General features: G+C 58.3%; 48 protein-coding genes and 8 pseudogenes (1 of these 56 running past the window's edge). 30 read left to right on the top strand and 26 right to left on the bottom strand.

What is annotated here, in order from left to right:
- Positions 1-334, bottom strand: a pseudogene (locus GGD50_RS25630) (methyl-accepting chemotaxis protein) (its annotated part extends 1,346 nt beyond the left edge of the window); the annotation flags it as partial.
- A 528-nt stretch (positions 335-862) separates the two neighbouring features.
- Between GGD50_RS25630 and GGD50_RS32890 the strand changes: the two are divergent.
- Positions 863-1,354: pseudogene (locus GGD50_RS32890) on the top strand (DUF3313 domain-containing protein); the annotation flags it as partial.
- 39 nt (positions 1,355-1,393) lie between these two features.
- Here GGD50_RS32890 and GGD50_RS25620 read toward each other — a convergent pair.
- Genes GGD50_RS25620 through GGD50_RS25605 form a run of 4 tightly spaced genes read right to left on the bottom strand, consistent with a single transcriptional unit; the run spans position 1,394 to position 4,019 of the window.
- Positions 1,394-2,185, bottom strand: a complete 792-nt coding sequence (locus GGD50_RS25620) for a sulfite exporter TauE/SafE family protein (protein WP_183939968.1) — start codon at positions 2,183-2,185, stop codon at positions 1,394-1,396.
- A 3-nt stretch (positions 2,186-2,188) separates the two neighbouring features.
- Entirely contained in the window at positions 2,189-2,647 is a 459-nt protein-coding gene (locus GGD50_RS25615) for a YeeE/YedE family protein (RefSeq protein ID WP_183939966.1), read from the bottom strand.
- Complete coding sequence (locus tag GGD50_RS25610) at positions 2,644-3,075, bottom strand: YeeE/YedE family protein (RefSeq protein WP_183939964.1); 432 nt, start codon at positions 3,073-3,075, stop codon at positions 2,644-2,646. Before GGD50_RS25610 ends, GGD50_RS25615 begins: the two co-directional genes overlap by 4 nt.
- 5 nt (positions 3,076-3,080) lie before the next feature.
- Complete coding sequence (locus GGD50_RS25605) at positions 3,081-4,019, bottom strand: MBL fold metallo-hydrolase (protein WP_183940064.1); 939 nt, start codon at positions 4,017-4,019, stop codon at positions 3,081-3,083.
- A gap of 128 nt (positions 4,020-4,147) precedes the next feature.
- Here GGD50_RS25605 and GGD50_RS25600 point away from each other — a divergent pair, with 128 nt between their 5' ends.
- The 6 genes from GGD50_RS25600 (at position 4,148) to GGD50_RS25575 (ending at position 9,907) form a co-directional block, all read left to right on the top strand.
- Positions 4,148-4,786: a peroxiredoxin gene (locus tag GGD50_RS25600; protein WP_183939962.1), complete on the top strand. Its 639-nt coding sequence runs from the start codon at positions 4,148-4,150 to the stop codon at positions 4,784-4,786.
- A complete protein-coding gene (locus GGD50_RS25595; RefSeq protein ID WP_183939960.1) occupies positions 4,783-5,214 on the top strand; it encodes an ArsR/SmtB family transcription factor in 432 nt (143 codons plus the stop codon). The genes GGD50_RS25600 and GGD50_RS25595 overlap by 4 nt, the downstream gene beginning before the upstream one ends.
- A gap of 313 nt (positions 5,215-5,527) precedes the next feature.
- Positions 5,528-7,435 carry a LodA/GoxA family CTQ-dependent oxidase gene (locus GGD50_RS25590; RefSeq protein WP_210318957.1) on the top strand — a complete coding sequence of 636 codons (1,908 nt, stop codon included), beginning with the start codon at positions 5,528-5,530 and terminating at the stop codon, positions 7,433-7,435.
- Between the two features lie 15 nt (positions 7,436-7,450).
- Positions 7,451-8,578, top strand: coding sequence for a tryptophan 7-halogenase (locus tag GGD50_RS25585; RefSeq protein ID WP_183939956.1), 1,128 nt, complete (start codon positions 7,451-7,453; stop codon positions 8,576-8,578).
- A gap of 317 nt (positions 8,579-8,895) precedes the next feature.
- On the top strand, positions 8,896-9,318 hold the full coding sequence (locus GGD50_RS25580; protein WP_183939954.1) for a hypothetical protein: 423 nt from the start codon (positions 8,896-8,898) through the stop codon (positions 9,316-9,318).
- Between the two features lie 4 nt (positions 9,319-9,322).
- The gene (locus GGD50_RS25575) at positions 9,323-9,907 is read left to right on the top strand and encodes an OmpA family protein (protein WP_183939952.1); all 585 of its coding nucleotides are present in this window, start codon (positions 9,323-9,325) and stop codon (positions 9,905-9,907) included.
- A 120-nt stretch (positions 9,908-10,027) separates the two neighbouring features.
- Here the strand turns inward: GGD50_RS25575 and GGD50_RS25570 are convergent, their stop codons facing one another.
- The 3 genes from GGD50_RS25570 to GGD50_RS25560 are packed head-to-tail and all read right to left on the bottom strand — an operon-like array spanning position 10,028 to position 13,707.
- Positions 10,028-11,296, bottom strand: coding sequence for a glycerate kinase type-2 family protein (locus GGD50_RS25570; protein ID WP_183939950.1), 1,269 nt, complete (start codon positions 11,294-11,296; stop codon positions 10,028-10,030).
- Entirely contained in the window at positions 11,293-12,387 is a 1,095-nt protein-coding gene (locus tag GGD50_RS25565; protein ID WP_183939947.1) for a tartrate dehydrogenase, read from the bottom strand. The genes GGD50_RS25570 and GGD50_RS25565 overlap by 4 nt, the downstream gene beginning before the upstream one ends.
- Before the next feature lie 21 nt (positions 12,388-12,408).
- A complete protein-coding gene (locus GGD50_RS25560) occupies positions 12,409-13,707 on the bottom strand; it encodes an MFS transporter (RefSeq protein ID WP_183939946.1) in 1,299 nt (432 codons plus the stop codon).
- 124 nt (positions 13,708-13,831) lie between these two features.
- Between GGD50_RS25560 and GGD50_RS25555 the strand changes: the two genes are divergently transcribed.
- Entirely contained in the window at positions 13,832-14,746 is a 915-nt protein-coding gene (locus GGD50_RS25555; RefSeq protein WP_183939944.1) for a LysR family transcriptional regulator, read from the top strand.
- Between the two features lie 179 nt (positions 14,747-14,925).
- A complete protein-coding gene (locus GGD50_RS25550; protein WP_183939942.1) occupies positions 14,926-16,458 on the top strand; it encodes an FAD-dependent oxidoreductase in 1,533 nt (510 codons plus the stop codon).
- A 39-nt stretch (positions 16,459-16,497) separates the two neighbouring features.
- Here GGD50_RS25550 and GGD50_RS25545 read toward each other — a convergent pair whose 3' ends face one another.
- Positions 16,498-18,009, bottom strand: a complete 1,512-nt coding sequence (locus tag GGD50_RS25545; RefSeq protein WP_183939940.1) for an AMP-binding protein — start codon at positions 18,007-18,009, stop codon at positions 16,498-16,500.
- A 249-nt stretch (positions 18,010-18,258) separates the two neighbouring features.
- On the opposite strand from GGD50_RS25545, the gene GGD50_RS25540 reads away from it, so the two are divergent.
- Positions 18,259-19,896 carry an arylsulfatase gene (locus GGD50_RS25540; protein ID WP_183939938.1) on the top strand — a complete coding sequence of 546 codons (1,638 nt, stop codon included), beginning with the start codon at positions 18,259-18,261 and terminating at the stop codon, positions 19,894-19,896.
- A gap of 318 nt (positions 19,897-20,214) precedes the next feature.
- Positions 20,215-20,421, top strand: coding sequence for a hypothetical protein (locus GGD50_RS25535; RefSeq protein WP_183939936.1), 207 nt, complete (start codon positions 20,215-20,217; stop codon positions 20,419-20,421).
- Positions 20,422-20,501: 80 nt separating this feature from the next.
- On the opposite strand, the gene GGD50_RS25530 is transcribed toward GGD50_RS25535, so the two are convergent.
- Together GGD50_RS25530 and GGD50_RS25525 are read right to left on the bottom strand one after the other, a co-directional pair.
- Entirely contained in the window at positions 20,502-20,789 is a 288-nt protein-coding gene (locus GGD50_RS25530; protein WP_183939934.1) for a hypothetical protein, read from the bottom strand.
- A gap of 190 nt (positions 20,790-20,979) precedes the next feature.
- A pseudogene (locus GGD50_RS25525) lies at positions 20,980-21,344 on the bottom strand (antibiotic biosynthesis monooxygenase family protein).
- A 97-nt stretch (positions 21,345-21,441) separates the two neighbouring features.
- Here GGD50_RS25525 and GGD50_RS25520 point away from each other — a divergent pair.
- The 4 genes from GGD50_RS25520 (at position 21,442) to GGD50_RS25505 (ending at position 25,587) form a co-directional block, all read left to right on the top strand.
- A complete protein-coding gene (locus GGD50_RS25520) occupies positions 21,442-21,918 on the top strand; it encodes a MarR family winged helix-turn-helix transcriptional regulator (RefSeq protein WP_183939931.1) in 477 nt (158 codons plus the stop codon).
- Positions 21,899-22,432, top strand: a complete 534-nt coding sequence (locus tag GGD50_RS25515) for a cytochrome b (RefSeq protein WP_183939929.1) — start codon at positions 21,899-21,901, stop codon at positions 22,430-22,432. The genes GGD50_RS25520 and GGD50_RS25515 overlap by 20 nt, the downstream gene beginning before the upstream one ends.
- A 214-nt stretch (positions 22,433-22,646) precedes the next feature.
- The gene (locus GGD50_RS25510; protein ID WP_183939927.1) at positions 22,647-25,004 is read left to right on the top strand and encodes an Orn/Lys/Arg family decarboxylase; all 2,358 of its coding nucleotides are present in this window, start codon (positions 22,647-22,649) and stop codon (positions 25,002-25,004) included.
- A 22-nt stretch (positions 25,005-25,026) separates the two neighbouring features.
- Positions 25,027-25,587: a GNAT family N-acetyltransferase gene (locus GGD50_RS25505; RefSeq protein ID WP_183939924.1), complete on the top strand. Its 561-nt coding sequence runs from the start codon at positions 25,027-25,029 to the stop codon at positions 25,585-25,587.
- A 61-nt stretch (positions 25,588-25,648) separates the two neighbouring features.
- Here GGD50_RS25505 and GGD50_RS25500 read toward each other — a convergent pair whose 3' ends face one another.
- From GGD50_RS25500 to GGD50_RS25490, 3 genes are all read right to left on the bottom strand, one after another.
- Positions 25,649-25,945, bottom strand: coding sequence for a hypothetical protein (locus tag GGD50_RS25500; RefSeq protein WP_183939922.1), 297 nt, complete (start codon positions 25,943-25,945; stop codon positions 25,649-25,651).
- 76 nt (positions 25,946-26,021) lie between these two features.
- Positions 26,022-28,355, bottom strand: a complete 2,334-nt coding sequence (locus GGD50_RS25495) for a PBP1A family penicillin-binding protein (protein ID WP_183939920.1) — start codon at positions 28,353-28,355, stop codon at positions 26,022-26,024.
- 124 nt (positions 28,356-28,479) lie between these two features.
- A complete protein-coding gene (locus GGD50_RS25490; protein ID WP_183939919.1) occupies positions 28,480-28,986 on the bottom strand; it encodes a GNAT family N-acetyltransferase in 507 nt (168 codons plus the stop codon).
- Between the two features lie 200 nt (positions 28,987-29,186).
- Between GGD50_RS25490 and GGD50_RS25485 the strand changes: the two genes are divergently transcribed.
- The 3 genes from GGD50_RS25485 (at position 29,187) to GGD50_RS32885 (ending at position 30,821) form a co-directional block, all read left to right on the top strand.
- Positions 29,187-30,098 (top strand): agmatinase, encoded by a 912-nt coding sequence (locus GGD50_RS25485; protein WP_183939917.1) that lies wholly within the window; start codon positions 29,187-29,189, stop codon positions 30,096-30,098.
- 383 nt (positions 30,099-30,481) lie between these two features.
- Positions 30,482-30,730 carry a hypothetical protein gene (locus GGD50_RS25475; RefSeq protein ID WP_246451518.1) on the top strand — a complete coding sequence of 83 codons (249 nt, stop codon included), beginning with the start codon at positions 30,482-30,484 and terminating at the stop codon, positions 30,728-30,730.
- Positions 30,687-30,821 carry an SDR family oxidoreductase gene (locus tag GGD50_RS32885; protein WP_246451526.1) on the top strand — a complete coding sequence of 45 codons (135 nt, stop codon included), beginning with the start codon at positions 30,687-30,689 and terminating at the stop codon, positions 30,819-30,821. Before GGD50_RS25475 ends, GGD50_RS32885 begins: the two co-directional genes overlap by 44 nt.
- 69 nt (positions 30,822-30,890) lie before the next feature.
- Here the strand turns inward: GGD50_RS32885 and GGD50_RS25470 are convergent.
- From GGD50_RS25470 to GGD50_RS25460, 3 genes and pseudogenes are all read right to left on the bottom strand, one after another.
- Positions 30,891-31,255, bottom strand: a pseudogene (locus GGD50_RS25470) (IS630 family transposase); the annotation flags it as partial.
- Between the two features lie 446 nt (positions 31,256-31,701).
- Positions 31,702-32,931, bottom strand: a complete 1,230-nt coding sequence (locus tag GGD50_RS25465) for a type II toxin-antitoxin system HipA family toxin (protein ID WP_183939915.1) — start codon at positions 32,929-32,931, stop codon at positions 31,702-31,704.
- Positions 32,924-33,514, bottom strand: a complete 591-nt coding sequence (locus GGD50_RS25460; protein WP_183939913.1) for a helix-turn-helix domain-containing protein — start codon at positions 33,512-33,514, stop codon at positions 32,924-32,926. The genes GGD50_RS25465 and GGD50_RS25460 overlap by 8 nt, the downstream gene beginning before the upstream one ends.
- 640 nt (positions 33,515-34,154) lie before the next feature.
- Between GGD50_RS25460 and GGD50_RS25455 the strand changes: the two genes are divergently transcribed.
- Positions 34,155-34,970, top strand: coding sequence for a DUF1796 family putative cysteine peptidase (locus tag GGD50_RS25455; RefSeq protein ID WP_183939911.1), 816 nt, complete (start codon positions 34,155-34,157; stop codon positions 34,968-34,970).
- 180 nt (positions 34,971-35,150) lie between these two features.
- On the opposite strand, the gene GGD50_RS25450 is transcribed toward GGD50_RS25455, so the two are convergent.
- Positions 35,151-35,645 (bottom strand): LLM class oxidoreductase, encoded by a 495-nt coding sequence (locus GGD50_RS25450; protein ID WP_183939909.1) that lies wholly within the window; start codon positions 35,643-35,645, stop codon positions 35,151-35,153.
- Between the two features lie 217 nt (positions 35,646-35,862).
- Here GGD50_RS25450 and GGD50_RS33550 point away from each other — a divergent pair.
- From GGD50_RS33550 to GGD50_RS25425, 5 genes and pseudogenes are all read left to right on the top strand, one after another.
- Positions 35,863-36,216 (top strand): annotated as a pseudogene (locus GGD50_RS33550) (ATP-binding cassette domain-containing protein); the annotation flags it as partial.
- 25 nt (positions 36,217-36,241) lie between these two features.
- A pseudogene (locus GGD50_RS33545) lies at positions 36,242-36,528 on the top strand (branched-chain amino acid ABC transporter permease); the annotation flags it as partial.
- Positions 36,529-37,360: 832 nt separating this feature from the next.
- A complete protein-coding gene (locus tag GGD50_RS25435) occupies positions 37,361-37,981 on the top strand; it encodes a GGDEF domain-containing protein (protein WP_246451511.1) in 621 nt (206 codons plus the stop codon).
- 503 nt (positions 37,982-38,484) lie between these two features.
- Positions 38,485-38,751 carry a hypothetical protein gene (locus GGD50_RS25430; RefSeq protein ID WP_183939905.1) on the top strand — a complete coding sequence of 89 codons (267 nt, stop codon included), beginning with the start codon at positions 38,485-38,487 and terminating at the stop codon, positions 38,749-38,751.
- Between the two features lie 197 nt (positions 38,752-38,948).
- Positions 38,949-41,000, top strand: coding sequence for an SPFH domain-containing protein (locus GGD50_RS25425; protein ID WP_183939903.1), 2,052 nt, complete (start codon positions 38,949-38,951; stop codon positions 40,998-41,000).
- 66 nt (positions 41,001-41,066) lie between these two features.
- On the opposite strand, the gene GGD50_RS25420 is transcribed toward GGD50_RS25425, so the two are convergent.
- Positions 41,067-41,420: a winged helix-turn-helix transcriptional regulator gene (locus tag GGD50_RS25420; RefSeq protein WP_183939901.1), complete on the bottom strand. Its 354-nt coding sequence runs from the start codon at positions 41,418-41,420 to the stop codon at positions 41,067-41,069.
- 122 nt (positions 41,421-41,542) lie between these two features.
- Here GGD50_RS25420 and GGD50_RS25415 point away from each other — a divergent pair, with 122 nt between their 5' ends.
- The gene (locus GGD50_RS25415; RefSeq protein WP_183939899.1) at positions 41,543-41,920 is read left to right on the top strand and encodes a YybH family protein; all 378 of its coding nucleotides are present in this window, start codon (positions 41,543-41,545) and stop codon (positions 41,918-41,920) included.
- Between the two features lie 203 nt (positions 41,921-42,123).
- Here GGD50_RS25415 and GGD50_RS25410 read toward each other — a convergent pair whose 3' ends face one another.
- From GGD50_RS25410 to GGD50_RS25400, 3 genes are all read right to left on the bottom strand, one after another.
- Positions 42,124-42,603 carry a chemotaxis protein CheW gene (locus GGD50_RS25410; RefSeq protein WP_183939897.1) on the bottom strand — a complete coding sequence of 160 codons (480 nt, stop codon included), beginning with the start codon at positions 42,601-42,603 and terminating at the stop codon, positions 42,124-42,126.
- Positions 42,603-44,396, bottom strand: a complete 1,794-nt coding sequence (locus GGD50_RS25405; protein WP_183939895.1) for a methyl-accepting chemotaxis protein — start codon at positions 44,394-44,396, stop codon at positions 42,603-42,605. The genes GGD50_RS25410 and GGD50_RS25405 overlap by 1 nt, the downstream gene beginning before the upstream one ends.
- A gap of 275 nt (positions 44,397-44,671) precedes the next feature.
- A complete protein-coding gene (locus tag GGD50_RS25400; RefSeq protein WP_183939893.1) occupies positions 44,672-45,391 on the bottom strand; it encodes a helix-turn-helix transcriptional regulator in 720 nt (239 codons plus the stop codon).
- Positions 45,392-45,900: 509 nt separating this feature from the next.
- Between GGD50_RS25400 and GGD50_RS25395 the strand changes: the two genes are divergently transcribed.
- Genes GGD50_RS25395 through GGD50_RS25385 form a run of 3 tightly spaced genes read left to right on the top strand, consistent with a single transcriptional unit; the run spans position 45,901 to position 49,915 of the window.
- On the top strand, positions 45,901-46,128 hold the full coding sequence (locus tag GGD50_RS25395; RefSeq protein ID WP_183939891.1) for a hypothetical protein: 228 nt from the start codon (positions 45,901-45,903) through the stop codon (positions 46,126-46,128).
- A 2-nt stretch (positions 46,129-46,130) separates the two neighbouring features.
- A complete protein-coding gene (locus tag GGD50_RS25390) occupies positions 46,131-47,165 on the top strand; it encodes a FecR domain-containing protein (RefSeq protein WP_183939889.1) in 1,035 nt (344 codons plus the stop codon).
- Positions 47,162-49,915: an EAL domain-containing protein gene (locus GGD50_RS25385; protein ID WP_183939887.1), complete on the top strand. Its 2,754-nt coding sequence runs from the start codon at positions 47,162-47,164 to the stop codon at positions 49,913-49,915. The genes GGD50_RS25390 and GGD50_RS25385 overlap by 4 nt, the downstream gene beginning before the upstream one ends.
- On the opposite strand, the gene GGD50_RS25380 is transcribed toward GGD50_RS25385, so the two are convergent.
- From GGD50_RS25380 to GGD50_RS25370, 3 genes and pseudogenes are all read right to left on the bottom strand, one after another.
- A complete protein-coding gene (locus GGD50_RS25380; RefSeq protein ID WP_183939885.1) occupies positions 49,916-51,418 on the bottom strand; it encodes a hypothetical protein in 1,503 nt (500 codons plus the stop codon).
- A 79-nt stretch (positions 51,419-51,497) separates the two neighbouring features.
- A pseudogene (locus GGD50_RS33540) lies at positions 51,498-51,643 on the bottom strand (IS3 family transposase); the annotation flags it as partial.
- 1,221 nt (positions 51,644-52,864) lie between these two features.
- Positions 52,865-53,191, bottom strand: a pseudogene (locus GGD50_RS25370) (HAD-IIIC family phosphatase); the annotation flags it as partial.
- Positions 53,192-53,503: 312 nt separating this feature from the next.
- Between GGD50_RS25370 and GGD50_RS25365 the strand changes: the two are divergent.
- Both GGD50_RS25365 and GGD50_RS33260 read left to right on the top strand, forming a co-directional pair.
- A complete protein-coding gene (locus tag GGD50_RS25365; protein ID WP_183939883.1) occupies positions 53,504-54,445 on the top strand; it encodes a radical SAM/SPASM domain-containing protein in 942 nt (313 codons plus the stop codon).
- Positions 54,446-54,545: 100 nt separating this feature from the next.
- Positions 54,546-54,668 (top strand): hypothetical protein, encoded by a 123-nt coding sequence (locus tag GGD50_RS33260; protein WP_281397241.1) that lies wholly within the window; start codon positions 54,546-54,548, stop codon positions 54,666-54,668.
- Between the two features lie 17 nt (positions 54,669-54,685).
- On the opposite strand, the gene GGD50_RS25360 is transcribed toward GGD50_RS33260, so the two are convergent.
- Positions 54,686-57,671, bottom strand: a 2,986-nt coding sequence (locus GGD50_RS25360; RefSeq protein WP_183939881.1) for a VCBS domain-containing protein, incomplete at its 5' end; no start/stop codon positions are given.

Below are 57,671 nucleotides of genomic sequence, written 5' to 3'. Positions count from 1 at the left end.
CCGGTTTTCCGCGACGAAAAACGGGATTGTAGGATGCCTCGATCCAGACTTCCCGCCCGCCCTTGGCGATGCGCCTGTACTGACGCTGATCGAAATTGCCGGCCGACAGTTTCGTCCAGAAGGCCTTGTATTCCTCAGAGGAAGCATAAGCTGGCTCAACGAACATGCTGTGGTGTTTGCCGACAATCTCGCTGAGATCGTAGCCAAGCGCGCGGCAGAAATTCTCGTTCGCGATAAGAATTTTGCCCGTCAAGTCGAATTCGATCATGGCTTGCGATTTTGAAAGCGCAGCAAGAACCGAGACAGCATTCGCACCACGGCCTAGAATAGTCATGATCATCCCTCCCCAAAATGTTTCCGGCCCCAACGAAAGCCGCAATGTAAATATTCGTGCGGGAGGTTTAATTAGTATTAAATTGGATTCTTATTCTTCAATATTGCTTGTATTATCAACTATTACGGAAGTTCGTCTTAGGCACATAAAACCAAGGATATTTCCCTTCATCTATCCGTCAGGCCTGTCACTGTCCGTTTAACCGCCAGAGAGAGAATGGCTGGCGCGGTTAGCCGAGACTGTGATCGCCAAAAGCTCGAGAGAAACATCTCTTAACATCGAATCAAACAGCGAAACACGCACTTGCCTATGGTGGCCGGCAGCCATTTGCCGTCGCCATACACCCATGAGGACATCGTGAATTTTCCCAGTCGTTTCGTATCTTTGATTTTTGTTGCCGCTTTAGTGGCGGGTTGCCAATCCGCTCAACCCGTTCCCTATCTCGGTCTCGATTCACGGCTTAGCCTCAAAGCGAATATGGACGACAGCACCGGCCGCGTTCCATAAAGCTACCGCAGTCCGGTCGCGTGGAACACTTATAGAAGCGCGATCATCGAACCAGTCGTTATCTACCGCGGATCCGACAACCAGTTCGGCACGATGTCCGAAGGGGATAAACAGTTTCTCGCAAAGTTTATGCAGCAGGAATTTGAAAAGCGTCTATCGACACGATTTTCGCTAGTCACAGCGAAGGCGCCGCAGACGATCCGAATTCGTCTTACTTTGGCAGGCGCGAAAACGACCACGCCGGTTGTTGGCGCGGTGACCAAGGTCGATCTCATGGGCGGACCTTACAACGCGGTGCAAGCAGCCCGAGGCAAAGAAGGCATGTTCTCCGGCTCGGTAAACTATGCCGTTGAAATCTATGACACCCAGACAAATAAGCTGCTGGCAGCCTATGTGGCGAAGCAATATCCCTCCGCCATGAATCTTCGCACCGGCTGGACGTCGCTGGATGCCTCGATGGTGGGCATCAGCAAGGGAGCGGATGCACTGCTGGCTGAGTTGAGCCGCTCGTGATCTGAACCCTGACGTTGGCGTCCAAGTCGCTGTTCGACATCACGCAACGCCGCCCGGGCTGAGGCTACGATAGAGCATATAGACCGCTACCACGAAGATTAAGGTGGCGAACAGGGTGTTCAAGACGCCTTTGCGTGCGGAAAGATGTCGGGCGAGATAGGCACCAAGCACTCCGCCGATCACGCCGCCCGCAATGAAGACGGCGGCCAGGAACAGATCGACGTATCCGGAGAAGGCGTAGTTCAAGGCCGTCGTCAGCCCGAACGCCGTCACCGCGACGAGCGATGAGCCGATAGCGTAGAGGATCGGCATGCCCGTCGAGGCGATCAGGCCGGGAACGATCAAGAAACCACCGCCGATCCCGAAGAAGCCGGAGAAGATGCCCGTGAGGCCGCCGAAGCTGACGACCTCGGGCGCATTCTTGCGCGAACACTGAACGCCGGGATTGCCTTCCGCTCCGCGCGTTCGGAACATAAGGGTGCCGACGACGAGCATCAGAAGGGCAAAGAGAACTAGCAGCTTCTGCCCGTCGACCATCTTGCCGATGCTCGATCCAAGGAAAGCGCCGATAATGCCCGCAACGCTGTAGACGCCTGCGCAGCGCCATTTGACATTGCCGAGCCTGGCATGACCCACAAGATTGGTGAAGGCATTGGCGGCGACGGCAAAGGCACTTGTCCCTATAGCGAGATGAGCGTTTGGGACACCGACAACATAGACCATCAGCGGAACGGCCAGAATCGAGCCGCCGCCCCCGAACAGGCCGAGCGTAAAACCGACTAGTCCCCCGGAAAATGCGCCAAGGCCATATTGCATCGTATCGAGCATCATGGCTTACGCTCCCGACCCGCCGCGATTAGGCGCGGGCGAGGCGAAACGCTGATTTGAGGCGATCCGATAGGTAAACATGCCGACGAGCATTGCCGCCGTGAAAAGCACGATCTCCCAACGACCGGTGAGAAGCGATGCGATGGCAGGACCGGGACAAAGCCCGACCAGACCCCAGCCAAGACCGAACAGAGCAGCACCGGAGACGAGCTTGCCGTCGATCGTACGACTTGCCGGAACGTGGAATTCGGTATCGAACAGCGGACGGGAGCGGTGGCGTTTGATCGCATAGGCGATCGACGATGGGATCAAGGCACCTCCGAGGACGAAGGCAAGCGACGGGTCCCAGGCACCGGCGATATCGAGGAAAGCCAGCACGCGCGCCGGGTTGACCATGTCGGAAATCACCAGTCCGATACCGAACAGTATCCCGCAAAAGATTGACGCAAGAATTCGGCCGGTCATAGCTGGCCTCCCATCAGATGACGAGTGACGTAGACGGTCGCCGCTGCGATGGCCATGAAGGTGAGTGTCGCGAGGATCGAACGCGGCGACAGCCGTGCCAAGCCGCAGACGCCGTGGCCGCTGGTGCAGCCCGATCCAAGCCGTGTGCCGAAGCCGACCAGCAACCCGCCGGCAATCAAAAGCACTGGCGAAGATGTCACCATCAGATCGGCGTGCCGGATATAGGCAAACGCGATCCCGGCGCCACCGAGTATCCCGCCCAGGAACCCGATGCCGAGAGGGCTGATGCCGCCGCCCGTCCATCCGAAGGCGGAGGCGGCCAAGCCGGATATTCCGGCGACGCGGCCGTTCAGTAACAGGTACAGGGCCGCCGCAAGGCCGATCAGAAAGCCGCCGCTCAGCGGCCAGATATAGTTCAGCTCAGACATGGCGATCACAGCATGTTCACCGGAATCTTCAGATACTGGACTCCGTTATCCTCGGCGGGAGGAAGCTTACCTCCGCGCATGTTCACCTGCACCGAGGGCAGGATCAGTTTAGGCATCGCCAGGGTGGCATCGCGCTCGTTGCGCATCTTGACGAACTCGTCTTCAGTCACGCCTTCACGCGCATGGATATTGCCGTTTCGTTGAGCACCCACCGTCGTCTCCCAGGCATAATCGTCGCGACCTGGCGCCTTATAGTCATGGCACATGAACATGCGCGCCTCGTCCGGAAGCTGGGTTAAGCGCCTGATGGAGCGATAGAGTGTGCGGGCATCGCCACCCGGAAAATCGCAACGCGCCGTGCCGTAGTCCGGCATGAACAACGTGTCGCCGGGAAAAACAGCATCGCCAATGACATAGGCCAGACAAGCCGGAGTGTGACCAGGCACATGAAGAACCGTCGCTTCCAGATTGCCGATCTTGAAACGATCGCCATCCTGGAAGAGCTGATCGAACTGGCTGCCGTCCCTCTGGAACTCGGTTCCGGCGTTGAAGATCTTGCCGAAAACCTCCTGAACACGAATGATCTCGCGACCGATCGCGAGCTGACCGCCGAGTTCGGCTTGCAGAAGTGGTGCTGCCGAAAGGTGATCGGCATGCGCATGCGTTTCAAGTAACCACTGAACCTCGAGACTTTCGGATTTTGCGTAATCGATCAGAGCGCGAGATGAGGTATTCATCGTGCGTCCGGATGCAGGGTCAAAATCCAGAACGCTGTCAATGATCGCGCAGGCCTTCGAGCTGGGATCGCGCACGACATGGCTGACGGTGAAGGTCGCCGGATCAAAAAACGACCGCATATCAGGGCGTTTGGCCGGATTTTCAGCCGCCTGGCGGATTATCCCGGAAGCATTCGAAAGATTCTTGTCAACTTCGAGGTCGGACATAGCCTTCTCCTGTCTATTGGCTACAACATACATATTTACATTAAATATACAACTATGTATTTTCAATAGTCGCGAAACTGAACATTCGCTATAGACGAACATCGGCTGTTCGACGGAAAGGGTTGGCGATGGAAACAGTAAATACGGATGGAGGGCCGACCCTGCGGATCAACGATAAGGCCCCAGGTTTCGTTGGCCGATCCACGTCCGGCGAGGTCGCCCTCTCGAACTATCGCGGGCAATGGCTTCTGTTCTTTTCGCACCCGGCGGACTTCACCTCCGTCTGCACCAGCGAACTCATCGCTTTCGCCCGCGCCCAAGAGCGGTTTTCCAAGCTGAACTGCGCGCTTCTTGGCCTGTCGGTCGACAGCGTCTATTCGCACGTTGCCTGGCTGCGCGACATCGATCGCACATTCAACGTCAAGGTGGCGTTCCCGCTGATCGAGGATTCGGCGATGGTGATCGCCAAGGCCTACGGCATGCTGGACACGTCGTCCGAGAACAGCGGCACCGTCCGCGCCACATACGCAATCGATCCTGATGGCATCATCCGGGCCATCGTTTGGTATCCTATGAATATTGGACGCTCGGTCGAGGAACTCTTGCGGCTGGTCGAAGCCCTGCAGACGTCGGATCAGAAAAGCGCGCTCACGCCGGAAGGCTGGAAGCCTGGCGATGCGCTGCTCGAACCGGCATCATCATCCTTGGGCGACGCCGAGAAAACGGCGCCGGGCGAAACCTGGTACCACCGGGAGCAGCGCTCATGAACGAGATAGCCCTTTCCCCCGAAGCTTTGAAGGTCAAGGCGGAGGAAGCCGCAGACTTCATGCGCCTGTTCAGCACACCGAGCCGGCTGATGCTTCTCTGCCGCATCGCGCAGAAGGAATGCTCGGTCGGCGAGATTCAGGAAGAACTCGAATTCAAGCAGCCAGCGCTCTCCCAACAACTTGCCGAACTTCGCCAGGCGGGTGTCGTTAAGACTCGCCGTGAATCGCGACAGATCTACTACTCCATCACCGATGGCCGCGTCGCGGTCGTCATGCAGATGCTCATGCAACTGTTCTGCGGCGTGGCGCCAGCGACAAATGCGGAAGGCGATGCCGACGACCCGATGGCCCTCCCCTCGGAAAGAGCCGTCGGGGCGAGCGTTCTCGGAGAGGTAGCGCGCTGGGCGCGGCTCGAAGACGCCGATTGATATCGGTGCGGACTCCACACTGTCATTCGCCTAAAAGCCCTGAATGAGCTGCTTGTTGGTTGGATAGGTCGAGCCGGGCGGAAAGCCGGGATCGGTCTGACTGACCCAGCGACACTTGCACATGAATGGCACGATATTGGCCCGTCGCACGACAAGTTCAGAGGTATTTGTTGACGGTTTATGACTTGGGCATCGGTGGACGATCGATTTAAATTGCAAACTCTGAGATGTATTTTAATCTATGATACTCGCCACAGAAATCGCCGTCCAATTCACAGGCGGCGATACGGGGTGCAAACCGGAGGAACGGCAAGTGGAAAAGGTTGCTGCAGACAATGGGGCGCTGGACGAGGTCATCGTCAAAGCCGCGATTTATCCATCCATCGGCATTGCGCGTGTCGGAAACAGCTTGACTGAATGGTACATAGGACCAGAGGTTCCCGATCCCTTGCCACTTCCCCCGGGCTCATATCGTGATCACACAGGCGCACTAAAGCGCGAGGCGGCGCGTTTCCGTGTCTATGGTCTCAACGCCGCGGGAACGATCGTTCGGGAATTGACCGACGCGGAAGCCGACATCGCGTGGACCGTGCAACTGGCCAATACGAAGGCTGCCTGGTACGGTTTTCAACTGGCACTCGATATTCCTGAAGCATCGGCACCGGGCTCGACACCGACCACCTTGCGCAATCCGCTAATCGCGGATCGCAAGGCGCTGGCAATCACGCCTGCACCATGCACCATTTCCGGAGGCAGCCGGCCCGAACAGCGGTTCGACGATGGCACCTTCATGGGCATTCCCGTCTATCTCGGGTCGGTCCTAACAGACGAGGCCGGGCGGTTGCTGGTTCTGGGCGGGCATGGCGTGTCCGCCTCCTATACCGACACCATCGCGGTTACCTTCGCCAACAACGACACATGGTATGACGACGTCGCCGATGGGCCTGTTACGGCTAAGGTGAACTTGGCCGGGAAGGTGCTGCCGGTGGAGCCTGCTTGGGTGGTGGTGGCACCTCCCAACTACGGCCCATGCCGCAAGTCCGTTCGTACAATGTGGGATCTGATGCGTGATCTTGCGGTACAGAATCACTGGCTGACCAAGCCCAAACGCCCATCCTTTACCAACGATATCCTGCCGATCTTCGAGCGGCTGGCTGGCCTGCAATGGGTAAACGAGGGGTTCGCCGCCGGTTTCGGCTGGAAGGGCCTCTTTGATCTCACCCCAGCCACCGTCGCTCGACTGGCATCGCCCGATCCGGCGAACGCGGAATGGCGCAAGGTTATCGCCAATCAATTCCGAACTGGCAGTCTGGACCGGAACGACACGGTCGATAGCTGGTCGCCCGTGCCCTGGCCTTGGCTCTATGGCGACGCCATGAACGTGCCGCCGGCGCTATCACCTCGTCAGAACAGCAGCCTGACAAACCTGCAATTGTCGCAATTGCGGCAATGGGCGGCCGGTGACTTCGATGCCGATTATGATCCCGCCAGATCCGTCCCGCGCCTGATCGAGGATGTACCGGTGGCCGCACAAGGCGACTGCTTGACCAAAGCAGCGCTGGATTTCTGCCTGGCCGACGCCTTCCATCCCGGTTGCGAGATGACCTGGCCTGTGCGGGAACTCACCATGTACCGTGCACCGTTCCGCTTCGCTCATGCCCCAGCCGGTTGGGTAGAACCCGATTATGGGATGACGCTGACCTATGCCGCGGCCGCGGCGCCTAACGGCTGCCTGGGACCGCAAGTGCCGGGGGGCATCAGCCGATGGATGGCTGTGCCTTGGCAATGCGACACCGCAAGCTGCCGATCCGGCTATGACAAGACCTACGATCCCTACGTGCCGACCTTCTGGCCTGCTCGAGTTCCCAATCAGGTGCTGATCCGTCAGGATTACGATATCGTCATGGACGTAGAGCGTCCTTTGGCGGAGCGGCAAGCCGCTTTCGCCCGCCGCGCCGACTGGGATGCGCCCCTGGATCTCAACGCCTCCTATGTCACCCAGATCAACAACATGATTGCGCACTTCGATCATTTGGGCGTGGTGGAAAGTCGGCCGGGTCCTTCCAATGGTGACTTCCCCACGGTCATGGAGGTGCTGGATCGCCATCAGCCTATCGGTGGTGCCATGCTGCTGAAGAGGACGGCCGATGCCGACGCCGGTATCACCGACCTGTCCACCATCGATAAGGTGCGCCGCCTGCCCCGATCGCTGCATCGTTGAGCGGCCGAGACCGCTGTGGCGACGGATTTGACGGCCGATGTGGTGGTGGTTGGGGCCGGGCCAGCCGGGGCGGCCACCGCCCTCCTGCTCGCCCCGTTTCATCAAACGCTTCTGGTCGATCGGGCCGAGATGGATGACAGGGTGCAACCCGTAGCCCGCATCGGGGAGTCTCTTCCGGCCGCCACCCGGCGGCTGCTCCAGGATATGGGATTGTGGGAGGACTTCCAGAACCAAGGCCATGTCCCATGCTACGGGACGCGCAGTGTTTGGGGCGGGCCGCAAGCGATATGGGCTGACAGCATCCGCGATCCTGACGGACCGGGATGGCATCTGGATCGCGCGTGCTTCGACGCCTGGCTGCGTCGGAGCGCCACTGACCGGGGCGCGGCTTTGGTGGCGCCAGCCCAAGCGGTAGACTTGGTTTCGACCGCCGACGGATGGCAACTGACGCTGCTCCGGCATGGCCGTCGTCTCACCGTCGGCTCTCGGTTCCTGGTCGATGCCGGTGGGCGCACTGCGCCCTTGGCCAAAATGCTGGGACACCACCACCGGCTGGGCGATCGTCTGGCCTGTTGTTGGTGCCGCGGCATATCATCGGGAGATGCCGGCGTGACCGTCACCATCGCCGAGCCGGGCGGCTGGTGGTACACCGCGCCCCTACCGAGTGGTCGAAGAGTTCTGGCATTCCATACGGATGCAGATTTGCCCGTCGCGAAGGAGTTGGCTGGAGTTGAAAACCTGCTGGCCCGCGCTCGCAGGCAAACCGATCTGGCCTCCCTTTTGTCAACGGTGGGATTCCAGCCTATCGGCCACGCCGGATATTGCGCGGCGCATAGCAGTTGGATGGAGGCCGCCGCCGGCCCCGGCTGGCTGGCCGTGGGTGACGCCGCCTTGGCATGCGACCCATTGTCTTCACAGGGCCTGCTCAACGCGCTTTACTCTGGGCTTATGGCCGTTCGCGCTGTGAGAAGAGGCTTGGCCGGCGACACGGACGCCTTTGCGGACTATGTGCAAACCATGGCCCGGGTCGTCGATGCCTATCGCGAGCACTTGGCCGCCTGGTACGCCCTGGAATCGCGATGGCCTGATCAGCCCTTTTGGCGCAGGCGACACCAAGCGGAGACAACGCTGATCGAAACCTGAAGACCCAGTCGATTGAGCTGCATGTAACGTGGGAGACTTCTGCCGATCAAAAAACAAAGAGAAATCATGGAAAGCCGTATTTTACGGTATTTTACACACTTCCCTCGCCCGCAAAGATGGGCAATTGGGGCTGACTGAACAATTTGGCAAATGAAGCGCCTTCGACTGTATCGCGTGCAAATCAGTCCCGAGCGCGCAATGCAGACGTGTCCGGATCGGCTTTACCGTAACATACTTCCTCGCACTTGAGGTTTAAGGCACGCTGCGCGCCGCCGATACGCCGACCCCGGCGTACCGATCTCAACGGGGGGCCAAAAATGTCGAGGAGCAGTAATCTTTTCGCGGCTGTTATGCTTGCCTGCGTTTCTCATGCAGGACTGCTGCAGGCCGAGACCATGAGCTATGCGGATGCGGTCACAAAACTGGCGGACGATTGCGGAGCCGATATCCGCAAATTTTGCAAAGGCTTGAACCTTGGTGGCGGGCGTATCGCCGACTGCCTCGAACAGAATGCGGCCAAGGTATCGCCGACCTGCAAATCCTCGGTCACCAGCGTCGTTCAATCCATCACTCAGCGCGAGCAGGCACAAAGTGCCTATAGCGACGCCTGCAGAGGCGACATCGCCATGCGCTGCAAAGGCGTCAAGGGTGACGGATACATACTTGCCTGTCTGATCAAAGGTACAAAGCTGGTCAGCAACAAGTGCAACAACGCAATTACCGATGCAGGTTGGAGGTAAGACGATGCTACGGCGTTCCTTCAAGACACTAGCAGTTCTCGCCGCCATTGGCCTGTTGCCAGCCGGCATTTCATTCGCCCAGGACGTATCTCAACAGCGGATCATTTCGGGCCTTGGCAAGCTCAAAGCCGCGGCCCCGGTGATCGATGTCGAACTGTTGCGCCAGGAGGCTATCAGCGGCACGGGCAAACAGATGTCGGCGCTTCCCAACTGGAGCAAGATCGCCAAACTTCCGCAGATGGTCGTCGAGATCAACTTCGAAAACGATTCCGTTGCCATCGAACCGAAATCCTATCGGACCCTTGGGATGCTCGCCGACGCGCTGCACCATCCCAACCTCTGGGCCTACAAATTTCTGGTGATCGGTCATGCGAGCTCGACCGGTGACGAGAAACATAATCTCGACCTCAGTCAACAGCGCGCGGTCGCGATCAAGGAAGCGCTGGCGACGACGTTCGCCGTCGACCCACAGCGGCTCTACGCCGTCGGTGTTGGCGAGGCTTTTCCGATCGAGGGTTCCAAAACCGACGCCGCCAACAACAGACGCGTACAACTCGTCAATCTCGGCGTGTTCACTCAGAAAAAGTGAAGCCTGAAGCGTATGCCGCAATCTGCGGCATCATCGCCTGCGTCCGGAGCATCATGTTGAAACCCGCCGCTCCGGGCGCCTATCCTGCTGACTTCGACATACCTACCTGCGAAACTGGAGTTATCCAACCAGTATGGCGCGAATGTCATTGACGTTTGTGAGGGTTGGGCCAGTGACGACGAGGTCATCGATCGCGCTGAAAGCCCGATAGCTGTCGTGGTTCGAAAGTGCCAAACGCGGTGAAATGCCTGCATTTGATATGCGCGACAGGATCGACGGATTTATGATTGCACCGGCCGCGTCCTCGACACCGTCGATCCCATCGGTATCGCCAGCGATCGCCCAGACGCGATCCATCCCGTTCAACGCAATCGCGAGGCTTAACAGGAACTCAGTATTCCTGCCTCCACGCCCGGTTGATCCGGATCCAAGCGTCACGGACGTCTCCCCACCGGATAGGATAATCGCAGGTCGGGCAACCGGCCGCCCCCGTGATCGGACGGACGCTGCAATACCGGCCAACAGCGTCCCAGCCTCCTTCGCTTCCCCTTGGAGCGCGTCGCCCAAGTCGACTATTCGAAGCCCGCTTGTTGCTGCAACATTGGCGGCCGCCTCCAAAGCCATGGATGGCGAGGCAATAAGTCTAACCTCGCTATTCATCGGCTCCGCCGGCATCGTTATTGCCCCGCGCCCGAGCACATCTCTTGCCGTTGCCGGAAGCGCCAGCTTGTAACGAGCAACTATCTCCCTGGCATCATCAAGCGTAGATCTTGTTGTAACCGTTGGGCCGGATGCGATCTCGGAGGGATCGTCACCAGGCACATCGGAAATCAAGAGGGTGACGACGCGTGCCGGATAAGCGGCCTGCGCCAAACGGCCACCCTTGATCCGGGAGAGCTGTTTGCGAACGGTATTCATTTCGGAAATGTTGGCACCGCTGGCGAGCAGCGCTTGATTGACTGCTCTTTTATCCGCAAGGGTCATATCTCCAGCCGGGGCGACGGCAAGCGAGGATCCACCTCCCGAGATCAGCGCAATGACAAGATCGTCCGGGCCCAGCCCTTTGACACCATCCAATAGCCGCTGCGCACCCAGTATGCTCATCTCATCAGGAACAGGGTGTGCCGCCTCGATAATCTCGATGCGTCCCGCAGACACAGCATGGCCGTAACGCGTTACGACCACCCCGCTCAGCTCGACGTCTTGCCAAGCGGCGTCCACCGCCGCAGCCATCGCTGCAGATGCCTTACCCGCCCCGACGACGACACAGCGTCCCCTGGGTTTTTCCGGAAGATGCTGCGCGACAACCTTCATCGGATCTGCACTTGCAATCGCTGCGTCGAACATTCGACGCAGCAGGCTGCTAGCAGACGCGTCGTCCCAGCTCATTGCGCAGCCACTACTTTCAGGATGTTTGAGCCTGCGATTGCGTCGCAAACCGCATCGGTGACCTGTTGCGTGGTTGCGTTACCCCCGACGTCCGGGGTGAGAATGCCGGCTGCAGTCACCCGTTCGACGGCGTTCATCAGCCGCGTGGCGGCATCCTGCTCACCAAGATGTTCGAGCATCTGCGCTGCCGTCCAGAAGGTGGCGACCGGATTGGCGATGCCCTTGCCGGTGATGTCGAAGGCCGAGCCGTGGATCGGTTCGAACATGGATGGGAAACGCCGCTCCGGATCGATATTGCCAGTAGGCGCGACGCCGAGAGAACCGGCAAGCGCGCCGGCAAGGTCCGACAGAATGTCGGCATGCAGGTTGGTGGCGACGATCGTATCGAGGCTCTGCGGCTTCAGGGTCATGCGCACGGTCATCGCATCAACCAGCATCTTGTCCCAGGTAACGTCTGGGAATTCCTTCGATACCTCAGCCGCGATCTCGTCCCACATCACCATGCCATGACGTTGTGCATTGGACTTCGTGACGACGGTGAGCAGCTTGCGAGGCCGCGACTGTGCCAGCTTGAAGGCATACCGCATGATGCGGGTGACGCCGACGCGGGTGAAGATCGCTACTTCCGTTCCCACCTCTTCCGGCAGGCCCCTATGGGCACGGCCGCCATGGCCTGAATATTCGCCTTCGGAGTTTTCGCGCACGATGATCCAGTCAAGATCGCCCGGTCCGCAATTGCGCAGCGGCGGGGTAATTCCAGGCAGGATTTTGGTCGGACGAACGTTGGCGTATTGGTCGAAGCCCTGGCAGATCGGCAGACGCAGGCCCCAGAGGGTAATGTGGTCCGGAACATCAGGAGCACCGACTGCGCCGAAATAGATGGCATCGAACTTCTTCAGCGTCTCCAGACCATTGGCCGGCATCATGACGCCATGCTTCTTGTAATAGTCGGAACCCCAGTCGAAGGTTTCGGAATGGATCTTGAAGTCGCCGCTGCGGGCTGCGAGAGCATCGAGAACCTGTAGGCCGGCCGCGATCACTTCCGGGCCGATCCCATCTGCAGGAATCGCTGCGATCTTATATTCACGCATAGTCATTCTCCGTTTTGATAGTCAGTGTTGGGCTGATGCTTTGGCTTGCGGATTCCGCGCACTGCTGCGCGCCAGGATCAAAGTGACGGTGGCGGAGACCAGCAGAAGTGCTGCGACGAAATAGAGGCCACCTGCAAAGCTTCCGGTCGCGTCCTTGATCCAGCCGATCATCGATGGACCGACGAAGCCACCGAGGTTGCCGATCGAGTTGATCGTTGCAATGCCTGCCGCGGCGGCAGGTCCGGTTAGGAAAAGCGTTGGCATGCTCCAGAGCGGTGGCTTCGATGCGCTAATACCGATGTTTACCAGTGTCAGCGCCATCAAGACCGCAAAAACGCTGGTCGCGCCAGTCGCAAACGCAAGGCCCGCTGCAGCAAGCAGGCAGGCTCCGACAACATGCCAGGTACGCTCGCCAGTCTTGTCCGAATGACGAGCCCAGAGGACCATGCCGATGACTGCGAAAATAGCAGGAACTGCATTGATCAATCCGACCTGAAATGACGACAAGCCAAAGCTCTTGATAATCTGCGGCGCCCAGATGCCAAGCGTATAAAGGCCTGCCGATGTCCCAAAATAGACGAGCGAGAGCGCGAGAACCCGGATGTCGGCTAATCCTGCCCAAATGCTATGGCTGGTTTTCGGCTTTCCGGCCTGCTCGTCTTCCATCGTTTTGACGAGCCAAGCGCGCTCGTCGGCGGAGAGCCAATTGGCCTTTTCCGGGCGGTCCGTCAGATAAAAGAATACAACCACGCCAAAGATAAGGGCGGGAATGGCTTCGATGATAAACATCCACTGCCAGCCTGCCAGGCCCCAGACACCGTGCATCTCAAGAAGTGCACCGGAGATCGGGGAACCAATCGCCGTGGAAAGCGGGGCGGCGGCCATGAACATCGCCGTCACTGCAGCGCGGCGACGGGCCGGAAACCAATAGCTCAGATACAGAATTATGCCCGGGAAAAAGCCGGCCTCGGCCACTCCCAGAAGGAAGCGCAATGCATAGAAACTTGTCGCGCCCTGAACGAGAGCCATTGCACCGGAGACGAGGCCCCAGGTGATCATCACGCGGGCAATCCAGATGCGCGCTCCGACCTTGTTCAAGATTAGGTTCGAAGGCACTTCGAAGATGAAATAGCCGAGAAAGAAGATGCCGGCGCCGACACCAAAAACAGTCGACGAAAATCCCAGATCCTGATTCATCGTCAGGGAGGCGAACCCAATGTTCACGCGGTCGATGAACGCGATAAGATAAAGAACCATGATGAATGGCACGATGCGCCACGTAATCTTGCGCACCACGCGCGTTTCCAGCTCGCGCTCCATTGCAAGCTCCTCCCTGTGTTTGAAACAAGCGCGTCCTCTCGCGCTGTTCAATAAGGCTAAATGCTCCCTTGCAAACGATGAACAGCCAGATAATTATATAATTATTTGATATAATGGCCCGCAGATGGAACTTGAACAGATCAGATGCTTCGTTGCAGTCGCTGAAGAGCTTCACTTCGGTCGGGCAGCCCAAAAGCTTGGGATTCTCCCCGCCTCCTTTGGCCGCCACATTCGCATGCTCGAAGAGTCATTGGGTGTGGCACTTTTCAACCGGACGACCCGAAGCGTTTCTCTGACCGAAGAAGGCGCCCTCCTGCTCGAGGAGGTGAAGCCAATCCTTGCGCGTTTGGACTCCGTGGCAGAGAAGTTTCGAGCGGCCGGGCGCAAATCGACTCCGCTTCTCAGAATTGGTGCGATCGATAGTGCGGCTGCCGGCCTGGTTCCGATGCTGCTTCACGATTTCCGCGAAATTGCTCCCCATGCAGTGACCCAACTTGTGGAAGACAAGTCGATCAGACTCATCCCGAAACTGCTTGCCGGTCGGCTGGACATAGCCCTGATCCGCCCGCGCGATGGGCTAAGCCGCAGCCTTGTGATCAGGCCGCTCTTCCACGAAACCGCCGTCGTCGCCGTAGCTTCGACAAATCATCTGGCTTCGAAAGCCGAAATCACAATAGCAGATCTCCGCGACGAACCGCTCATCGTCCCCGAACGGCGTTCCAGGCCGCATAGCCACGATCTGACGATGACGCTGTTCTCCGAACTGGAAGTGCGCCCACGGATCGCGCAGGTCGCTGATGAAAAGCAGACCATCGTGAACCTCGTCGCCGCGGGAATTGGATCGGCAATTGTCCCCCGATGGACATCAAAACTCGCCGTTCAAGGCGTGACATTTGTGCCGCTGGCGGACCGCGCAGGCACGCGCTTGGAGAAACTCCCACTCGCCGTAGCCTGGATGAAGGCTGTTCGAGATCCAACCCGGGACTTGCTGCTCGACCTTCTGGAAAACAACATCAAAAGATATTCGGAACTCGCTTAATTTTGGTCGCTGAAGCCCGTTTGTGCCGCGAAAGCGCCAGCCACTGGCTCCGTCGCAAAATTCTGCCGAACAAATTCATTTGCCTCAGAGTTGGAATAGCGGAGAATTGCAGCGACGCTTCCTGCCGGGCAACCGAGCGCCGCAAGGGATGACACCGGCAGGCCTTTGAGGAGGAGAAAATGGCCGGTAACCATTCAGACCCGAGCGGACCCGATCTGGCCCTCGGCATTGCACTCACCGATCTTCCCGATGGCGGCAAGCTGGTCGGCCATCGCGACGGCGAACCTGTGCTTCTGGTGCGCCGCGGAGCAGAGATATTCGCCGTTGCTGCCACCTGTTCGCACTATGGTGGGCCGCTGGTCGATGGCCTCGTGGCTGACGACAGCGTCCGCTGTCCCTGGCATCACGCCTGCTTCGACCTGCGCACCGGTGGGGCCCTGCGCGCGCCTGCGCTATCGCCGCTCGCTTGCTGGTCGGTCGAGCAGCGCGGCGGAAAGATTTTTGTTGGCGAGAAGCGCAAGAACCCGTCGCCTGCCCCGCGCCAAGGCGATGCCGGGCCGCCTCCGGAAAAGATCGTCCTCATCGGCGGTGGCGCGGCCGGTTTTGCGGCAGCCGAGAGATTGCGACGTGAACAGTATCAGGGCGCCATCGTCATGATCAGCGACGACGAGGCACCGCCCGTCGATCGACCCAACCTTTCGAAGGATTATCTCGCAGGCAAGGCTCCCGAAGACTGGATCCCACTGCGCAAGGAAGCCTTTTATGCCAAGAACAACATCGACCTGCGTCTCGGAACCAAGGTCGCCGGCATCGATGTCCGTGCCCGCGAGGTCGTGCTCGCCGATGGGGAAAAGGTCTCCTTCGATAAATTGCTGCTCGCGACCGGTGCCGAACCGGTGCGCCTGACCATACCCGGCGCCGACCAGCCTCACGTCCGCACGCTGCGCTCGCTTGCCGACAGCCGCAGCATCATCGCGCAAAGCAGTGCAGCGCGGTCCGCCGTCGTGCTCGGCGCCAGCTTCATTGGCCTCGAGGTTGCCGCCTCTCTCCGGACCCGCGGTATCGAAGTGCATGTGGTGGCGCCCGAGGAACGGCCGATGGAAAGAGTGCTCGGCCCGCAAATGGGCGACTTCATTCGCGCCCTGCATGAGAAAAACGGCGTCATCTTCCACCTTAAGGACACCGCTGCAAGTATCGGCGCGAACGATGTCGTGCTGACCAGCGGCAGCACCCTTGCCGCTGACTTGGTCGTTGCCGGCATCGGTGTGCGGCCGCGGATCAATCTCGCAGAAGCCGCCGGTCTTGCCACCGACCGGGGCGTCCTGGTCGATGCCTATCTCGAGACCAGCGTGCCGGGGATATACGCTGCCGGCGATATCGCACGATGGCCCGACCCTCACAGCGGCGAGAACATCAGGGTGGAGCACTGGGTGGTAGCTGAGAGGCAGGGCGCTGCCGCGGCGCTCAACATGCTCGGACACAGGACGAAGTTTACGGATGTGCCGTTCTTCTGGAGCCAGCATTACGACATTCCGATCAACTATGTCGGCCACGCCGAGGGATGGGACACAATCGAGGTCGAAGGCGACATTGCCGCAAAGGACTGTCTCCTGCGCTTCAAGCGCGGCGGACGCGTCCTGGCGGTTGCCACCATCTTCCGCGATACCGAAAGCCTGCAAGCCGAACTGGCGATGGAGCAAGGCAAGGCGTAGAGCGGGATGGGATTATACCGCGCCGGCACAGTTCCGGTTTCACGCCTGAAAAAGTCCCGAATAAGTGTCGCGCAGCACGTTTTTCTGCACCTTGCCCATGGTGTTGCGCGGCAGCTCGTCGACGATGATGACGCGCTTTGGCTGCTTGTATCGCGCAAGTCGATCTCGCAGCCCTTCCAGCACGGCCGTCTCGTCGATCGTCGCGCCCAGCTCCCGGACGATAACTGCGGTCAGGCCCTCTCCGAGATCGGGATGCGGCACGCCGATGACGGCGCTCTCGACGACGCCAGGCAACTGATCGATCTCGCTCTCAATTTCTTTCGGATAGATGTTGTATCCGCCGGAAATGACGAGGTCCTTGCTCCGGCCGACGATGTGCACATATCCGCGCTCGTCGATCTTGCCGAGATCGCCGGTGATGAAGAAGCCGTCGTCGCGGAACTCGGCTTTGGTTTTCTCCGGCATCCGCCAGTAACCCTTGAAGACATTCGGCCCCTTCACTTCGATCATGCCCGTCTCGCCATCCGCAAGGGGAGTTCCCGTTTCGGGCTGCGTGACGCGCAGGGAAACGCCGGGCAAAGGGAAACCGACCGTGCCGGCCACGCGGTCCCCGTCATAGGGGTTCGAAGTATTCATATTGGTCTCGGTCATGCCGTAACGCTCGAGGATCGCATGGCCCGTCCTTTCGGAAAACAGCCTGTGCGTCTCGGCAAGGAGCGGCGCCGATCCCGAGATAAAGAGCCGCATTGCCGAGGTCACGTCGGCATTCAGGCCGGGGTGCTGCACCAGCCGAACGTAGAAGGTCGGAACCCCCATCAGAACCGTTGCCTTAGGCATCAGCCGCAACACTTCGTCCGCATCGAACTTGGGCAGCAGATACATCGAGGCGCCGGCGAGCAGGGTGACGTTCGATGCGACGAACAGGCCGTGCGTATGGAAGATCGGCAGCGCGTGGATCAGCCTATCGGTACTGCTGAAACGCCAATGATCCCGCAGCGTCACGGCATTGGACAGGAGATTGTCATGGGTCAGCATCGCGCCTTTCGAACGGCCCGTCGTGCCCGATGTATAGAGGATCGCCGCAAGGTCGTCCGGACCACGAGCGACGTCCACGAACTCGGCCGTATCCTCCGTCAGCGCCGCCATCAGCGAGCCGCCACCCGCCTCATCGAGGGTTTCGAGACGAGCACCGTATCGCGCCGCGACGGGCTCCAGTCCCTCGCGGGTTTTCGGAGAAACCACGACCAGCCGGGACTCGGCATCGCCGATGAAGTAGTCGAGTTCGGCGAACGTATAGGCGGTGTTGAGGGGAAGATAGACGGCGCCTGCCCTGACGCAGGCGAGATAGAGCAGCAAGACCTCCGGGCTCTTCTCGACTTGCACCGCAACCCGGTCATCCGGCCTGACGCCCATCGCCACCAAGGTTGCTGCCAGCCGCGCCGACTGTGCGATCACGTCGCGATAGTGCCAAACCCTCCGGTCCGCCGTCTCGATGAAGACGGCATCCGGCTTCGCATTCTCACGGATAGCGTCAAAAAGATGGTTGCTCACTTGGAAGTCTCCTTCAGGCGGAATTGGTTGGAGGCTAATCCGAAATCACAGCAGCACATGTAATAGCTCACGCGCGTTTACGCATCCCGTTACGTCCGCAACCTCTGCATTTACCGTAACGTACTTCCGCGGGAAGTTTTTCGAGAGAAGTGTGGCCCGGTCGATGATCCAATTCCGGCAGCGGCGGACGCTGCCCGATCTAAAGGAGACCGGAATGTTGAACGACCATCACACGGCGGGGGGAATGCGATGAGCAGGACCATCTCCCGACGCCTCCTCGGCGCAACCGCGGCTTTTGCAATGGCGCTTGGCTCAGTTTCGCTCGCCGCCTCTTCCCTTCACGCGCAGCAGGCGACGCCTTCCACCGAAGCGCCGGCGCAACCGTCTGACGGCGCCCCCTCGAAACCGAATATTCTTGTCATCTTTGGCGATGACATTGGCCAGACGAATATCAGCGCCTATTCCTTTGGCGTCATGGGCTACCGGACACCGAACATCGACCGCCTCGCCAAAGAAGGCATGATGTTCACGGACTACTATGCCGAAAACAGTTGTACGGCAGGACGCTCGACCTTCATCACCGGCCAGGTCTGCTTGCGCACGGGGCTCTGCAAAGTTGGAATTCCCGGCGCAACCGTCGGCATCCAGCCTCGCGACATTACCATCGCACAGGCCCCGAAGCCGCTCGGCTACGCAACCGGACAGTTCGGCAAGAACCATCTCGGCGACCGCAACGAATTCCTGCCGACGAACCATGGCTTCGACGAATTCTTCGGCAACCTCTATCACCTCAATGCTGAAGAGGAGCCCGAACGGCCATATTATCCCAAGGACGACCAGGCGTTCGTGAAGTCGAACTCCCCCCGTGGCGTCATCCACTCCTTTGCCGACGGCCGTGTGGAAGACACCGGCGCGCTGACAGCAAAGCGCATGGAGACGATCGACGACGAGACGACCGCAGCCGCGATAGATTTCATGCAGCGGCAGGTGAAGCAGGGCAAGCCGTTCTTCACCTGGATGAACACGACCCACATGCACTTCGTCACCCACGTCCGGCCCGAATACAGGGGCCAGAGCCGCATGCCAGGCAACGAATATGCCGACGCAATGATCGAGCATGACAACGACGTCGGCAAGCTTCTGAAGATCCTCGATGATCTGAATATCGCCGACAATATGATCGTGCTCGATACGACGGACAACGGGCCGAACCAGTTCTCATGGCCGGACGCGGCAACGACACCCTTCCGGAGCGAGAAGGACACCAACTGGGAAGGCGCCTTCCGGGTGCCCGCATTGATACGCTGGCCGGGGCACATCAAGGCCGGCGACGCTTCCAACGATATGGTATCCGGCCTCGACTGGTTTCCGACGCTGCTTGCTGCGGCCGGCGACGCCGACATCAAGGACCGCCTTCTCAAGGGCGCGTCGATTGGTGGCAACCAGTTCAAGATTCACCTCGATGGCTACAATCAGCTCCCCTATCTGACCGGGCAGGAACCGAAGTCAGAGCGGCATGATTTCTATTATTTCAATGATGACGGACAACCGGTGTCCTACCGTTACGACAATTGGAAGATTGTCTTCTGCGAGCAGCGCGCGCCGGGCGGCATGCAAGTGTGGGCCAATCCATTCACCTGCCTCAGAGTGCCAAAGGTGTTCAACCTTCGCATGGATCCCTTCGAACGCGCGGACGTGGTCTCCGACCAATATTACGATTGGCTGGTGAAGAACGCCTATCTCGTTCAGTACGGCATCTGGAGAGTAGCGTCGTTCCTCCAGACATTCCGGGATTACCCGCCGAGCCAGCGCCCGGCCAGCTTCAGCATCGACCAAATGATCGAGGCACTGATGTCGTCCCTCCAGCAGACCCCAAGCGCTCAGTAAGCCAAGACCTGATGGCGCGGCCCCGGCCGCGCATCGAATTTACCGTTGCGTCCTCCCCTCGCCCATCCACATATGCATCCTATTCCCAAACATTGACGGAGGATGCCCATGAAGCTTCGCGATGGCGAGGGGCCGCGATGAGACTGCTGGCACCTTTTCTGCATGTTGAAAGCGATCTCCGGGTCATGCAGGATGAATGTCCTGGCGATTCTCCTACCCGCCCTATTGCCTCTGTTGGCCGTAGGCGCATTCTTGCTGCCGTATCCGCAACTTGCGCCGATCGTGAAAAACCTGCTGCTGCTTTGAGAGGAGGTCGACATGTTTCCCATCCTTGTCCGTCTGCCCTTGGCGGTAGCGGGTGCTATCGCCGGTTGGTTCGTCGCCGAGGGCACGCTGCGCTACAATATCGTCCAGATGGGAATCGCCTTCATCATGCTCGCCGCATTCATTACGACATGCATCTACGCGCCCACGCTGTTGCGGTGGTTGGGAATAATTCGAGACCGCCCGCGCGATGGCCCCTGACTCGCGTATTTGCGCAGCCATCGACGGCGACACGGTTCAGCCAGACCATGAACTTTCCGACTCTCGATAGGTATCGAGGCCTACTCGGCGCCGATCAAAACCAGACAGGGCGATGCGATCTTTCGGATAGGAATATTCGCATGCGCTGGATCGCGGGCGACCTTCTCAATACACATCATCAGCTCCGCCGTCTTGCCGACGTCTCGTCCGGCAGTTCTAGCAAGCATGTGCTTTGCCAAAGCCATCCGATCGTCTGCTTGATTATTTTCCCACTCGGCCAACGTCGATTGACCGGTTAGCCGAGCGGCTGAAACCGATGTTGAGATGAGAGCCAATAGCCCCGCGATGAGCAAAATGCGTCCGTTCACGCGCCCTCCTTTTTGCATGCCTAATCGCTGGGCATGCCACCGGTATGACAACGGCGCGTGCCCTTCAAGAGACATCATTGATAATGCTCATGAACTGGTTGCTTCGGCTGACCCAGCATCCATGAACGTCGGGGAGCGTGAGATGGCCAGAATTTGAACAAGGTCGCAGCGAAGTGTTCCCGCTGCTTGCTCAAGCGCCGCAGATGCCCGAAACGGCAACTTTCTGGAACAGATCCGGAGAGGCCTTCGCCGAGGACGGGTAATCCGAGAGCTTCGCCCGGAACTTCGGATGCGAGAATGCCACCCGGAAGTCGGCCATCGTGTCCCAGACGGCATAGTTGAGATAGGTCGGGCTCTCGCCGACGGCCCGATGAAGCTGGGTCGAGATGAAACGGGGCTGACGTTTCATAAATTGGGCGTCGTCCCGCCACGCTTTGAGAAAGATATCCTCATCCTTGAGGTCCAGCGTGAAAATATTGACCAAGATGACGGGTGACACGTCGAAAGCGATCTGGCGATCGGGAAAGCCGGGTCCAGTGGGTGCATGTGTGACATTGCTAGCTCCATCCAATATAGTTGCATGATGTCAAGTTGGTACGATACCTACATAGTGGCTTGACATCATAATGTCAATTTGCTTACATGGTGACACATGAATAAGACGGAACGAACCCCTGAGGGAATCGCACTGACCTCAATTTTCCTTGATCTGTTCAGGCTGAATAATCGTCTTCTTGCCTCAGGTGACAGGATGGTTGCCAGCCTCGGCCTAACCATTGCCCGATGGCAGGTTCTCGGTAGCATCATTGCTGCCGACCGACCGCAGCCAGTTGCATGGCTTGCGCGCGACATGGGCGCCAACCGGCAGAACGTCCAACGCATCGTCAATGATCTCGAGAAAGAGGGGCTCGTCTCGTTCCAACCCAACCCGCATCATCGGCGGGCGCAACTGGTCGTGCTGAGCAGCAAGGGCAAGCAGACATATGAAGCCGCAATGAGCCTGCAGGTACCCTGGGTCAACGAGATGTCGGACGGGCTTCGGCTCGAAGACATCGAAACGATGCACCGGGTCATGTCAGCTCTACTCGAGAAATTAGATGGACACGGAGATGTTGAAGAGCAGAGTTGACCGCTACGGCACGGTGGCGGTTTCCATTCACTGGGTGAGCGCCATTTTGATACTGGTGTTGCTAGGCACCGGTTTCCGGGCAGCGAATGTCATCGATGCGACCAGCAAAGCCGGCATCCTTCGTCTCCACATCCCGATTGCAATCGCGGTACTCCTTCTCACCCTCGTCCGCATCGCCTGGTGGTGGCGATTCGACCGGAAGCCTCTTCCCATGGACGGATCGCCGCTATGGCAGGAGCGGGTCGCCCGCGCAGTCCACATTGCCTTTTACGTCATCGTCGTCGGTGTGATAGCCAGCGGCATCGGGATGATCGTGCTGAGCGGCGCCGGACCGGTGATCTTTAGCGCACAGGCCGAAGCTTTGCCGAACTTTGCCAACTATCCCCCGCGGGGACCGCATGGCTTGGACGCACTGCTGCTTCTCGCGCTGCTCGCCATTCATATCGGAGCGGCTCTCTATCATCAGTTCGCGCGTGGCGATGGCCTCCTCCGGCGGATGTGGTATGGCGGCTGACCGGTTCGCATCGACGTTGTTTCCACGCGCGCCAGCGCACCACCCGTCGATCCCGTGAACAATCCCTGGAGTTGATCTGCACCTGGACCTGCACGATCCGACGACACAAATGGCAGAATGCCATTCTGTGGGTGTTTCGGACATTCGATATTCTGTCACATCCATGTCATGAAATGCGTCGACACCTCGTCCCAGATCAAGAGCGGGTACCCCAATGGATTATTTCAGACGTTTCAACTTTCTGTTCGCGACGCCAGCCTTCGACAACGAGGATCTGGAGGGCGCCCGCTACAATCAGATCGTCGAGGAGATCGAACGCTCCGGCTTTGAGGTGGTGCGCGCGCGCAATCTCGAAGATGCGGAGATCGCCGTCCAGACGGACGCCGCCATCGGCTGCATGCTGGTCGACTGGGGTAAGAAGGGGCTCGAGGGCAAGACGGCCTCCCTCATCAACCTGATGCGACGACGCGGCCTCGAATTCCCGATCATTCTGCTGATCCGCCGCAAGCGCTTCGAGGATGTGCCGGTAGAAGTCCTCGATTTCATCGATGGCTATGTCTTCCTTTCCGAAGAAACGCCGGCCTTCATCGCCAAGAGCCTTATCAGCCGGCTCAAGCAATATGCCGAGACGCTGAAGACGCCGTTTTTCGGCGCGCTGGTCGATTATGCCGAGGAAGGCAACCACCTCTGGACCTGCCCCGGGCACAATGGTGGTATTTTCTACAGCCGCAGCCCGATCGGCCGGGTCTTCATGGAGCATCTCGGCGAAGCGGTGTTTCGCGACGATCTCGACAATTCCGTGCTCGACCTCGGCGACCTGCTGACCCACGAAGGACCTGCACTGGCCGCACAGAAGGAAGCCGCCAAGATCTTTGGCGCCGAGAAGACCTATTTCGTCCTGAACGGCACCTCCACCTCCAACAAGGTCGCGCTCTCCGCCCTCGTCACCGACGGCGATCTCGTGCTATTCGACCGCAACAACCACAAGGCAGCGCACCACGGCGCCCTGATGATCTCCGGCGGCATTCCGGTTTATTTGCCGACCAGACGCAATCTGTACGGGCTGATCGGCCCAATGGATTTTGCGGCCATGGACGAAGAGGCACTCAGAGAGAGCATCCGCACCCATCCGCTGGTGAAAGACCCCGAGGCCCACAAGAAGCCGCGCCCGTTCCGCGTCGCGGTGGTGGAGCAATGCACCTATGACGGCACCATTCACAATGCCGAGATGATCCTAAAGCGTATCGGGCATCTCTGCGACTACATCCTCTTCGATGAGGCTTGGGCCGGCTTTATGAAATTTCATCCGCTTTATGCCGGGCGCTTTGCCATGGGCCTTGCCAACCTCGGCCCCGACGCGCCGGGTATCATCGCCACGCAATCCACGCACAAGCAGCTGGCAAGCTTCTCGCAGGCCTCGCAGATCCACATGAAGGACCGGCATATCACCGGCCAGAAACGGCGCGTGGAGCACCGGCGTTTCAACGAAAGCTTCATGCAGCACGCCTCGACCTCGCCCTTCTATCCACTGTTTGCCTCGCTCGACGTCGGCGCGCAGATGATGAAGGGACGTTCGGGCGAAGTGCTTTGGGACGACACGATCCGCCTCGGCATCGAGCTGCGCAAGAAGATCCGCGCCGTGCGCCGCGAATTCGAAGAAAAAGAGCATCGCCCGGAGCGCCGCTGGTTCTTCGAGCCGTTCGTGCCGGACCGGGTAGCGATCCCGGATGTGTCCAGCCCCGGCGCGGTGCATAACGTAGCGTGGGAGAGCGTCGCCACCGACCAGCTCGCCACCAATCCCGCCTTCTGGCACCTGACCCCCGACGCTGCATGGCACGGCTTTTCAGGGATGGAGTCGGGCTTCGCGATGACCGACCCGAACAAGCTCACCCTGCTCACCCCCGGCTTCGACCGGAAAAGCGGCAAATATACCGAGCACGGCATACCGGCGCCCATAGTCGCGCAATATCTGCGGGAAAACCGCATCGTTGCGGAAAAGAACGACCTCAATTCGCTGCTGTTCCTCCTCACCCCCGGCGTGGAGGCCAGCAAAGCCGGCACCTTGATCAGCGGTCTCGTCGCCTTCAAAAAACTCCATGACGACAACGCCCTGCTCGAGGAAGTCATCCCGGAATTCTACCGTCGCCGGCCGGCCCGCTATGCGGGAGTGCGGCTGCGCGATCTCTGCGCGGACATGCATAATTTCTTCCGCCAAGCCGATGTCAGCACGCTTCAGACAAAGCAGTTTTCCGCCGACCATCTGCCCCCGCTTGCCATGTCGCCGCATGATGCCGCACGCTGCCTGGTGCGCAACGATGTGGAGTATCTGCCGATCGACGCCATTGCCGGCCGCATCGCAACAACGCCCTTCGTGGTCTATCCTCCGGGTATTGCGACCATCGTGCCCGGTGAGCGCTTGACGGAAAAGGCTAAGCCCATGATCGACTATCTCAAGATGTTCGAAACCTGCTTCAACACCTTCCCCGGCTTTGAGGTCGAGATTCAGGGCCTCTATCGCGAAATCGATTCATCCGGCCGCATCCGGCTCTATACCTACGTGGTCGCGGAATAGGCTGGGAAGTTCAGGTTCAGTCATGAAGCAGGAGAATATAATCGTCATCCGCCCATCCCGGGAGACCGATGTCGATGCCATGTTGGCGATCTACCGCCGCCATATTCGGCGCGGCATCGAGGCTGGGGTTGATGATAGCGACACGCCGCAACCGGACGATCTACGGGAACGGCGCAAGAATTTAAAGGACCGCCGCTTCCCGCATGTCGTTGCGGTCGAAGGTGAAAAGGTCGTGGGCTATGCCTATGTGGTGTTGTTCCGCAAACGCCCGGCCTACCGCTATACCGTCAAGCACTCGATCTATGTGCATCACGATCATATCGGCCAGGGCATCGGAAGCCTGCTCATGCGCGGGTTGATCGACACCTGCGCGGCGGCCGGCTTCCGACAGATGATCGGCTATATCGACGCCGATAACGCTGCATCGCTCGCCCTGCACGAACGCTTCGGCTTCGTCCGCGTCGGCCTGTTGCCAGGGATTGCCTATCGCTACGGCCGTTGGGCCGATACCGTGATGGTCCAACGCTCCCTCGCCGCCGGCTCGACTACCCCACCACCACCGCCAGCGCTCTCCACTCGCTGAGGTCAACCGGATTGACGCAGACGACAAGTATCTCGATTTTTGCGATACCGCTCTCGGTCGCTCAGTGAAATGCCGGCCCGACGATCTCTCGCCCGACGCAAGTCCGCATGGCGCGAATTATATCCTGCACATAGCCGATGATGGCACGATTGCGGGGGTCGTCGATCATGGCAAGATCTTCGCGCATGACCTGCAGCATCCGTTTGATGTCGAGCAGCGTGCGTACGATATCGTCATCGTACTCCTCGCCCATATCATCGATGATATCGGCAACGGCCGCGGCCAAAGAGTCGACCCAGACGAGACGCTGCGCGGCACTCAACCGCTCAAAGAGTGTGATGTTATCGACTGCCGGCATACTTGCGCCTCCGGCACGAGAAATGCGACCTGCGCGGTTAGCGGTCAAGTCACAAAATCGGCATTCAAAGCGAAAATCACTTTTCACAAAGTCGCCGTCCGCCGCCATAGGGCTGGTAGGTGCAGTCCGCGGGCCGGAAGGAGCGGTAACTGCGGGAGCATTCGGTGATGTTGCAGGACTGTGTTGCCCCGGGACTGTCGATCACCGCTTCTGTCGATTGCGCTCCGCGCGGCCCAGGCACCGCCATCGCCTCCCGCATGAAGTCGCGCCAAATATGCGCTGGCAAGGCGCCGCCTGTGACCCCGTTCATTGGCGTGCCGTCGTCATTGCCCACCCACACGCCGGCGACGAGCGGTTGTGTGAAGCCAACGAACCAAGCATCGCGATTGTTCTGGCTGGTGCCGGTCTTGCCGGCCGCAAAGGTGCCGGGGTCGGCTCCGCGCCCGGTGCCGCGCTCGACCACCAACTGCAGCAGGCCGAGAAGATCGGACTGGTAGGGGGAAAGATCCACACTCGGCTTTACTTGTGAGCCAACCCGAAACGCCTTTGCCTGCCCTGCTGCTTGAAACTCGACGATGCCCCACGGCTCGACGGGCGCCCTGCCAAGTTGGACGGACGCATAGGCGCTGGTGAGCTCGAGCAAGTTTACTTCGGACGTGCCAAGCGTCAGAGATGGCGTGTTGGCAAGCGGCGTATTGATGCCGAGTTCGCGTGCAGCAGCGATCACTTTGTCGAGCCCGACCTCTTCGGCAAGCGCCACCGACGCGGCATTGAGTGACCGGGCAAAGGCCTCGGCAAGTGTCACCCAGCCGTGATAACCGCCGCCAGAGTTTTCCGGCGACCAGCCGTCGATGTCAATCGGCGCGTCCAGAATCCGGTCGGACAGCGAGAACCCAGCCTTCAGCGCTGCGTAGTAAACGAACAGTTTGAAGGCCGAGCCCGGCTGCCGCATCGCGGTGACGGCCCGGTTGAACTGGCTTGCCTTGTAGTCGCGCCCGCCGACCATGGCAACGACCGCGCCATCCGGCGTCATCGCAACCAATGCGGCCTGCGAAGCCCCGACTGTCTTTCCTTCGCCATCCAGCGCCCTTCTCACGACCCTTTCGGCAATCTGTTGAAATTGCGGCACCAGCGTCGTGCGCACCGTGGTTGAACCCGGCGAAGAGCCAGCAATTTCGCTGGCCCGCGGCGAAATCCAGTCGGCAAACCAGCTTCCGGAGCGCGGTGTCGGCGTCGTTGGATGCAGCTTGGCGAAGCTCGCCTTGGCTTCCTCCGCCTCCGCTTTGGTGATCTTGCCATTCGCCACCATGGCGTCCAGAACAACAGCGGTACGTTGCCGGGCGCCTTCGAAATTATCGATCGGATTCCATTGGCTCGGCGCTCGCAGCAATCCCGCGAGCATCGCTGACTCCGGCAGGTTGAGAGCGTCTATATCTTTGTTGAAATAGATCCGCGCCGCGGCAGGCATGCCGGTAGCGCCAGCGCCGAGATAGACGCTGTTGAGATAGCGCGTCAGGATTTCCTGCTTGCCGAGCTTCCACTCCAGCCAAATGGCTATGACAACTTCCTGTAGTTTTCTCTTTATTGTCCGATCGCTATCGAGATATTCCAGCTTGATGAGCTGCTGGGTAATCGTGCTGCCGCCTTCTACCACCGAGCCAGCTTCAAAATTCCGCAGCAGTGCTCTTCCGATTCCTCTGGGGTCGACGCCGAAATGCTCCATGAACCGGCGGTCCTCAATCGAAAGGACAGCGTCGATTAGCTGTGTTGGAAACTGGTTATATTGCACGTAGGGCCCTTGATAAGGCCCCTGCCTTACCAACGGCGCGCCGTCAGCGGTTTCCAACACCACGATGGGCTTTAACGTTCCATCCCGGATCTCGGCCCAAGGCACGTCTTTCAGTGCCCACACCAGTACGCTTGCAAGGAAGAGGCAGGCAAAAAGGGCCAATCCCGCGACGATTTTCCACCGGCCCGTATTTGGCGAAGCATACGGTCGATTTTCGAACTGCCTTATGCGCAGGCCACGAATATCGCTCCCCGCTTTAGACAGGGCAGTTGCGAACCATCTGCCAAAACTGCGGACCGTTGACGGGCCTTCCGGCCCGCTTGGCGTCTTAAGCTTCGTCCTCAAGTACGAACCGGCCGCTTTGGTCCTGGCCCTTGCGAAGATCGCACTTGCTCGCAAATCATGACCGAGTGCCCGCAGTAGATTTTGCGTCGCCTGTCTGCTTTGGCCAAAGGCTCCGTCAGCCTGTCGCCGAGAATCGTCCGATGAACTGGACGTTGAGTCAGACGAGGGTGCAGGTGCCTCACCTTTGTCGGCAGCGAGCTCCGATTCCGGCGGGCGACTGGCACCCATGCTCGGGTCGCTGGGATTTTCGGCTGAGGAATTGGGAGGGCTTGGCATCGGTTCCCGCTAAAGGCTCTTTTTCCCTAATGTAGGGCGAGCTTATAACGTCGCCATGTGGAATCCTCCATCGCAAAACCGGCCCATTTATGTCCGTCTTCCGCTTGGAGATCACCTTCTCGCTTCATTCGCTGGAGGTGTGGCGACTTGTCCCTAATTTGAAACGCTTCTTGATCCGGTCGACCGGCGTTCCATCCAGAAGGGGAACCTGGACGAGCCTGTCATAGTCTTCAAAACCCATCCTGGTGTAATAGGCAAGACCGCTGACATTATCGGCACGTATGGTCGCATTGATAAATTCGAACCCGAGCTCTTCACCCGCTGCCCGTGTCGCAGGAAAAAGGGCGCTACCCACGCCAGGTATCTTTGGATTGGTTCGGGCGAATGTCGCTATATCCGCAAAACCCTTCGGCGGATCGCCGTACAGGCTCAAAGATTGGAAGCCAGCAAGCAACCCGTCGTGCTCAGCGACATGACAGACCAGAGTAAACTCGCCATCAATGAACCAATTTGTGAACTCGGCAGCCAAAAGTGGCGTCTCAAGCGCAGTTGTTCCGCCGGTGCGGATAATCTCATTCAGCAGGCTACACAGTTCTTCTGCGTCGGCTGGTACAGCCCTTCGAATGTGCATGACTTCAGCGTCCTCGTCCTCATCTTGGGATGACAACGTACCGACGGTACCAGGGGAGCACAAGCGGCCCACTCTCCCGGCATCTTCGTGAAGACCGTGCGCGCAGCACGGAGTGTTTTTTGAATCGTTCGACTCGACGATAGAAATCCAGCATCTTCAACACGGAAATTTTTGCTAGATATTGCCAGGACCATCAAGAAATGACCTCTTCAGCTCCCTTTCTCGGCTTTCCGGATCGCCTCCCTGATGGCCGCATGCCCAGAGCAGTGATCTTCGGGGCCGGTCATGGCAGCACGTATCCCGGCAAAGATAGTAGCGGCTATGTCTTGGCCGCTGATACCATCCGCTCCGCGAGCCAGGCCGATGCCGCACTTGTGGAGCACTGGGATTTCGATCTTGGCGGACCGCTGTTCGACGGCAAGCCTATTAGCTGTATCGACGCCGGCGATATTCCAACCACCTTGCATGACAATGCTGGTAACCGAGCTCGAATAGAAGCGAAGACGTGCGAGGCCTTGGTGTCGTCAGCCGCACCCATCTTGCTCGGCGGCGACTGTTCCGTGACCATCCCCTTCCTTGCCGGCTTTGCGGAACATGGGCCTATCTGGGTCCTGCAGATCGACGCCCATATCGACTGGCGCAACGAGTTGCATGGCGAACGCTACGGCTATTCGAGCCCCATGCGCCGGGCGAGTGAGATGCCGCATGTCGCTGGCATCGTGCAGGTCGGCCTCCGCAGCGTCGGCAGTGCGCGGCTTGTCGACATAGAAGCGGCGCGTCAGTATGGCAGCCGCTTCGTGACCGCCCGCGAAGTTCACGCCCGGGGTATCCGAACTGCTCTCCAGCACATCCCGGAAGGAGCGCAGGTGGTCATTACCCTCGACTGTGACGCTCTTGATCCTGGCATCATGCCGGGTGTCGCGGCGCGTACGCCCGGTGGCCTCACCTACACGCAGGTGATCGACCTTATTGCAGGCCTCGGCAAGCGCACTAGGCTTGCGGGATTCGATCTGGTCGAATTCTTTCCTCCCGCCGACATCGACGGCCTGTCAGCCCTGACCGCCGCGCGCCTTCTCGTCAACATGATCGGCGCCATCGTTCGGCAGGTTTGAAACTGCGCTTCCTCTCGCCTACGCGGCGCTTTCACTAAGCGTCCGCAGGAAATCCACATCGTCACCGATGATGGCGTCGATGAGCCCGTAGCTGAGGCATTGCCGGATCATCGGAAACCTGTCCCTGCCGCCCTGCCAGAACAAGGCGAGCTTTTCCGGCAGGAGTAAAGCTCAACCGCGCGGCAATTTCCGCTTTCTACAAGGCTTCGGCATCGGCGCGATGGAAGCGGTTCCAGTTCCAGTGAGACGGAATCGATCCCGCCGGCGCGCATCGACGCAACAATATCGACGGGACGGTGGTGAAGGATCGCTTCGGTCTGCAAGCGCGGTTCGATCTCCATCACCCGTCTGAGATCGAGGTGATCGAAGGAGGAGATGGGGACATGGTGGAGACGATCGCGCGTTCGTGCTCCTTCATCTCGATGGCTAGGCGCGTACAGACCCAAGGGCGCCCTGTTGCAGCTCGTTCGTCGGATGGCAATCGACTACGCGCCCAGAGGCATCCGCCAACGCCGCGCACCGGCTCCATCAACACGCCGTTTCTGACGCGCTACCTCGAAGGATTGGAGGACCCGAAAGCCAGCGAGGCTGCCATCAAGAACGCGCACGTTCCCCCTTGGACGCTGGACTGAACCCAGCGAAATCGCCAACGCGATCATCTATCTCGCAGGATCAAGTGCATCGTTTGTCACGGGACACATTCTCATGGCAGATGGATGTTAGCTCGCGTTGAGAAGGTTAGCCTTCAACGGGGCGTAGGGGCACCAAAGACTTGAATGAGTTGGCGCCCTATGGTGTTGGATTTTCGTTGTGGGTTTCGATGAAGGCGTCGATGTCGGCTTCCAGTTCTGCGGTGGAACGGTGTACGCCGCGCTGCAACTGCTTTCGCGTCAGCTCTGCGAACCCCGCTCGACCTGATTGATCCAGGATGCCGAGGTTGGCGTGAAGTGAACATGCCAGTGTGGGCGGCGCGCGAGCCAGGCCTTGATCCTCGGCGTCTTGTGGGTCGCATAATTGTCCATCACCAGACGCACGTCCGGCCCATTGGGCATTTCTGCGTCGATCCGCTTCAGGAGGTCGAGGAATTCCGTGGCCCGGTGACGCTTGTAGCCATGACCGATCACCGCCCCCGTGGCAATGTCGAGCGCGGCGAACAGCGGAAATTTCTTTCCGTCCAGAATGACGAGGTCCGCCTGCCTGCCAGCCATCGATCAAACTCCTGCTCTTGTCACAGAAGCCAAACAAAATGAAGCTTGCTTTCGTTCCACGTGACTAGTGCATACCGAACTTCCGAACGGCAAAATCCAGAAAGCTTCGCAGCTTCGGCGTCATTCGCCGACATACGCCGCAACTATCGCAGCCTGCGGAAGTCGCAAAAGTAATTCTGGCAGCCACGGCAGTTCTGTCGAAATAGCGGTTTATAATGCGCGCTGGCGTCAGCGTGCCGCTACTATTTATGCCTTTAGCGAGCGCAGCGCGGTCTGCGCTCATAGAGCGCACGCTTAGCAGCGTTGCGATCACTTTGCCCATCGCCAACCAGGCGGCCCCTAACGCCTGGAATATGCAGCAAGGCTCGATAAGTTGAATGCCGAGCCGCAAGGCACTACTTCGCGAACTCGCGATACAGCTCGACCGTCGGCGCGTGCGTATCGATCGTGTCGGCGACCTTGTCTACCATCGGCAGGTTCTTCTTTTCCGCGTCCCATACCGCCCTAAAACGTTCAACCGTCTCGCGCGCGGTGTCGATCACCAGCTTCTCAGAAAGCTCCGCTTTCGCAGCCAGATGCGCCAGCTCGTCCTTCGACAGCGCCGCCATCTTTTTTGTGCGGGAGAAATTGAGCGCCGCCGTATCTTCCCCCTCGATGTATGGGATAGTCGACAACAGGTCATACGCTGGCGAGAGCGCAGGGGTGCGGCGATCAGGATAGATAAGCGACCAGTTCTTCAGGTGCATATCACCGTTGCCGATTAGCGTGCTGAAGACTAGACGCCGGATGAATTCCGCCACGTCGGCCGTGCTGGTTTCGATCCCCAGCACGCGGCCGATCATCCGGTAATTGCCCTTATCGTATTTATGGTCGGGAAAGACGCCGAAGACTTGCGCAAAATCCTCGATATGCACCGGTCCCGCCGGCGTGCGGTCAAAACGCTCGATCGCCAGCGCCTGCCCGTGCAGCTCGCCCAGCCCCTGCGGCAGGCCGGTCACGGCATCGAGATCAACCAGCTGGATCTCGGGCACGTCCATGCCCATCATGCGGGCGATGGTCATCATCGCGAACTCGTTTTCGGGCACGCCGCTATATTGCTGAGAGGGCAGCTTTACGATCCACGAGCCACCCGTGCCCTCGGCCGGGATGGTCAAGCCGCCGCCTTTATTCTCGTTCTTAAAGGCCGAGAACTTCAGCTGCACACCCGCCAACGAAAAGCGTAGCGCGTTCGACCGAGCTTCAACGATAGCCCGCTCGTCATCCGGAGGCGCGTCATCCCCTTCGGAGGGATGCACCGTCACAGCCCCAGGCAGGTCGCGGCCGAGCATCCAGAGCAGGAAGAATTCCCGCGACGGCTTCACACCCGCACGACCAGCGAGGTATTTGCGCAGCGGCCCTTCCGGCAGTAGGTTCGAGAAGAAGGGCGGGACCACCATGTTGTACGGCCTGAACTTCGTAATGAGCGCCCCGAACGGGTCTTTCAGAGACAGGCTAAGCGTCGGCCGCTTTTCGTCTTCGATATAAGCATCGTTGAACGCGAATATGGTGCGCCCGTCCTGCAGGTTTGTAAGGGTCGCTACCGGTTGCCCATACAGTCTGACATCGAGGACCGAGACCTTAGGCATTATCGTCTTCCTCATCCAGCGCATAGGCCGAGCGAGGGACCGCGTCGTCACGGTCGCGGTGCAACGCAGTGTTGCGTAGGTCTCTTACGGCATGTGCGATCCTGCTCAGTTCCTGACGGGACGGAGGATCGGCCTGCCATCGGTCGAGGCGTGCAGTCGCCTCTTTGAATGTGTCCATCTCCTCGGCCGACAGAGGAAGATGCCTTAAGAGCGCGAGGCTATCTTTGAATGTATCTGCCTCGGAAGCGCTACCGAACGCGCCCCTGTGCTGCGCAAACCACCGCTCGAGGCGCCCCGCCAGTTTGCGCTGGTCGGATGTCAGGACACCACTTGATGCCGGTGCGCTATCGAGGATGTTGCGGATCGCCGGCATCAGTTTTTTCGGGGCAAGGACGATCTCGAGGTCGAGCGAGCGCGCAACATCCACTAGGCTGCCAAGCCCGGGCTCCATGGTGCCCCGTTCTATCTGAGAAATATGACTTTGTGTTAGGCCCGATCGTGCGCTCAGCTCGCGCTGGCTCATTTTCTGCGCTTCGCGCGCTGCGCGTAGCTGCTGCGTTATATGCTCCGTTTTATATGCCATATCATTATCCTGTATCTCGCGATGCGAACCATACAGGATAATATATAGATAACGCTATAGAGCGATGCAATGGTGATATACAAAACCGCATCAGTACGATGAATTATATGTAATTATATATCAGATTTAGGCTTAGGACCCACTCCGCCGTTCGCGTGTGGCGGCCATTCGGAAGCACCGGTCCGGGCGTTAAGAGGAACTGAAAAGGAACACGCGGCTCCTTCAACCGAGTGTCCTTTAGAGGACGCCTCCCATTCCAGCGCCGGACAGCCGCGCTTCGTGTCTAAAAGGAAGCCGGCCTTTCTGCCTCGGCAACTCGCCCCGGTCGACCGCAAGCGATCATTGCCACCTGCTTCCAGCAACCATGCCATTCCGACGAGCAGATCGTCATCAGTCATGAGAGCCGTAAGCGGAGCAAAGCTGAACGAAACGACGTGCTCTGCGCTTTTCGGGAGAAAGCAAAACCGCCGTTGCCAGCTCGGCCAACGACGATCTTGACACATGGACTGCGATATCTTTCGAGCACTACTATTCACGCGGTTGATCCAGCGCAATAAAAGGACGCCAGCCTTCGTATAGAATAACCATCCCAAGGATGGCGGTTACATCGTATTGGCTTCGACCAAAGGTTCAAGGCGGCATGTCTATCGTCAGCGAAAATCAGGCTTTCATTAGCATCGGCGTATCTTGCCAAACCGCACAACAGCTACAGCGGCATGCGGGGTTCCTTTCCTCGCTCTTGGATGATCAGCTGCGCGAACGGTCGGGATTCTTCAATTGGGTATTTGTCAGCGCATCAGATATCGCCAAAGTCGCGGAACGCCTGGTAACCGCGCCGATCACCCCCAAATCCCTGTATGTACCCACTCACGCTCGAGAAGCCCTGCGCTTGGAGGATTTCAAAGTTTGGTTTTGGCACGAGAAATTAAGCGATGAAGTGAACCAAGACGACGTGGAAAGAATTGCGACAAAATATGAGCGTCTTCGCAACAATTTCCTGAAAATGCTCGAAAAACCCGTCCGCTATATCGTCCTTAGCAATACGCAAAACAATATAGAAGACTTCTATCCCTATAAGAACCAGGGAATGAGCATCTCTCTCGATGCTGACATCGTTTCGGAGATTGCCTGCGCGCCGTGGGCAACGAACCGATATAATAGCGCCCAATTGATTGCATTGAGCTATCCACGGCGATGGACCGGCAGACTGGATAGGTCAGTTTCATACTTAGAAGAAGACGACACTGAATGGGAAGGCAGCTTAATATCTTGGGACAAGGCGTTGCGACGGCATCTCATGCCCGATCTCAAGCCAGGAAAACGCAACCTGCCGAGACTTGCGGTCGGGGCGACATTCTCTGCAGAGACTAAAACGGGATTGGGAAGAAACTGGAGGCCACGCGGCGAGATGGAGCCTTCCCTGTTTGATACGCCCAGCCGCCGATGCAGGGATTAGGGGCAAGTCAGCATCACAAGCCGTTGATATTTCCAAGATCGGCGGGATCATTCGGCGGCGCCGATTCACACAGGTATCTGCCGCCTTTGAACAGATTCGAACGGGAGACAACAGCCAATCCGGCCCGTGTTCGAGGCATTATTCCTCCCAGATCGCTCTTATGATGTGGGAGGTCAGGAATCAGCAAGGACCCCTCGTTAACATCGCTGCCGCCACGTTTGGCGAAGCGGTATCAGAGAGTTGATCGGGCAAGCCGAGGGTGGAGCGCAGTGTCTTTTCCCGATACTCTGCTCGATAGACGCCTCGCTCCCGCAAAAGAGGCACGACTTCTTCCACGAATTCGTCAAAGCCGCCGAGGGTCAAATGAGGCGCAAAGACGAATCCATCGGCCGCGTCTGTCTGCACATGACGATTGATCTCGTCAGCAATGTCATCCGGTGTTCCGACAAAATGCTGGCGCGCGGTGACACGAATGGCCAATTGGCGAATGCTGAGACGGTCGTGGTCGGCAATTTCACGCCAAAGGCGCGCTGTCTCCAACCGGCTCTTGATATCCTGATTGCTCGCCCGCCCCTGGGCGAGCCGCGAATCGGAAACATCGGGTCCGATCTCCGGCAACGGCCCGTCCGGATCGTAGTTCGATAGGTCGCGATTCCAGACTTGTTCCAGAAACACGATCGCATTCTACACGTCATTCCGCTGGTCCGAGAGCTGGAAGCGACGCAGGTCGCTCAACCGGTCGCGGCAGAATAAACATCCGAGGCGGACGGGCCGCAACGCCGGTCCGCAATCGGCAAGAGCATAGCGGAACCTTGATGGCTCCGACGGGAAGCTGTGCCTCATCAGCCAACGAATGCTGTGAGGGACCGTGAGAGGGAAGGACATACACGCAATGACCTATGCGCTCGGAGGGTACGACGCATCCCCTCCTCTGCCGGAACTCCAGGGCCGTCACCTCGGGACTGCTCAAGCCGGTCCGGTGGCAGACACTGTGTCCGCAGATGGTCTGCTTGCGCTGGACGACGTCAGCCTTTCCTTCGGCGGTGTGGCGGCTCTCGCTAACATCGATCTCAGTGTAAGGCGCGGCGAGATCCGCGCCATCATCGGGCCGAATGGCGCCGGAAAAAGCTCGCGCGTCAACGTCATCAGCGGCGTCTATCGGCGGGATCGCGGTCATATCCAGATCGGTGGAAAGCGCTATGGCAATGTTCCAACCGAGAAGCTCGCACGCCTCGGCATCGCCGCACGTTTCAGCCGAAAGGATCTGAACCATGGCTTCCATCACAGGCGATCTTGGCCGCTACCACACATTTCCGCGCTGGCTTGCACCAGCAGCCCTCCTTGCCGTGGTCTATTTCGTCGTCCCGTCGGCGGTTCCAGCTATCTCTTTGAAGCGATTCTACTGCCGTTCCTGGCGCTCAGCCTTGCCGGCGTCGGGTTGAATATCCTGACCGGTTATGCCGGACAGGTCTCGTCGGGCAGCGCTGCCTTCATGGCGGTCGGCGCCTTCGGCTCCTATCGATTTTGCGGCGCTAACGGCCGATGCGAGAAAATTCCACAATATGTCTGGCGTATATGTCGATTTGGAGGGCTGGAACAATTTCCTTTTGCAGATTGGCCGCCTCCCCCTGCACACGCGTGAGCTTTTGGAGCCTAAAATTAACGAAAGTGCAACATCACGCAGTACTGCGAACGCACCTCACCATCTCCCCATGTACCGGTCCACCAGCGGGATCGCGAGTTGATCCTCGCATATGACGAGGAATTCGGTTGGAGTGCCAACGATCGCAAGGTCTACACAGGTATCGGACGCGAACGCGCGGGCGGCTTCAAATGGCGTCTTTCACAAATATGGGCAGAGCAGCGGCCCGAGCATGAACTCGGCAGGCGTGGTCTAGCGAAACGAGCCGGGCAGGCGGCGGCTATCAGGAAAGCTGCGCCCCAACGGGACACTTTAGATTCGGACCGCTTATTCCGTTCAATGCCTTCATTGCGATGTACCTGATGCAAAAGTTTGGATGAGTGGAGAGGCACGTGCGGCCTCCGCGACGACACCCAATGAAGATGAGCCACGAGCCCAATTTTGCGGCCTGCTGGATCGTTGTGGTAGAATTGCACTGATGGCAGTCCTGTATGTCGACTGATCGTGAAAACAACTGTGCAAAACAACAAATTTTACGGAATTTCTTAATTCGGTTTTTTCAGGCCCCTGTTTAGCTGATGCTGCATTACAGAACGGGTATGATTCCGATATGGTTCTACGACAGCGACATCCCTCCGCCATCATTTTCAAAGCCCTGCGGAGGGCCACGCTCGGCATGCTATGCGCCGTGGTCGGTTCCGTTGGTCTTTTGCTCATATTAAACCTATTGATGCCGGATCGACCAACTTTGGTCGGATTTGTCGGTGCAGCACTTATTTCGGCATTTGTGGCCTTCCCGCTGCTTTTTGCCTTGCAGCTCAAGAACGACGTCGTCCGCAAGATGCAGGAAAACGTCACCCAGGCGGCGCGCTACGACAGCGTGACGAAGACGCTGAACGGCACCGCCTTTGCCGCGGCTGTCGAGCACTTTATCGACCGGCGCAAGCATGTGGCCACCGATGCCGGCGGCATCGTCATCGCCGTCATCGTCGATACGCTCGACGAGATCGGCCGGCGCTACGGGCCGCAATGGGCCGATACCGTGATGCAGTCGCTTGCCTTGATCGTCCAGTCCTCGGTTCGCCGTGGCGATCTCGTGGCCCGGCTTGCGACCAACGAACTCGGCATCTTCCTGCCTGGCGCCACTCTCGAGAACGCCCGCGACATCGGCACCCGCATCCGCACGGGCGTCTCCGCGGCCACGTTCAGCGCCGACGGCGCGGCGCTTTCCGTTGCCATCCGCCTCGGCGGCATCTCCTTCGACGGCCCGGCCGACTTCAACCAACTCCGCCAGCTCGCCGACCAAATGGCCTTCGAGCACGGCGACGAGAGCGACGACATCCCGATCAGCGCGCTGCCGGCCGCCTGAGACTGGCGCCCCCACCGCAGCGGCAGGGCGGCATGGGCCCAAAGGCGAGACGCGTCTTTGATGCGGCGTCAAAGCCAGCTAGGAGCTCAGTTGGCCTTCTGGATCCGCCGAGGCTGATGAGGCCTCGAGGGATGAGATGTCGGCGTGGGGTCCCGTTAAACAGCCCTCATGATGGAAACCTCGATTACAACGCCAGCCGTCACATATTTCCACATCGCGACGAGCTGCTTTCCCGGCTACGGCGACAATGGTTGTTTCATCAAGGCGCCCCTGGTTGTCTCTTACGCCAATCGAGATTGTCGCGCGTGCGATCTGGCTCTATTTCCGCTTCAATGTCAGCCTGCGCGCGAAGTCGAAGACTTGAGGCTCGGGCGCGGCGTTTGTCGTTCCTTACGAGACGATCGGCTGGTGTCGCAAAGGACGCAATCGAATACCACGCTCCATTTTGCCGGCGCGCCTTCCAATAGCCCATCGAAAACGTCGAGAAGTGTATCGGTGGTCGCTTGGCCAAGCGCATTGCCGGCTATGAACCTCTTTCGGCGACGATGTTGGGTCGCTTCGTCGGAAACGGCCGCATTCCTACAATTGAAAGCCAAGCGATACCTCCCGCAACAATCTGGCGAGAAAGACCTAATTCAGTAGAATTGAATGCTCGAAATAGCAAAATTGTTGGAAGTACTTATCCGATTTCCGCATCGAGCATCTTTAAACCTATAGGCGCAATTCTTACGTCCTCTATCGTTATGTCTATCAAGGCAACCCCGATGTGAGACCGCTCACGACCACGCCATCCCTCTGTGGGGACTGGGGACGCGCGGTCATTTTCCCAGACAATGAGCAGCCCAAGCGTTCGACACGCGCTCCAGTGCGTCGAGCGTAAAGGCGCGCACAATCTCCCCGTCTTACAACCAACACCAACCGGGCGCTCGTCGGATGGACGAACCCGTGCGCCCACAGGAGAGAAAAGATGGAAACCCTGCAATATCTCAGCCCGATGGAATGGATGGCGATCGAAATCGCCGTTCCGGTCATCGTGCTGGCAATCCTGTTCCGGTGGAGCGGCGTGATCCGCTATATCCCCAACGACAGGCTCGGCATCCTCGAAAAGCTATGGAGCTTTCGCGGCTCCGTCAAGAATGGCTTCATCGCGCTCAACCGCGAGGCCGGCTTCCAGCCGGAAGTCGTGCGCGGCGGCCTGCATTTCTTCATGCCGTTCCAGTATTCGATGCATCGCGCCAATCTGGTGACCATTCCACAGGGCCAGATCGGCTATGTCTTCGCCCGTGACGGCAAGCCGTTGCCGCCGACCCAGACGCTTGCCTCGAATATCGAAGCCGATGACTTCCAGGACGTGCGCGGCTTTCTCCTAAAGGGCGGCCAAAAGGGTCCGCAACGCAAGATCCTGCGCGAAGGCACCTATGCCATCAATCTGGCACAGTTCATCGTGTTGACTGCACAATCGACCCATGCCGTCAACCTGAGCTCGTCGGAACAGCAACTATTTGCGGATATGTCCAGGCTGATCACGGAGCGGAATGGCTTCGAGCCCGTCGTCATCCATGACGCCGAGGACTTGATCGGCGTCGTCACCGTCCACGACGGTCCGGCGCTGCCGGATGGCGAGATCATCGCGCCGACCGTTGCCAACGACCCGAAAGACCCGAATTTCCATAACAATTTTCAGGATCCGGAGAAGTTTCTCAACGCCGGCGGTTATCGCGGCCGGCAGTTGCAGGTGCTTGCCGACGGCAGCTATTTCCTCAATCGCATTTTTGCGACCGTCGAACTGGTCGAAAAGACGATCATCGACGTTGGCACAGTGGGTGTCGTCGTCTCCTATACCGGCCGGCGAGGTGCTGACATTTCCGGCCAGTCCTATCGCCATGGCGAGCTGGTTGAGACGGGCGCACGCGGTGTCTGGTCGACGCCGCTTCTGCCGGGCAAATATGCCTTCAACACCTATGCCGGCAATATCGTCATCGTGCCGACCACCAATTTCGTGCTCAAATGGACCAAGGAACAGTTCGGCGAACATAAGCTGGACGAGAACCTTTCGGAAGTGTCGCTGATCACCAAGGACGCCTTCGAGCCGATGCTGCCGCTCTCGGTCGTCGTGCATATCGACTATATGAAGGCGCCGCTCGTCGTACAGCGTTTTGGGGATATCAAGCGGCTGGTCGAACAGACGCTCGATCCGATGGTTTCCGCCTATTTCAAGAATATTGCCCAGACCAAGACGCTAATCCAGCTCCTACAGGAGCGTAGCGACATCCAGCGCAAGTCCGGCGAGGAAATGCGCGAGAAATTTGCCTCCTACAGCCTCGAACTGCAGGAAGTGCTGATCGGCACGCCGCGCGCCAGCAACGGCCAGAACAGCATAGAGCAGATCCTGATCCAGCTACGCGAGCGCCAGATTGCCGTTGAAAAGGTCGAGACCTATAAATTGCAGGAAGCGGCAGCGATCCAGGAGCGCACATTGCGCGAGAAGGAAGCGCTCGCCGAACAGCAGGCCAAGATCACCACATCCGCGCTCACCATCGAGATCAGCGAGAACGAGGGTAAGGCCCAACTCGCCCGCACCCGCCAGCAGGCAGAAACCATTCAAGTCACCGCCAAGGCAGAGGCCGAGAAGGTGCGCTTGGCAGGTCTCGGCGAGGCCGACCGGATCAAGGCCATCGCGCTTGCCGATGCCGAACGTATCAAGGCAACTGGTTTTGCCGATGCCGAGAAAGTACGCGCCGTCGGTCTGGCGGAAGCCGAGGCCACCGAGAAGAAGGTTGCGGCCTTCGGTGGGCCGGACTATCAGCTCAACTCGCAGGTCCTCATGCGCTTCGCCGAAGCGATCGAGAACGGCAGGTTGCCGCTCGTGCCGCAGATCCAGGTCGGCGGCGCCGGCGGCGATAAGGGTGCCACCAACGGTCTTGTTGAAATGATGCTGTCGATGCTCGTCGCCGATCGGCTTGGACGGCAGAATTCACCGGCTGCGGTGCCGGCGCTAGCGCCGGTCGAGCAGGATTGATCATCGATGGGCCGGTTATGCCGGCCCATTTTGTATCTCGATTTGGGAAGGCAAGAGAACAAGTTTTCAGGGCGCCTCTGGTTGCTTCAGCCGCGGCTTGACGTGCACATCCGACCAAACCGCCAGCTCTCGCAGCAATGGTTCAAGCGTCCGCCCGAACGGCGTGATGGAGTATTCCACCTTTGGGGGCACCTGCGGACAGACGGTACGCAGGATGACCCCATCCGCTTCCAACTCGCGCAATTGCGTCGTCAGCATTCTCTGCGTCAGTCCCAGCAGCAACCGTCCAAATTCTCCGAAACGCTTCGTTCCGTCGAGAATGTGGAAGATCAGGATCGCCTTCCATTTCCCGCCAATAATGTCGAGCGCCGCCTCGACCGGACAGTTTCCATAAAAGGCGTGCCTTTGCTTGCGCGTCATGTTGTCTGTCCGCTCCTTACTTACAAATATGACAGTATAGGCTTCAGTTGTGCGTACTTGCGTTTTTTGCCTGAAAGCGTCAATCACCGGTTCAACGAAACCAGCACAGAAAGTCTCAAATAATGGAAACCCATCCCATCGTTCGTCTCGAACAGGCCGCACTTCAGCGTTGGTGCACCGGGGACCCATCCGGCTTTTTGGAATTATCGGCGCCCGATGTCACCTATTTCGATCCCTTTCTGAGCGAACGCCTCGATGGCCTCGACAAGCTCACCGCCTATTACGAGAGCATTCGCGGCAAAATCTTCGCGCCCAAATACGAAATGATCGAACCTTGCGTGCAGAAAGTCGGGGATGGCGCTATCCTCACGTTTCGTTTTAACTCCTACAGCAGCAGCGAGGGCGCACAGATGCGGTGGAACTGCACCGAAGTGTATTGGCGCACAGAAGGGACTTGGCGGATCTTACAGACGCACTGGTCATTTACCGCGCGGGAGTGACCCTACGAGACCTTGAGGCGAAGCGACGGTTGGCAACCATCGACCATTTATTACCGGGGTCGCAACTGCGTCGGACACACACGGACCAGAAAAGCATCCGCAGCGTTTGTCGCGCAAAATGAGGCGCACAGCATTGTTCGGCGGCAACGCTGTGCGCTCATATGGTCGTCAATACTTAAGGGGTCGAATCTTGCCGTGGAACGTTACGCGGCAAGACCGTTGATGTCGCCCGGCGGGAACATTCGCGCCAGATTGAGGAAGCAAATCATGCTGTCCTCATGGGTGATGATGCCATCGGAAAAGCCGCGATCAAAGGAGGTGGCTATTTCCGGTACGGGCTGGATCTCGTCGCCGCGGACGGTGAGAATGTCCGACACTTGGTCGACCAACAGACCGAGCACCATCCCGTGAACCTCCGCCACCACAATGGCGCTGCGTTCATTGGGCGCGGTTGCCGCCATGCCGAGCTTGCGAGCGAGGTCGATGATTGGAATGACCGAGCCGCGCAGGTTCATGACTCCCAAAACATCGGATGGCGCATGCGGGAGCGGGGTGGAAGGGGACCATCCGCGAATTTCGCGGATGGTGGTGGTCGTGACGCAGAATTCCTGTCCATGGAGACGAAAGGCGATAATTTCGAGCGTATCGCGTCCGGCGCCGATCAGGGATTTAGGCTCGGTCATCAGAATGACTCCCAGCCGTCACTTGCAACGGCAGCGTTGGCGTGGAAGGCAGCCGCCACCTTGGTCGCCATTGCCCGCGCAGGAGAAGCGACCGGCTTCGAGGTCGCAGTTGCCGCAGCCGGCCGTGTTTGCCGTGACGCCGGGCTGCCTCCGATGTTGAATTGAGCCAGCAATTGGAAGAGCGCATCGGCCTCTTTCGCGAGGCTGTGTGCAGCGGCTGTCGATTCTTCGACCATCGCGGCGTTCTGCTGCGTGCCCTGATCCATGATATTGACCGCCTGATTGATTTCCTTGATCCCAGTCGCCTGCTCCCTGGAGGCCTCTACGATAGCTCCGACATTGCCGTTGACCTCCTGCACCTGGGACACGATGGTTGTCAGCGCGGTACCCGTTTGTCCAACCAGTGCGACACCATCCTTCACATGCGCGTTTGAATCAGTGATCAGATCCTTGATCTCCTTGGCGGCCTTGGCCGACCGCTGAGCAAGTTCGCGCACCTCCTGGGCGACGACGGCGAAGCCCTTCCCAGCATCACCCGCACGCGCAGCTTCGACACCGGCGTTCAGTGCCAGAAGATTGGTCTGGAAGGCGATCTCGTCGATGACACCAATGATGTTGGAGATTTCCGAGGAGGAGCTCTCGATCTTGCCCATGGCATCGATGGCGCTACGCACAACCGAGCCGGAATGCTCGGCATTCTCGCGCGTCTTGCGGACGAGCTGGCCCGCTTCTTCGGCGCGGCGGCTCGAATCGGCCACCGTGGTGGTGATCTCTTCGAGGGCCGCGGCTGTCTCCTCCACCGAGGCGGCTTGCTGCTCCGTCCGCTTGGACAATTCGTCGGAGGCCGACCGAATCTGCTGTGAGCCGGCGGCGATTGCACGAGCATTCTCGGCCACCGTCTGCATGGCCGTACGGAGCTTTTCCACTGTGCCGTTGAAGTCTGTACGGAGCTTTTCCAGGGTCGGAATGAATGGCGCATTCAGGCTCTGCGTCAGATCGCCATTTGATAGCTGCATCAACGCGCCCGCGAGCTCGTCGACATTGTTGACCCGGGCTGTGACATCGGTTGCAAATTTGACGACCTTGAAGACCTTGCCGTTCATATCGAAGATGGGGTTGTAAGAGGCCTGGATATAGACTTTCTTGCCGCCCTTGCCGATGCGCAGGAATTCTTCGGCGACGAACTCGCCCCCGGACAGCCTCTGCCAGAAGCGGCGGTAGTCGTCACTGCTCGTGTAGGCACTGTCGCAGAACATCGAATGATGGCGCCCCTGGATCTCCGAGAGCTGATAGCCAAGCGCCCAGAGGAAATTCTGGTTTGCCGTCAGCACCTCTCCATTCGGCGTGAACTCGATAACGGCCTGGGCGCGTGACAGGGCGTCGAGTTTGCCGGCATCCTCGGCGCTTTTCAGCTTCTGCGCTGTGATATCGGTTGCGAATTTGACAACCTTGTAGGGTTTGCCGCCGCGGAAGATCGGATTGTAGGAGGCTTCGATCCAGACTTCCTTGCCGCCCTTGCCGATGCGCTTGTATTGGCGCTGGTCGAACTCACCGCGGTTGAGCCTGGCCCAGAACTCGCGATAGTCGGCGGAGGAGGCTTCCGCCGGATCGACGAACAGACGGTGATGTTGGCCGATGATCTCCGATGCTTGATAGCCCAGGGCGCCACAAAAATTGTTGTTGGCCGTCAGCACCTTACCCGTCATGTCGAATTCGATAATGGCTTGCGATTTATTCATCGCAGCCAGAACCGCCTTGGCATCTGAACCAAAGCCAAATGCGATTGCTTTCATATTGTATCCTCCTAGTACGGCCCATGAAAGCCGGTCCCGTTGTCACCGGCGCGCATCAGCATGCGGCCCCACTGCAGGCAGCAGCGAGAAAGCCGGCTCATCAATGTGGGCTAGGGCAGCGGTGTTGTTTATTGATGATGCGAGGAACTCGCGAAGAGAAGCCGCCGCCATCATGGCAGGTGAGACGCGATTATGCGTCGCTTCCATGTCCCAAAAGTGAGACACGATAGTTTCTAAACAATGAATGCGCCGCGAATTATTTTAGTTTTTAATTCTTAACTGATGATCTGCCGGCGGATCGCTTCGGCGATCGCATGGGTGCGATTGGCGGCGCCGAGCTTGCGGGTTGCGCGCTTGAGATAGGTATTGACCGTTTCCAGCTGGTATTCGGATACGACCGCGATTTCGTCGCTTGTCAGCCCCTTGCTTGCCAAGGTGAGGCAGTGCACTTCGCCTTCCGAGAGCCGAAATATGCTCGCTGCGAAGTGGTCCATCAGTGGTTTCGTGACGGACTTGTGGAGCGGTTCGGCAAGAAACGCCAGCAACTGCCGTTCACTTTCGGTGAACGGACGGTCATTCGTGAAGCAGACGCCGCCATAGACGCAGTCATCACGTGATACAGGAACCAGGAATCGATTTTGGATATCGAGCGAACGGTGCAAGTGCTGAAGACGCACAGGCGCGGCCATCATGTCGAATGCTTCTACTTCGGTCAGCGGCGATTTGCGACGTCGGGACATTATTACGAGTGGATCGGAATGTTGAAGCTCTTCGGCGAAATAGGCCTCGACGTAGGCGGGGGGAAATGAGGTCTCGCTCGAGCGGCCACGCCCGAAATGATAACCATCGATATCAAGCCCACTCACCGCGATGTGCTTGAACCCAACCGATTTGCGCAGTTGCTCCAGCAAATCGCTGCTTCGCAGAATGCGGTGGGCCGGAACGGCAGAGAGGTTCCGATATGCGTCAAAGGATGGAACGACCGCGCAGCCCATATGCAACCTCTAATACTTTATGTATGGCATAACTTTTCGCGTCTTTTGGTAAATCTAACGTTAATACTCGATACTAGGATTCGTGCAAGAACTGCCTCAGGCGACGCCCCCGAATCCGCAGTGTCGTCGGCATTGACGGAGACGCTTTCGCAGATCTCACCGACCGCCCAGCAGAAATCCATACGTCGCCTCTTTTCAAAGCAACACACTGTCCCCGCCTCGCGCGGTTAAATCCATTTTACGCCAACACTATCCGATACGAGAAGCAAAGTTCAGCCTGAGCTGGGAAAGACACAGGCTGCCCCCAGAAATCCAGCTTTTGTTAATGGTTGACATCAATTCATTGCGTTGCCGTGACGCAATTGTCTCCCAGGGGGATGCCGTGTCTGCGGAGCAAGCGAAAGCTCATCCATGCTGCTCGAATGATTTGAGGCAGCTCTTCCTCATCATTCTTAAGAGAGCCCGATGACGGTGCCTGCCTCTTTCTTGTCGCTCCTGAAAAAGGCCACATGCAGAAGCTTATTCGATTTCCACACCAAGATCGCGACCAATCAGATCCCCCCACACCAGATACAAATTTCTTAGTTCCCGAACAGCTCGAGCTGATGCGGTTGTTGGGGCGCAACCGTGAGGCACTGGCGAACCCGGCAAGCTATCTGGAAGCACTTCGGTTGTCGCTATGCGGCAACGATGGCGACGCATCACCCTATCCAGCCAACGCGGAAATTGGAGGGTAGTTGTGTCGCTCGTTGCTCGCGTTCTCGTACTCGTCCTATTTCTTCTGCCGACAACCGCAATTGCCGAGAGCGACGACTGGCAGGTCGCAAAGGCCACCAGCCAGGTAAAATATACGATAGACCTCTCGAACTGGATGGATCTACACGCCGGCGATGTCGTCCCAAACCGGGCCTGGGTATCGACTGGCCCCCGCGGCCGCGTTGAACTTGCGCGTGGTGTCGAAAGTATTGATTTCCAGCCAAACACGACGGCTTCGATTACAACTAACTCCAGCCTCTTTTCATCGCGCAAGACCGAGGTCCGTCAACAGACCGGCACGCTCGATCTTGAGATAGAAAAGCGTAGCCAGCCACATACGACTGTTCAAACGCCCTATCTCGCTGCTGTCGTCAAAGGCACCATCTTCCACGTCAGTGTCGGAAAAACAACGGCGTCCGTGTCGGTTGACCGAGGGTTGGTTCAAGTGACTTCCTTCGCTAGCGGTCAGCAAGCAAATGTAGGGCCGCATCAAGCCGCCTCCGTCGATCGCAATGCCGGGATGACGGTCTCCGGGCAAGTGTCAACGCCGTCGATAACCTCCGTCGCCCCTTCGGTGGCAAAAGTGCCCGCCTTGGGTGCCGCCACGCTATCCGGACAGGACACCGCGAGCGACAGTACTAGCAAATCGTCGCAAGCCGGCACGGCCGGTGCCAGTGGCGATAGCGGCAGTGCCGGCGGCGGCAGCAGCGGCAGAAACAGCAGCGGCTCCGGAAACGGCAACGGAAAAAGCTCCGGTGAGCCCAGCAACGACAACAGCGGAAACGACAGTGGCAATGGAAGCGGAAACGCTGGAAACGGCAACACCGGAAACGGTGGCGGCAATGGAAATGGGAATGGTAATGCCGGAAACGGCAACAATGGGAACGGAAACAGCAGCAACAACGGGAAAGGAAATGGCAACACCGGAAACAGCGGCAGCAATGGAAAAGGGAACAGCGATAGGAACGGGAACGGGAACGGGAACGGGAACGGGAAAGTCAAGAGTAGCAAAAAGTGAAAGGCGTCTACCGCTCTCTGCTACAACTTTACAAGGGCAGGCCTGGAACTGTCCTGCTGAGAGCCTTGCTCGTCCTGATGATCCTCGCATTTCCAGTCATTGGGCCTCAACTTGCTCCCGTCATCCAATTGAACGACGGGTTGGTTGCCACACGGTTCGAATGGGCACCCCGTAACGCTTCCGGACAGATCGCATTCATCGCCATAGACAAACACACCCTTGATGAGGTTGGTGTCTGGCCATGGCCAAGGAACATCTACGGAAAAGTCCTGGACACATTATACGGCGCTGATGTCGGCGACATCTTTCTCGACATCGATTTTTCAACGCCTTCAGGCGCGTCGGAAGACGCGCTTTTTGCTTCGACTTTGGCGAAAGTCGGTGGCGGCGTATTGCTGCCGGTTTTCCGGCAACAGAAAACAGCTTCGTCTTCGCAAACAGAAATTTCACAACCGATTCCACAATTGCTTGCCAATGCATGGCCTGTTTTCGCCAACGTCGCAACGGACGCCGATGGCCTCGTTCGGCGGTTCGATTTCGGGAATGATTTTGATGGAAAGCCAACCCCTTCTGCAGCCTCGGCCTTGTCGGGCGGGGCCAGGATAACCGGCAGCCAATTGATCGACTTCTCAATCGTACCGAAAAGCATACCGACATATTCATTGACGGATGTCATCGAGGGTAAAGTCGGCGCGAAACAACTTGCGGGCCGCTCCATCGTTGTCGGGGCGTCCGCGGTTGAGCTAAAGGACACCTTCAGCGTACCAGTTTACGGCGCATTGGCCGGTCCGCTCATCCATGTTCTTGCCGCCGAAACACAACTGCAAAATCGCAACCTCCGGCAAATCGATCAAACCACGCTCGATCTTTTGTTTGCCGCCGCTTTGATTGTTGGAGTGTTTTGTTTTCGCTCCTTGGGCATGGGCAAGACGACGCTTATTGCCGCCGCGCTCGGCTGCGGCTGCGAAGTTGCAGCATTCTTTTTACAGAAGGACCTGGCGATCGTTAGTGGAACGATCGTTCCCTGGGCGCTTCTGGCATTCGCCTGGGTTCTTGCCTTGAACGAGCGGATAGACCTTGGAGAAATGATTGCCGCTATCGCCAACGTCGATGCTCGAAATTCCCGCCGGCTGATGAGGAGCATAATAGCCGATAGCTCTGATGGGATCATCGCATTTGACAGCGACCTGAGGATGTCAGAAATCAGCGATTCCGCAAGGTCGATCCTGGAAATCCGTGCAGGCGATAGCCTTTTGACGATCAGGGAAGGTTCCGTCTCTCAGGCCGTCTCGGAGATTGTTGGTCAATATGATCCGCAGCAGATCGGGATACAATCCCGGACCGTTGAGTTCCTAAAGCCTCTCAATGAGACGCTCGCGGCCTATGAAGCCTTGATAACCCTTTCCCCCCTGGAGGCAATAGGCCGCCATTCTATAAAGGTTTTCGGCGGATGCATCATCATTCGGGATATCACCGCCAGAAAGCTCTATGAAGACAGGCTCAAGCGGCTGTCTGAGCAGGACGAATTGACGGGCCTGCTGAACCGACGAGAGTTTCTCGCTCGGATTGAAGGACGAAGTGGCATCATCGCTCTGCTCGACATCGAACGCTTCTCAAGCATATGCACCACACTCGGAAGAGAGATCGGCGACGCGCTTCTCAAAGCTGTAGCATTTCGGTTGCTGAGTGCCTTGCCCGATGCGCTTCTTGCCCGCATCGACGGTGACCTGTTTGCCGTACTTTCGGCAGAAGAAGAGCGCGAGCCAAAAGATCATGCTGAAGCGCTCCTGCACCTCTTTAAGGAACCTGTCGCGTATAACGGAATGTCGACGGCAGTCGGAATTCGCCTCGGTCTTGCTCGCTGTGGGCTGGTGAGTGCGGAGGATTCTTTACGCGCGGCTGAATCCGCGCTGGACACAGCAAAGAGGTCATCAGGGCAGTGGAAAGCGTACGATCCGGGAGTGGCCCTTCAGCAAACCCGCATCAGGCGCTTAGAAGTGGAAATGCGAGCCGCGCTCCACGATAATCAGTTCTTCCTTGTGTTTCAGCCACAGATAGATTTGACAACCCGGCGCTTTGTGGGAGCAGAAGCGCTTTTGCGATGGGAGCATCCCGAACTCGGCCTTATATCGCCAGCGGAATTTGTACCGATCGCCGAATCTTCAGGACACATCTGCGAAATCGGGCGATGGGTCCTTATGCAATCCTGCGCAGAAGCAGCGCGCTGGTCGCACGGCGTCATCTCGGTCAACGTATCTGCGATACAGTTCGAGCGGGCCGACCTCGAAGCGGACGTCCTTCGTGCGCTGCATCACAGCGGCTTACCCGCCTCCAGACTATGTCTTGAGCTCACGGAATCGGCCTTCATCAACGATGGCAAACGCTCTGTCGCAAAGATGATGGGGCTTCGCAAAGCTGGCGTCGCCTTGGCCCTCGACGACTTTGGAACTGGCTATTCTTCGATGAGCTATCTTGCCGACCTCCCGCTCGACAAGCTGAAAATCGACCAATCCTTCGTCCGCAGAATGACAGACGACCCGAGTGTCCGCGAGATCGTGAGGGCCATCGTCTCGATGGGACACGGCCTCGGCCTCGAAATCGTTGCAGAGGGAATCGAGGGCGAGGCCGAGATGGAGGCTCTTTGCCGACTGCGATGCGAAACAGGCCAAGGCTATCTCTTTAGCAAGCCGCAACCCGCGGCGGACATACGGCAGCGATATAGGCTCCTGACAGCCGCTGCCATAGGTTAATCAATACATCGAGCCGGATGAGATATCGAATTGCTGTCCATGATTGTTGGTGCAGCGGAGACGATTGTTGGTAGCATCGAATTCTAGGAGATCCATCCATCCGCCGTTGTTCCAAATCGCGCAGGCGGACAGCGATCTGCCGGCCACCATCCGCCAAGTGCCGGCGTTCTGGCCGTTTTTGAATATCCGGCCGGCCGTATCAAACGACACGGAGCTGCCATCGACCCAGCGCCAGGGCTGCCCCGTTAGCTGCTCGAAGATTGGGTCGGCGTCATTTGGCGGATTGAATATAAGCGTCATAAGAAACTGTGCAGCTTTGGTGACATGCTCCAGTTGCGCCTGCAACCCCCTGGTCTGCGCCCGCGTCAGGTCGTTGGGGCGGCCCTTATGGGCGGCATAGCCCCACCAAACGTCGTGCAATTCACGTAGCTGGTTTGGCTGCATGGCTCTCGGGCTATCGCGCCATCCCACCGGAAGCCGTTTGAACACCGCATTCCAGAACTGCTCGCTCAAGAAGGTGTCGAAACTGAACTGATAATATCCAGACTCGAAATCATCTTCATCTTCGGGAAAGAAGAGAGGGCAAGCTGGCGGCAGCAGAGATACGGAGCGCTTCCCAAAAAGATTTGCCTCTTGCATCAATCCTGATGAAATTCCCAAAAGCGTCGCGGGCCTATCGGAGCAAAGAATGTCATAGCTATTGCGGCTCTCGACCTGCAGGGATCGGCTGACACTGGCGAGCACCGACATTTCGCTTTGCATGTGAGCGCCATCCGCCGACGGGTGCGGAAGATAGTGCACGTTTTGATCGTGCAATTCCTTGGTAAGGATCGGCAGTGCATCCGCAATCCGGAAATAGCCTTTTCCGATGATGATGCTGGCATCGGTTGCGGTCTGGCCAACGAAGTAGACGTCGTTTCCCTTCGCGTGACTGCCGGGGGGCGACCTATATCGGTCATAGTGCCTGAACGACGAGGCCAAAAGGAGAGCTTCAGCCTCGATGTCCGCCCTCGACATCGAGGTCAATGACATAACTGCATTGATTTCCCTCGAATTGCTACGCATCGCCAAAACGATGTCCTTCATGAAGCGCAGCGGCGAAATGCGTATGTCGATATATGTGAGGCCTAATTCGTTCAGAAACGTCAGCAACCCAGGCGACGCCTCGTAGCAGATATAGAGGCATTGAGGGTCTATATATCGGCTCAATAGTTGCTTAGAACTATCGTTTAGACTGTTATACTGAGACAGCCACTCCCATTCATTCGGCTGTGGTCCGGCTGGCACGGATGGTGGCGTCAGCAGACCATCTCTCCACATAAGCTGCCTCACACTGGGGCGCGGAGGTTGGGCCAGCAGTTTCGAAAATGGCACCTTCAGAAGATCGTAGAAGAACTCCTTGGCCGGCCAGAAGGAATGTCTGAACACGTCGTCGATAAACGCGATCGGCTGGGGAATATCTCCCATGCCGTTGACGGTTGTAAATTGCGGAGTGTGATCCACCTTAAGCTTCCTTTAGCATTCGGTATGCGTGTTCATTTTCACGAATTTGGCTTTGGTTCTTGAAGCGCGCGGCAGCGCCTGCGATGAAGGTGAACTTCATATCGCGTCCTTCATGTAGACTGCGGCCTTTAGGATATCGCGCTCCGCCTTCAGCTTCGCGACGTCACGGCGCAGCCTCTCGATCTCAAGCTGCTGCAGGTTCGTCTGCCCGTGGCCTGGAAGGGCCTGAGGCGTGACGGCATCGCCCAAAGACTTGCGATCATACCAAGATTTGGTGAGATCGGCGATTTTCTTAAGCAGCGGCACGCTGTAATGCCGGACGTCAAGCGCCTCCGCTTCGGTGGCGATGGTGTTCAAATCCAATATTTCCACGCTGTCATATGCTTCGGCGATGCGCCGCCAAATCGCATTGAAGTAAGCGAGCCGTTGCCGCGTCACGCCCAAACGGCTCGGAATCTTGGGATCGGGAGCCTCTTCGAGCGGTATTATGACCAAAGCCGTCCGTCCGGACTGTTCGATGAATTCACAGAAGCGGACGACGCATTGGGGATAGGCGATCGACTCGAGTTGGTTATTGGTGATGCCCGGCCAATAGCCATTCGCATAGTCGACAAAAGCACCATAGACCAACATTCTGGGATAGTGCTGGTTGGCATATTCTTCCGACAGGAAAAAGCGCAGGTAAAATACGCGATCGAGGTAGTTTGCCGGATCGAAGGCCTGGGGGGCGTTGTCGAACATCGCCGCACTGGCAAGACCGCTAAAGTGAGCGATGGCGCCAGACTGGCAGTTCGCCATGATGCGAAGCTGTGGCTCTGCTTTCGCCGCGAACTCGTCTGTGTAGATTTTTGATCGCACGGCGTCGTCGTGGAAGCTTTCCCCGCGTATCCAGCCGACCGGCGTTGGCAAGACGGGTACCGTGGATATGTCAAGCTGAGGAAACAGCCGCTTCAACTCGCACAACGTCCAGCTTTCGACACCCATGTGCATAATGCGGCAAGAAAATACAAAATGGACAATCTGCCGTTCTTTCTCGAGAGCCGCAAAGCCGACCAATCCATGGTAGCCGTAGTTGTCCCACACAAATATGCTGAAGCAGTCGTAGCGGAGAATGTCGGATACCATTTCCGATACCGCACCCGGCTCGACGCGTGATTTGGTGAAGTTTAGCTGATTGCTTCGGTTGATAAGCTCCTCGATGCGCTGAGCAAAATCGAGGTTGTCCATGCGATGCACCATCGCGACACGAATATTGCAGGAGCGGAGAAATTCCTCCTGCGGCAAGTTGGACGTTTGGCTGTCCCTGAGCCTCGCCTCAAGTATGCGGTATTCTTGAACACGACTCTTACGAATGTCCTTGGTTTGCTCCATAAGGGCATCAAGGGTTTGGTCGCAGAGCTCGGTGGTCGCATCGAGTGTCAATATCTCAGGCAGGAGATATTTGACTTCGTTCAGATTATGAACGTTGTCGTCGATGAACAGCACATTTTGCGCGCGAAGCTGCATGTCTTCGATGAGCTGCTTTATCGCCGGCGCCTTGGGTGCAAAGGAAATTCGCGGGAAAACAAACTCATCCCATATGTCGAATTCGACAAGCTTTCGCTTCGCAATATCCAGATCGTTTTTTGAACAGATCGCCGATACGATACCGCGCTGGTTCAATGTTTTTATATACTCGACGCGATGAGGAAAGAGACGAACCTCGTCGTTTTCAGCAAGAGTGCCGCTCCACAGAGTGTCGTCGAGATCCCATACGATCAACTTGATGTTCATTGGGCAATCTTACTTTCCTAGTTTGATATGCCTGCGGTGCCAAACATCGGAGGGGACGGCAGCGCAGGCGTCTTCAGAGACTTCCTACCGACACAAATTTGCGCCAGCCTTGCGTTGGAATGGCAAGCCTGACGCCAGCCATTGTCGCGAGAGTTGGCCAATGGTAACTTGAAAATGGCTTCGATTCGCCATTGCTCGCGCAGCTTTGAAGTTCCGCTTGCGGCTAGATGCTACCGGACATCGATGTCCGTATCGTCACGACCCATGAGGGGTTTTACTCAACACCCTGGGATTCGTTGGCGGAGATTGATTGTGAGTTTTTTCGACAGATTGCAGCCGTATCACGTATACCCGACCGATGAGTTGGATTTGGCTCGCGAAATGTTCAGGAGATCGGTCTCCCAGGTCGAGATCGAGATTTTTTCGTATTGCAACCGACGGTGCTGGTTCTGTCCCAACGAGAGCATCGACCGCATTACGCACAATGAATATATGCGGCCAGAGCTGTATAGCTCGATCATCGCGCAGCTCGCATCCATTCAATACTCCGGAATGATCACCTATAGCCGATATAATGAACCTTTGGCTGACAGGATCATCTTGGATCGCCTTCGAGAGGCCCGCGCAGCACTTCCCCACGCCTTGCTTCACACCAATACGAACGGGGATTACCTCGACCACGAGTATCTAAACGAACTTTACGACGCTGGAATGCGTTCGCTCAATATTCAGATCTATTTGAAGAACCACGAGCGTTATGATCACGATAAGGTCATAAAGCGCGGCGAGCAGACCCTGAAGCGCCTGCAATTGCCCTCCGTGCTCACCATAAACCAGCCGGGCGTGTGGTACGAAATGAACCTTGGGTTCAAGGACATGAAAATTCGCCTCTACGGCCGCAATTTCGAAGTCAATGGAACCAGTCGCGGAAATCAGGTCGATATCAAGAAGGACTATGTCCGGACATTGCCGTGCAATATTCCATTCTGGAACGTTTACGTCGACTATAACGGAAAAATGGTGCCTTGCTGCAATTACCGCTCCGATATCGTGGAGCATGAAGAATACGTGTTAAACGATCTGAATGAGCAGCCGAGCATTTTCCTCACCTACGCCAGCCCCGCCGCCGCGGCATTCCGCCGATCGATGCTGACGCTTGAGGAGAAGAAGGGGGCGTGTTCCAATTGCCATTTTGGATTGGAACAACTGACACCGCAGCGCATCGACCGAATTGCCTCGACGCTGGCGGCCTAGCTGCCTGCTGGGCGCCTTGCCAAAAATCCGTTGAGGGTATTGTTGTAAATGGCCGCTGAAAAGCGGCCATTTTTCTTTTGCCGCAGAACGGGATCTGAGCTTGTCGGTGATCATGGCGCACGATCTGGCGCCTTCGCCCCGGATCGAGCGCGAAGGTGGCGCCCAATTCGCATCCATTTCAATGAAAAACGGCGCGTCCGAGACGCGCCGCTTCGAGATTTGAGTGCTGGCCGATTGACGTTAGGCGCCAGCGGTTTGCGTATGCGTTGCAAGCTGCTCTTCGTGGCTGTTGAACAGCACGTGGACGGCATCGTGGCCTGTCGGCGCGTAGTTCTGCAGCGTGGCGACCACATGGGTTTCCGAGCCGGTGTTGATGCTGATCTTTGTCGAATTGGTTGCGGTATCAACCGCTGCCGTCATCGACGCGACAGCACTCGCCTCGGTCATGCCCGGATGTTCGCCAACCAACGCGTTCAGCAGGTTGGAAACATCCAGCTTGTCGCCCTCTCCCTTCGGGCTGAAGTCGGTGATGACGTCAGCCATGTTGAGGTTGTGCAGAGCCTGGGCATCGAGCACGAAGGTATCCGCGCCAGCGCCGCCAGTCATGGTGTAGCCGCCGCCGCTCGTCAGCGTGTCGTTGCCGTCGGTGCCATAGAGGTGGCCGACACCGCTGAAGTCGATCTCGGCATAGTCACCATCATGACCGAGCGAGAAGTCGCTGGCCGAGTAGTCGCCGGTGAGACCGATGGTGGCGGTGTGGGTACCGTCGGTGACAGTCAGCACGCCACCGGTCTTCGCCGCATTTTCCGCAAAGGAGAAGCTGGCGGTCGCGGCAGAGATATCGCCGAACCGCAGCGCATCATTGGCGTCGAGGCCGGCGATCGTGCCCGTGAAGGCCGCCGCGTGGTCGATGGTGATGGTGGCCTGGGCGTCCGTGCTCAGCGTGATCGCCTCGCTGAACGAGCCGCCGATTTCGAGGCTGGCGTGACCCGACAACAGCGCTGTGCCGCTGCCGCTGACATTGCCCTCGAGATTGATGTTGCCGCCATTCGCCCACAGTAGGCCGTCATTGACGACGCTGCTGTGTATGTCGAGGCCACCGGTCCCGGTCGCCTCCAGCGTGCCGGTGTTGCTGACCGCGTTGACACCGGTGTCGATGACGAGCGCGTGGCTGCCGTCGGCAATGATCGTACCTTCGTTGACCAGCGTCAGGTGACCGTCGCCGAGCTGGCCTGCACCGGAGATGGTGTTGTCAACGTTGGTCAGCGTGACATCGTCACCGCTTCCGAAGATGACGTTGGCCGCATCGTCGGACAGCGTCACCGTGCCGCCGCCGGTCAGGGTGAGGCCGTGCTGCACGATTTCGAAGGCCGTCTCGCTGCCGGTGGAGGCGAGATGGATGCTGCCGGTGTTGTCGAGCGTGCCGCTGAACGGCATCAACGCGCCGTCGCTGAGCACCATGTCGCCCGCATTATGCGTCACCACGGTCTCGTTGAAGAGGAAGTCGTCTGCCGTGAGAGCCGCGGCGCTGACGCCTACCAGGGTGATGGTCTCGCCATCGCCGAGTGTGATGACGGCATTGCCCGACGCATCGGTCGACAGATGGGCCTGAACGTCCGCGAAGCTTGAGAAGCCCGCGAAACCGACCAGATCGATCTTGTCATGCGCCGCATTGAAGTTGTGCACGACGTCAGCGCCGATGCTGTTCGCGAAGACCAGCGTGTCGTTGCCGCTCGATGCGGTGAGCGTATCGTCGCCCGACCAGGCGAAAATCGGCGAACCCTTGGCATAGGCTTCGACGTTGTCGGCCACAGTGGCCATGCCAGTCGAACCATCCGCATTGGTCCAGGTCTCGGTGACCTGGAGGACCACCGCCCCGGTGACACCATCGGGCGACGTAACCGTCAGCGACGACGGATCGTTCGTCACCACGGACCAGGTGCCATCGGCATTATGCGTGCCTTCACTGAGCACCCAGCCGGCGGGAAGACCAGCAACAGTCAACGTGACCGCGCCGATGTGATGTGACGAATCTGCGAGTGCGAGGTTGATGGCTTCGCCGGAGATGCCGGCGGGCATGTTTAAAGCGTGTACGATCACTTGCGCGGAGGATGATCCACCATCCCCATCGCTGATAACGAAATTAACGGTCCTGTCTCCCGAATTCGAGGTCGAGCTGAATTGAATGTCCTCTAGCAACGCCGTTACCGCAGCCGGCGTAGCATTCGCGTTGAAATTAACCGTCAGTGTTGGACCGGTGGATGAGAAAGTACCAATATTCATCCCGCCATAAGTCACATTGCCGGAGCTTGAACCCAGGATGGTCAACTTGTCTGAGGAACCCGTCGAAGTAACGGAAAGTGTTCCGCCGTTGAAATTGGCGGAGTCTGTGTCTGTGACAAGCGCATGCGGAACCAAATTAACGGTGCCCATCTTCCGAGCGTAATTAATTGACGAATCGGCTCCACTGGTCGTGGTATTCAGATCCAGCACCGGGGCCACATTTTGATGTGCGGCGACGGTGAGCGTCGTTGTGGTTACACTGCTATTTACCGCCCCATCATTGACGGACCAACTGATCGTCCGGGCGGCCGCGCTGGAGCTCGTCGATGCGAACATCACGCTGTCCAGGACCGCCTGGTAATGCGCCAGCGTGTCGGTGCCGGTCAGCGTCAATACGCCGGTTGTGGCGTTGTAGCTTGCCGTAATCGACGTCCCCGTCAGCGTCGCCGACAGTACGTCGCCGCTCGCAAAGCCGCTCGAGATGGAAACCTTGGCTGACGCCAGTGTCGTATTGTCGACGTCCGCCACGGTCGTCGTGCTCGACAGCACGATCGCGGTGGCTCCCGCGGTATAGGACGCAGTCGCGGCAGTGCCGCTCACCACCGGGGCGTCGTTCGCACCATTGATCGTGATATCGATCTGCTGCTGCGTGCCGTCCGCGGTCGTTACCGTGATCAGGTCATGCAGTGTCGTGTTGCTGCCGGTGCTGTTGAGTGCCTGCACGGACGCGTTGCTGTTGTCGAGCGTATAGCTCCACTGACCATTGGCACCGATCGTGAAGTGACCGTAGCTCGTCGCTACATTGCTTTGCACGGTAAACGAATGATCGCTGTCGACGTCCGTCGCGGAAAGCACTCCGTTCGCCGTCGGCACTCCAGCCGTCCCGTTGTTGACACCACCGTCTTCCGTCACACTCTTGGCAACGTCACCAGTGATCACCGCT

It is taken from the genome of Martinezella paranaensis, assembly GCF_014200235.1.
Lineage (GTDB): Bacteria > Pseudomonadota > Alphaproteobacteria > Rhizobiales > Rhizobiaceae > Rhizobium > Rhizobium paranaense.
This window is presented reverse-complemented; position numbering and strand designations above follow the sequence as displayed.

Coding starts and splice junctions, on each gene's coding strand:
- GGD50_RS25405 (WP_183939895.1), bottom strand. CDS start 44,396: ATGAAAGCAATCGCATTTGGCTTTGGTTCAGATGCCAAGGCGGTTCTG.
- GGD50_RS25460 (WP_183939913.1), bottom strand. CDS start 33,514: ATGGCATATAAAACGGAGCATATAACGCAGCAGCTACGCGCAGCGCGC.
- GGD50_RS25500 (WP_183939922.1), bottom strand. CDS start 25,945: ATGCCGGCAGTCGATAACATCACACTCTTTGAGCGGTTGAGTGCCGCG.
- GGD50_RS25455 (WP_183939911.1), top strand. CDS start 34,155: ATGTCTATCGTCAGCGAAAATCAGGCTTTCATTAGCATCGGCGTATCT.
- GGD50_RS25400 (WP_183939893.1), bottom strand. CDS start 45,391: ATGGGCTGCGCGGTCGTTCCATCCTTTGACGCATATCGGAACCTCTCT.
- GGD50_RS25560 (WP_183939946.1), bottom strand. CDS start 13,707: ATGGAGCGCGAGCTGGAAACGCGCGTGGTGCGCAAGATTACGTGGCGC.
- GGD50_RS25475 (WP_246451518.1), top strand. CDS start 30,482: ATGGTGGAGACGATCGCGCGTTCGTGCTCCTTCATCTCGATGGCTAGG.
- GGD50_RS25615 (WP_183939966.1), bottom strand. CDS start 2,647: ATGACCGGCCGAATTCTTGCGTCAATCTTTTGCGGGATACTGTTCGGT.
- GGD50_RS25505 (WP_183939924.1), top strand. CDS start 25,027: ATGAAGCAGGAGAATATAATCGTCATCCGCCCATCCCGGGAGACCGAT.
- GGD50_RS25540 (WP_183939938.1), top strand. CDS start 18,259: ATGAGCAGGACCATCTCCCGACGCCTCCTCGGCGCAACCGCGGCTTTT.
- GGD50_RS25515 (WP_183939929.1), top strand. CDS start 21,899: ATGTTGAAGAGCAGAGTTGACCGCTACGGCACGGTGGCGGTTTCCATT.
- GGD50_RS25610 (WP_183939964.1), bottom strand. CDS start 3,075: ATGTCTGAGCTGAACTATATCTGGCCGCTGAGCGGCGGCTTTCTGATC.
- GGD50_RS25620 (WP_183939968.1), bottom strand. CDS start 2,185: ATGATGCTCGATACGATGCAATATGGCCTTGGCGCATTTTCCGGGGGA.
- GGD50_RS25550 (WP_183939942.1), top strand. CDS start 14,926: ATGGCCGGTAACCATTCAGACCCGAGCGGACCCGATCTGGCCCTCGGC.
- GGD50_RS25395 (WP_183939891.1), top strand. CDS start 45,901: ATGCAGAAGCTTATTCGATTTCCACACCAAGATCGCGACCAATCAGAT.
- GGD50_RS25410 (WP_183939897.1), bottom strand. CDS start 42,603: ATGACCGAGCCTAAATCCCTGATCGGCGCCGGACGCGATACGCTCGAA.
- GGD50_RS25580 (WP_183939954.1), top strand. CDS start 8,896: ATGTCGAGGAGCAGTAATCTTTTCGCGGCTGTTATGCTTGCCTGCGTT.
- GGD50_RS25520 (WP_183939931.1), top strand. CDS start 21,442: ATGAATAAGACGGAACGAACCCCTGAGGGAATCGCACTGACCTCAATT.
- GGD50_RS25600 (WP_183939962.1), top strand. CDS start 4,148: ATGGAAACAGTAAATACGGATGGAGGGCCGACCCTGCGGATCAACGAT.
- GGD50_RS25490 (WP_183939919.1), bottom strand. CDS start 28,986: ATGCACATTCGAAGGGCTGTACCAGCCGACGCAGAAGAACTGTGTAGC.
- GGD50_RS25415 (WP_183939899.1), top strand. CDS start 41,543: ATGGAAACCCATCCCATCGTTCGTCTCGAACAGGCCGCACTTCAGCGT.
- GGD50_RS25555 (WP_183939944.1), top strand. CDS start 13,832: ATGGAACTTGAACAGATCAGATGCTTCGTTGCAGTCGCTGAAGAGCTT.
- GGD50_RS25485 (WP_183939917.1), top strand. CDS start 29,187: ATGACCTCTTCAGCTCCCTTTCTCGGCTTTCCGGATCGCCTCCCTGAT.
- GGD50_RS25420 (WP_183939901.1), bottom strand. CDS start 41,420: ATGACGCGCAAGCAAAGGCACGCCTTTTATGGAAACTGTCCGGTCGAG.
- GGD50_RS25465 (WP_183939915.1), bottom strand. CDS start 32,931: ATGCCTAAGGTCTCGGTCCTCGATGTCAGACTGTATGGGCAACCGGTA.
- GGD50_RS25495 (WP_183939920.1), bottom strand. CDS start 28,355: ATGCCAAGCCCTCCCAATTCCTCAGCCGAAAATCCCAGCGACCCGAGC.
- GGD50_RS25535 (WP_183939936.1), top strand. CDS start 20,215: ATGTTTCCCATCCTTGTCCGTCTGCCCTTGGCGGTAGCGGGTGCTATC.
- GGD50_RS25425 (WP_183939903.1), top strand. CDS start 38,949: ATGGAAACCCTGCAATATCTCAGCCCGATGGAATGGATGGCGATCGAA.
- GGD50_RS25570 (WP_183939950.1), bottom strand. CDS start 11,296: ATGAGCTGGGACGACGCGTCTGCTAGCAGCCTGCTGCGTCGAATGTTC.
- GGD50_RS25510 (WP_183939927.1), top strand. CDS start 22,647: ATGGATTATTTCAGACGTTTCAACTTTCTGTTCGCGACGCCAGCCTTC.
- GGD50_RS25595 (WP_183939960.1), top strand. CDS start 4,783: ATGAACGAGATAGCCCTTTCCCCCGAAGCTTTGAAGGTCAAGGCGGAG.
- GGD50_RS25565 (WP_183939947.1), bottom strand. CDS start 12,387: ATGCGTGAATATAAGATCGCAGCGATTCCTGCAGATGGGATCGGCCCG.
- GGD50_RS25575 (WP_183939952.1), top strand. CDS start 9,323: ATGCTACGGCGTTCCTTCAAGACACTAGCAGTTCTCGCCGCCATTGGC.
- GGD50_RS25605 (WP_183940064.1), bottom strand. CDS start 4,019: ATGTCCGACCTCGAAGTTGACAAGAATCTTTCGAATGCTTCCGGGATA.